This window comes from Oceanobacillus sp. CAU 1775, from assembly GCF_054482815.1.
This window is the reverse complement of record NZ_JBTLRO010000002.1, coordinates 57,672-115,342: the sequence shown is the minus strand read 5'-3', so window position 1 is coordinate 115,342 and position 57,671 is coordinate 57,672. Positions and strand designations below refer to the sequence as shown.

Below are 57,671 nucleotides of genomic sequence, written 5' to 3'. Positions count from 1 at the left end.
ATAGGTGTAACGGGATAATTCTTCTATTCCATTTGCCATGGAAGTGTCCGAACTTAACCCTAATTCAACTGCATCTATTAAATCTGCATCAAGTACTTCTGTGAGAGAAGTTACAACTCCCTTACCATATAAACTTTTAAATGGAGTAAAGATATGTGCTGGGATAAACAGGCCAGATAATTCCTTTACTTTATACTGTAAATCTTTAGCTGTACCATAATACCGTTGCGAGCTAAGGTTGATATTTTTCATTCTTCCTTTTAGCCATTCCGTAAATAATTCCATTTTCTCTAAATATGGAAAATAACATAGTACATGAATTGGCCCCTGACAACTTTCTTCATAGACTTCTATTTCTGTACCAAGAATTAAAGTAAGTTTTTCAAATTTAATCCCGCCATCTTCAAGTTCATAACAAATACCTTTTGCAATTAAATCGTTAATCTCTGCTTGAACATTTGGTGCATGGCAATCAATTACTCCAATTAAATCTAACCCTTTATTTCTACTTGCTTCTATTAATATATTTGTAAGGGTAAGCGTTTTGGCCCCAGTAATTTTTACTGGCTTATTTAGATAATCCCTTCCAATATGAATATGCATATCAGCAAAATAGTTATTCAAAAATTAGAATCCTCCTAATGCATGCAAGTAAAGTATCGCATAGTTTGTTTTTGCATCATGAATTTTTTCTTGTTCAACAAGTTCTTTTGCTTCGTCTAATGTTAATTCAAGTATCTCAATAAATTCATCATCATCGCCTGGAATTGGTTCCTCCAGCTTTTCAAGTGTATTTGTAATGTATATATACATTAATTCATTGGCGAATCCCGGTGATGTATAGAATGATGTAACAAAAGAAAGTTCTTTCGTTGTATAACCAGTCTCTTCTTCGAGTTCACGTATAGCCGCTGCCAAAGGTTGTTCATTATTATCTAATTTACCAGCAGGTATTTCTATTAATGTTTTTTCTAATGGTTTACGATATTGTTTCACAAATACTATTTTATTATCCTCTGTAATCGGGATAACTGCTACCGCGCCAGGATGCTTAACAATTTCTCTTTGAGATTTTTCACCGTTAGGCAATTCTACTTCATCCACTTGCAAACTTATAATTTTTCCATCAAATATCTGTTCTGTATGTGTCGTGCGTTCTTCGAAGTTCTTCATAATTATCTCCCTTTAGTGTTTAATGCATCTAGTTTACCATTATTTCATATGCATGAGTACTATCCAAGCTAATTTGCCAAGAGGTTATATATCAATATGAAAATTATTAGAAATTTAGGGTATATACGAATATAGGGCGAAAAATAATCTATTACAACAATACTGTATACCATTAAATACACAGTAAATCTGAAGGTAAGTTATAATAGAGACAAAATATAATGAGGTGTTCATATGGAGAAAAATCAATTAGGATCATCTGATATTTATATAACTGAATTAACTTTAGGCTGTATGTCGTTAGGCAAAGACAAACAGACTGCAAAAGAAATTATTGAAACGGCTTTGGATAAAGGAATAAATCATTTAGATACTGCAGATCTTTATGATTTTGGCCTTAACGAAGAATTAATTGGAGAAATTATTAAAGAATACCGTCAAGATATTATTCTAACAACTAAAGTAGGTAACCACTTTAACAAGCAAGAAGAAAATTGGTTTTGGGATCCATCCAAAAAATATATTGTAAATACAGTTAAGGATAGTCTAAAACGACTAAAAACCGATTATATTGATTTATACATGCTTCACGGAGGTACAATAGAAGATCCAATCGACGAAACAATAGAGGCTTTTGAACAATTGAAAACAGAAGGTCTTATTAGAACCTATGGCATCTCTTCTATCCGTCCAAATGTTATTCGTGAATATGTAGAAAAATCTTCAATTGATGCTGTTATGCTGCAATATAGCTTATTTGACCGTAGACCAGAAGAAGCAGTACTTGATTTATTAAAAGAGAATCAGATAAGTGTACTTGCTCGCGGTCCTTTTGCTAAAGGCATGTTGAGTAATCGAGGAGAAAAACAAATAAATAAAAAAGCTCGTGATGGATACCTTGATTATACCCAAGATGAATTACTGGATAGTTATAATCAAATAACAACAATGGCAGATGATTCATATACTATCAATGAATTGGCCTTAAAGTATGTACTTAATCACCCAGCTGTAACTTCGACTGTATTTGGAGCTAGTTCCGTACAACAAGTAAATGAGAATACGACCATATTCAATCAAAAGAAATTACCTGAAGATCTTTATCATCAGCTGCAGAACATAACAAAGTCGAATAAATATACAGCTCACCGTTAAGCCTTGATACTTGTTGACTTTTTTAAAGTCATCCAACAGAATGTATAGAAAGGAATGGTACATATTAGTAATCTGATTTTCGCTCATCGCGGAGCAAGCAAATATGCACCTGAAAATACGTTTGCCTCTTTTAGTCTTGCAGAAAAAATGCATGCAGACGGAATAGAAACCGATATTCAGCTAACAAAAGATGGCATCCCCATTCTTATTCATGATGAATCTTTAAAACGTACAACAGGAGTCAAAAGTTTAGTAAAGAATTACAAACTAGTTGATATCCAGAAACTAGATGCTGGTAGGTATTTTTCAAATGAATTTTATGGTAGTGAAATTATGACCTTGGATGCGTTTCTAAAGTGGGCGAGTTCGACTAATTTAATTTTAAACTTAGAGCTAAAGAATAACAAAATAGATTATGAAGATATTGAACATAAAACGCTACAACTCGTAGATAAATACAAGTTAAATAAACGTATAATTGTTTCTAGCTTTAATCCTAAAAGTATTGAGCGTGTAAGAGCCTTAGACAAGCATATAGATATTGCTCTTTTAAGGTCAAAAAGAATGAATAACCTTGCACAATATGCGGTAGAAAAAGGAGCTAGCTCCTTACATATAAATTATCGTTTGCTAAATAGACAACTAGTCAAAGATTGTGAGGAATTGAATCTACCTCTAAGGGTATACACAGTAAATAGACGGCGCTCTATCTTAAGATGTCTCCAATATGAGTGTGATAGCATTATAACTGATGTTCCTGATAAAGCAATCATATTTCGAGACACTTACAATGTTTAAACTAGATAATTTTCGGAGGGAAAAAAATGCATTTAACCTTTCTAGGTACGGGTGCTGGTGTTCCATCTAAGGAAAGAAATGTAGCATCATTCGCACTAAGTCTTCTTCAAGAAGAGAATCAAGTATGGTTATTCGATTGTGGAGAAGCAACACAGCATCAAATCTTATATACATCCATTAAACCAAGAAAAATAAATAAGATTTTCATTACCCATCTCCATGGTGATCATATTTACGGGCTTCCAGGTTTCTTAAGTAGTCGGTCTTTCCAAGGTGGCAATGATCTTTTAACTGTTTATGGTCCAAAAGGAATTAAAAAGTTTATTGAAACAACACTTTCTATTAGTAAAACACATTTAAATTATTCGATAGAAATTGTAGAGATTGAAGATGGATTTAAGATTATTGAAGATAACTTTACTATTTATGTTAAGTTATTGGATCACGGTATCCCTAGTTTTGGCTACCGTATTGAAGAGAAAAATACACCAGGTGAGCTTTTAGTTCATAAATTAAAAGCACTCGGAATAGAGCCTGGACCAATTTATGGTCAACTGAAAAATAATGCATTTATAGAAACAGATGAGCATGGCAGGTTATATCGTAAAGACTTTATCGGACCAGATAAAGTCGGAAAGATAATTACCGTTTTTGGGGATACTCGTTATAAAATTGAACATATAGATTTTGCATTAAACGCTGATGTATTAGTACATGAAGCAACATTCAACGCGTCACAAAGTGATCTAGCAAAAAAGTATTATCATAGCACAACAAAAGAAGCGGCATCAATTGCTAGAGACGCTAAAGTAAAACGTTTAGTTATGACTCATATATCTTCTAGATTCCAAAGTGTTGATTCTAAAGCACTCTTAAAAGAAGCGATGGAGATCTTCCCTCATACGAGTCTTGCAAATGATTTTTATACTATTGAAATTTAACATAATAAATAGATAGATATAAAGTAGGTTGAAGGAGAGAAAGCAATGAATAACATACACGAACTAGTAAAGGATCAGCAAACTTTCTTCCTCCATGGGAACACAATGGAGTATGAATACAGGAAAGAAAATTTACAAAAGTTAAAGCAAATGATTAAAGCAAATGAATCAGAGATTTACTATGCATTAAAGCAAGACCTTAATAAATCAAAGCATGAAGCATATGTAACCGAAATTGGTATTTTATATGGAGAAATAGAGTTCGCTTTAAAAAACCTCCGTGCGTGGATGGAACCAGAAAAGGTACCAACTCCCCTGACTCACAAAGGTTCTAAAAGCTACATAATGAAAGAACCATATGGAGTGGCATTAGTAATTTCACCATGGAATTATCCATTGCAATTAGCTCTTGCACCTGCAATTGCTGCTTTAGCTGCGGGGAATTGTGTATTTCTTAAGCCATCAGAACATGCACCTGCAACAGCCCGCTTGCTTACAGATATGATTCAAAGTACTTTTGATAACTCTCTTTTCTATTGTTTAGAAGGAGATTTAGAAATAACACAGCAACTATTAAAAGAAAGATTCGATTATATCTTTTTCACTGGAAGCACAGAAGTTGGTAAAATAATAATGAGAGCTGCAAGTGAACACCTTACTCCTGTTACATTGGAGCTTGGTGGTAAAAGTCCCGCTATTATTGACGAGGATGCCAATCTCAATCTAGCCGCTAAAAGAATTGTTTGGGCTAAGTTTACAAATGCTGGACAAACATGTGTAGCACCCGATTATCTTTATGTCCATGAGAAAGTTAAATTTAAACTTATGAAGAATATGGTTAAGTATATTAAAGAATATTATGGTAAAAATCCTTTATATAATGATGATTACACACGTATTATTTCTAAAAAACATTTTGATAGATTAACTAAGTTTTTAGCTGATGGAAATACAATACACGGTGGAAATTTCGACGAAGAGACGCTTTCCATTGAACCGACGATTATAGATAAAATAACTTGGGAAGACAATGTTATGCAAGAAGAAATATTTGGTCCTATTCTTCCAATTTTGACCTATAAAAATATGGAAGAAGCCTTATATGAAATCAAAACACGTGAAAAACCATTAGCTCTCTACTACTTTGGAGAAAATACGAAGATTCAGCAGCAAGTAATTGAATTCCTTTCTTTTGGAGGAGGAGCAATTAACGATGCAATCTACCATTTAGGTACACCTTATCTTCCCTTTGGTGGAATCGGTAATAGTGGAATGGGTAATTATCATGGAAAATATGGTTTTGATACCTTTTCACATCATAAAAGTATTCTTAAACAAACGACAAAATTCGATCTACCATTTCGCTACCCTGGCGGTAAGTTAAATACTGCAGTGATAAAACGAATAATGAAATAACGATTAAAGTAACTAAATACAAATAAGACCTTCAAACGTTTGGCTACATACTCAAGCGTTTGAAGGTCTTTTTATTAGATTTTACTTTTTATAATCGTCAAGAAAGTCTTTTTGAAAACTTGTTCTTAGTTGATCGTCGCTCTTCTTTTCAATATCTTTTAACTTCATAAAAGGATTTTCTCCTAAGCTTTTCGTTAGCTGGCTAATTGTTTGATTTAAAACTTCTTTCTTGGCAACATCTTCAAAGGTAAATATATTTAACTGCTCACCAATATGCTTCTTGTCTTCAAGATGTTGCACCGTTACTCCTAATAAACGAATTGGTTCGTTGTTCCAATTTTGATCAAATAGGTCAACTGCAATTAAAAACAAATCATCTACACTATCGATATACTTATCAAGCTTTTTACTTCTTGTTATCGTTTTTCTATCGTGGTAACGGATGGTTATTTGTACACTTTGCCCAACAACTTCTTTGCGATGCATTCTCTGAATCACTTTTTCGGATAAACTTTTTATAAAGTGATAAATTTCATTTGTATTTGTCGTATCTTTTCGCAATGTTTGTGAGTTACCAATGCTTTTAAAATCATAAATTGCATCTGGATCTACTTCACGATCGTCAATACCATTAGCTCTATTCTTTAACCGTTCCCCATTAATACCTAGTAGTTGACGGAGCTGATAAACATCAGCACTAGCTAAATCACCAATCGTTTTAATATTTATACTGTCCAGCTTTTCAGCAGTTTTCACACCGACTCCATACATATCACTAACTTCTAGGGGCCACAAAGTTAAATGAAGTTCACGTTTTCTTAATATAGTAATTCCTAATGGTTTTTTCATATCAGAAGCCATTTTTGCAAGGAATTTATTGGGAGCAATACCTATGCTACATGGTAGGTCTAGTTCTTGTAAGATTCGCTTTTGTAAATTCTTTGCAATCTCAATTGGTGTTCCTAAATGTTCTACATCTGTCACGTCAAGATAGCCTTCATCAATAGATACAGGTTGAACGAGTGGTGTTATCTCAGCCATCATTCTAAAAATTTCACTTGAAGCCGCTCTATACCGATCAAAATTGGGTTTTAATAGGATTAATTCAGGACAAAGCTTTTTTGCTTCCCAGACATTCATTGTTGTCCGGACACCTTTTGCACGAGCCTCGTAGCTACTTGTAACAATAATTCCTTTTCGCTCTTCTGGGTTTCCTGCAATTGCGACAGGCTTTCCTTTTAATTTAGGATTAAATGCCATTTCTACAGATGCATAAAAACTATTCATGTCAATATGAAAAATAATTCGACGTTTTATTGGCTTTTTTGTCGTAGTCATCCGATAACACCCTTTGCATTGTTACTATTATTGTATCATAAAGCAACTCTTCAAGCAGTGTAGGTCTTACAGATAATTTACATATGAAAAACCCCTCACATCGCTTTTTATCGCATAATGAGGGGTAATGTTTATTTAGCTGCTTCTTCTACTATTGCGGTAATTAACTCTGTAACTTTTACCAAGTCTTTAACTGCAATTGATTCATTTGTTGTGTGTATCTCTTCATAACCAACAGCAAGATTGACTGTAGGGATTCCAAAACCTGCGATGATATTTGCATCGCTTCCCCCACCACTTTTCAGGAGCTTACTTTCTCTACCAATTGACTTGGCAGCTCTTCTTGCTACTTCAACGACATGGTCTCCAGCCTGTTGTTTAAATCCTGGATACATTAATTTTATTTCCACTTCTGCAGCTCCACCTAAGGATTCCGCAGTAGAAACGAACGCTTCCTTCATCGTCTCCACTTGTTTATCTAATTTATGCTTTACTAACGAGCGAGCCTCAGCAAGAATTTCAACATGGTCTACAACGATATTTGTTTGCTTACCACCTTCGAAACGACCAATATTTGCGGTTGTTTCTTCGTCAATTCGTCCTAATGGCATTTTAGAAATAGCTTTCGCTGCTAATGAAATTGCAGATATGCCTTTTTCAGGTGCTACTCCTGCATGTGCAGTTTTCCCTTTAATCGTCGCAAATAATTTTGCTTGAAAAGGAGCGGCAACAATAATATCTCCAACATCACCATTACTATCTAGTGCATAACCATATTTAGCGTGAATCAACTTGGGATCCAACTCTTTGGCACCGACTAGTCCTGACTCTTCTCCAGCTGTTATAACAAATTGAATATCTCCATGTTCAATATTGTTTTCTTTTAAAAGACGAGCTAGTTCTAGTAATGCTGCGACACCAGCTTTATCATCTGCCCCTAAAATAGTTGTTCCATCAGAGCGAATAATCCCGTCCTCTATTATAGGTTTGATGTTCTTTCCTGGTACCACTGTATCCATATGTACTGTAAAGTAAATAGGATCTACATCCGCTTTCGTTCCTTTGATATTACATATTAAATTCCCTGCTCCGTGTCCTGTAACTTCATGACTATTATCTTCATAAACTTCCACTCCAAGAGCTGTTAATTTATCTGTTAAAACTTTTGCGATTTCTGTTTCAAACTTTGTTTCAGAATCAACTTGAACCAATTCTATAAATTCTTGTACAAGTCTTTCTTCATTAACTTTTACCATATTAGTTGCCTCCAAATTACATCATATGACTTTAAAGCGGGATGTTTCCGTGTTTTTTATGTGGACGTTCTTCTTCTTTATTTCTGAGCATTTCTAGAGATTGAATAAGCTTAATTCTTGTTTCTCTAGGATCAATTACATCGTCGACCATACCTAATCCTGCCGCAACATAAGGATTGGCGAACTTTTCACGGTATGTGTCGATTTTCTCCTGTCTAACTTCTTCGGGATTATCACTTTCAGCAATTTCTTTAGCATATATAATATTGACAGCACCCTCTGGTCCCATAACAGCTATTTCCGCATTTGGCCATGCATATACTAAGTCTGCACCAATAGATTTACTATTTAAGGCCACATATGCGCCACCAAAAGCTTTTCTTGTAATTACTGTAATTTTTGGAACTGTTGCTTCAGAATAAGCATAAAGAATCTTCGCACCATGTCGGATAATACCGCCATGCTCTTGTTTTACTCCTGGGAAGAATCCAGTAACATCTTCGAAAGTAATAATCGGGATATTGAAACTATCACAAAAGCGAATAAATCTCGCAGCTTTGTCACTAGAGTCTATATCTAATCCGCCAGCTAAATGTTTTGGTTGATTACAAACAAGTCCAACAGACTCACCCTTAATTCTGGCAAAACCTACAACAATATTTTTTGCAAAATCTTTTTGTATTTCTAAAAAGCTTTCTTCATCGACGATATTTGCAATTACTTTTTTCACGTCATAAGGTCGAATAGAGTCATATGGAATAACCTCCGTTAAATCAGGACGGAGCTCTTGTTGAATATCTTCCGTTTTATAAGGTGTTATTTTAGCTTTTTCCTTATAGTTTGCAGGTATGTATGAAAGAATGCTTTTTACAAGGTCTAATGCTTCTTCTTCGCTGCTCGATTTAAAGTGCGCATTTCCACTTATGGTGTTATGAACATTTGCCCCACCTAAGTCTTCGGATGAAATATTCTCACCAGTAACAGCTTGGATTACTTTAGGACCTGTAATAAACATTTGTGATGTTTTATCCACCATAATAACAAAGTCGGTAATAGCAGGTGAATAAACAGCTCCTCCAGCACTCGGGCCCATAATTACAGAAATTTGAGGAATAACACCGGAATAAATTGAGTTGCGATAAAATACATGACCATATCCATCTAAAGAGGAAACACCCTCTTGTATTCTAGCTCCACCTGAGTCATTTAATCCAATGAATGGAACTTTGTTTTTGGCAGCGAGGTCCATAACAGCGGCAATTTTTCTACCATGCATTTCCCCCAATGCACCACCAAAAACAGTGAAGTCTTGGGCAAATAAGTAGATAGGCTGATCGTTTATTTTTGCATACCCAGTAACTACTCCTTCACCGTTGTTACCTCCACCATTCATTGTAAAGTCTGTCGTTCTCGTTTGCATGAATGGGTTTAACTCGACAAATGAACCTTTATCAACTAAATAGTCAATGCGTTCTCTCGCGGTCATTTTGCCTTTATCATGTTGTTTAGCTATTCGCTCATCTCCGCCACCAAGCTCTACTTGGCGTCGTTTATCGTATAATTCATTAATTTTATCAAAGATATCCATTAATTTTCCTCTCCTTTAGCAGGCTGACATAATTCAAACAATACGCCGTTAGCTGCCTTAGGATGAATGAAAGCAATTTGACTATCATGTGCCCCAATTTTAGCAGTTTCATTAATTAATTGAATTCCATTACTTTTCATTTGCTCTAAACGATGGCTAATATCATCAACTTCTAAGGCAATATGATGGATACCTTCCCCGCGTTTATCAATAAAAGTTTTTATCGGAGAATTCTCATTTAATGGTTCTAATAATTCAATTCTTGTTTCACCGATTTTTAAAAACGCAATTTTAACCCCTTCAGACTCAACCTCTTCCATACTGTCAACGAAAATCCCTAAGCCTTTCGTATAAAAAGGTAGAGCTTCCTCAATATTATTTACCGCAATTCCAATATGAGCAATTTGCTTCGGTGGTTGCACTGCTTCCTCAGGTCTTAATAATTGTTTGATATAAATTGCCATATCTTCCGTAGAACTACCACTTGTAAAGATCCTCTTCACTCCTTGTTCTAATAAGGAAGGGATATCTTCATTAGGTATAACTCCACCACCTATAACAGGTATGTCACCGGCATTACGGTGCTTAAGTTCCTCAATAACTTTAGGAAACAATGTATTATGAGCTCCAGATAGAGATGATAAACCTATAATATCAACATCTTCTTGAATAGCTGCATTTACTATCTGAAGTGGTGACTGTCTGAGACCGGTGTAAATTACTTCCATTCCATGGTCTCGCATCGCTTGAGCGATTACTAATGCCCCTCGGTCGTGTCCGTCAAGTCCTGGTTTTGCAATTAATACTCGAATTTTCCCCATCGTTTTATCCCCCCTAGAATCCAGAGTACTCTCCAAATTCTTCTCGTAATACGTTACAAATCTCACCAACTGATGCATACGTCTTTACAGCATCTAATATATAAGGAATTAAGTTTTCCTCAGGATTTTTAGCCTTTTCTCTTAAAAGATTTAGCTTTAGATCTACTTCTTCTTGATTGCGATTTTTACGGATGTCTTGCAAACCGTCGATTTGCGCTCTTTCTAAAGCTTCGTCAACTTTTAATAAATCCGGATTAACCTCTTCATCTAATTTGAATTTATTTAAACCAACGATAATTTCTTTATTCTTCTCAATATTCTTCTGGGTTTCGTAGGCATTTTGTTGAATTTCTCTTTGCATAAACCCTTCTTCTATTGCTTGTACTGCCCCACCATATTCTTTTATTCTATCTAAATACTTAAAGATTTCCGTTTCCATTTCATCTGTAAGGGCTTCTACATAATGAGAACCACCTAATGGATCAACTGTGTCAGCCACACCACTTTCATGGGCGATGATCTGTTGTGTTCGTAAGGCAATTCTTGCTGACTCTTCTGTAGGTAGTGACAATGCTTCATCGCGCGAATTCGTGTGCAAACTTTGTGTACCACCCATTACTGCTGCAAGCGCTTGAAGTGTAACACGGACAATGTTATTGTCTGGTTGTTGAGCGGTTAGTGTAGATCCCCCTGTTTGTGTATGGAATCTTAACTTCCAGCTTTTCGGATCTTTTGCTTTGTAATGCTCTTTCATAATTTTCGCCCAAATTCTTCTTGCAGCTCGGAATTTTGCGATTTCTTCAAAGAAATTATTATGTGCGTTAAAGAAAAATGCCAGACGAGGTGCAAAAGAATCTACATCTAAGCCTGATTCAATTGCCGCATCAACATAAGCCATTCCATTTGCAATAGTAAACGCTGCCTCTTGGACTGCATTTGAACCAGCCTCACGGATATGGTAGCCTGAAATACTTATCGTATTAAATTTAGGTATATGTGTTTGACTAAATTCAAATATATTTGTAATTAGTCGCATGGAAGGTTTCGGTGGGAAAATATACGTTCCCCTTGCAATATACTCTTTTAAAATATCATTTTGAATCGTACCAGTTAGTTTGTCTAATGGTACTCCTTGTTTTTCACCAACAGCGATATACATGCATAAAAGAACAGCTGCTGGAGCGTTAATCGTCATGGATGTACTAACTTTATCCAATGGAATTTCATTTAATAAAGTCTCCATGTCATGAAGTGTGTCGATAGCAACACCTACTTTACCAACTTCCCCTTCCGCCATCGCATCATCCGAGTCATAACCTATTTGAGTAGGTAAATCAAACGCTACAGATAAACCTGTCTGCCCTTGGTCAAGTAAGTATCTAAAACGTTTATTCGTTTCAACTGCAGAACCAAACCCTGCATATTGGCGCATCGTCCAAAATCGGCTTCGATACATTGTAGGTTGAATTCCTCTTAAGTATGGATACTGCCCTGGAAAACCGAGTTCATATGTATCATCTTCAAATCCATACAAACGATCAACTGGAATCTTTGATGATGTTTCAAACGTATCAAGTCTCTCCGGAAATCGTTCAACGGTTTGCTCGACTTCTTTTTCCCAATTTTCTCGTTGATTTAATTTATTCTCTTCCATAAAAAATCCCCCATTCGTGTCTGTTTTCAAAGTTATTTTATATATTTATAAATTGCCCCTTGTCCAATAAGTGATTTCACGATAAAATACATACAGTAGTATGTTCGACAAGGAGGTTATATGTATGTCTAAACAAAATTATGTAAAAAAGAAATCTAAAAGAGAACGCAGAACGAGGCTCATGATTTATATTATGATTATTCTAATGGTATTGTCAACGCTAACATATGGACTAGCATTCCTAATCTAATTTTAAATCTATTACTTAATTTAAAGAGACTGACGATTAATGTCAGTCTCTATTAATTTATTTAATTAAACTTCTTCACAGTGTTCGTCGTAAATATTTTGAAGTTTATTTGTTACTTCCATTGCACTATAACCTTCAATATCATGTCTTTCTAGCATTGTTACAATTTTACCGTCCTTGAGTAGGGCAAATGAAGGTGAAGATGGTGGATATCCTTCAAAGTACTCTCTCGCTTTATCTGTTGCTTCACGATCTTGTCCTGCAAAAACTGTTACTAAATGATCTGGACGTTTATCAAAGTGAATGGAAGTTGCTGCAGCTGGACGTGCAATTCCTCCTGCACAACCACAAGTAGAGTTAATCATTACTAGAGTTGTTCCTTCACGTTCAAATGCTTCCTCAACAGCCTCAGGTGTTTGCAGTTCGTTAAAACCTGCTTCAGATATATCTTTTCTCGCAGCATCTACGATATCGTTCATAAATAGGTTGAAATCCATTGGAACCTCTCCTTAAAATTATTTAAAATAACACAAGTATAGCTTATCAAGTATTATTTAATAATTCAATTTAAAAAGCTTAATAAACGACGATATTTAAACAATTATTAATAAACAGGAGTGTTCTCTTCACTTGTATTTTCAAGAATTTCTTTAACTCTTGCAAGGAATTTCCCGCAAATTAGTCCATCAAGCACACGGTGATCAAGTGATAGAGATAGATTAACAATATCTCTAGCTGCAAACATATCATTAATAATAACTGGTCGTTTTACAATTGATTCAACTTGTAAAATTGCTGCTTGAGGATGGTTTATAACACCCATTGAATTAATAGATCCGAATGATCCAGTGTTATTTACTGTAAATGTTCCTCCAGCCATATCGTCTGCACCAAGTTTTCCATTTCGTGCTTTTTGTGCTAAATCAACGATATCTCTCGCAATGCCTTTAATAGACTTTTCATCTGCATGCTTAATTACTGGGACAAATAACTGATCTTCATTTGCAACAGCGATTGAGATATTAATATCTTTTCGCTGAATAATCTTATCTTCTGCCCACGTGCTATTTAATTGTGGATACTCTTTAAGTGCTTGCGCAACAGCTTTTACAAAGAATGCAAAGAATGTAAGGCTGTATCCTTCTTGCTTTTTAAAGTTATCCTTCAATGAATTTCTTAAGTTAACAAGATTTGTAACATCAACTTCAACCGTCATCCATGCATGTGGAATTTCTTGCTTCGAAGTAACCATCTTCTGAGCAATAGCCCTGCGAACGCCAGTAACTGGAATTTCGATATCTCCTACGCGTGTTTCAGCCCTTGGAGCAGAACTTGCAGGTTTCTTAGGAGCATCCTTCTTCGCTGGCTCAGCTTTTGCAGCTGGTGTTGCTGATGGTGCAGAAGTTCCACCAGATGCGATAACTTTTTCAATATCTTTTCTTGTAATTCTTCCACCACGACCACTGCCATTAACTTGCTCAAGATCAATATCGTTCTCTTGAGCCATTCTTAAAACAGCTGGTGAGTAGCGCTTTTTCATCGATTGATCTGAATCTGTTTGCTGTGTATCCTCAGTATCTTCCTGCTTTGTATCGTTTTTAGGAGTTTCAGAAGTTTCAGAAGTTTCACCTGCTGAACTACCTTCTGTTTCTATTTCACAAATTACTTCACCAACTGCAAGTGTATCACCCTCACCTGCAACTAATTCTTTTACAACGCCTGTAAAAGATGAAGGAACTTCTGCATTTACTTTATCTGTCATTACTTCAGCAATAGGATCATACTTATTCACATGATCGCCAACCTCAACGAGCCAAGTAGTGATTGTACCTTCAGTCACACTCTCGCCAAGCTGTGGCATTGTTATTTTTTCTAGAGCCATTTAAATCCTCCTCTACTTAGAATTCAGCTAATTCACGCATCGCTTTTTCAACTTTATCTGGATTAATCATGAAATACTTCTCCATTGTCGGTGCATAAGGCATTGCTGGTACATCTGGTCCAGCTAGTCTTTGGACAGGAGCATCTAAATCAAACAAGCAATTTTCAGCAATAATAGCTGCAACTTCTCCGATAATGCTACCTTCTTTATTATCTTCTGTAACTAATAAAACCTTACCAGTCTTTTTCGCTGCTTCAATAATTGCTTCTTGATCTAATGGATAAACTGTTCTCAAATCTAGAATATGTGCCTCGATACCTTCTTCTTGTAACTTTTCAGCAGCTTGTAATGCAAAGTGTACAGCTAAACCATAAGTAATAACTGTAATGTCGTCACCTTCACGCTTTACATCAGCTTTCCCAATTGGAAGTACATAATCATCATCTGGAACCTCACCTTTAATAAGACGATAAGCACGTTTATGTTCGAAAAATAGAACTGGATCATTATCACGAATTGCTGCTTTCAACAATCCTTTTACATCATAAGGAGTTGAAGGCATGACAATTTTAAGTCCTGGATGACTTGCAAATAGTGCTTCTACTGATTGCGAGTGATACAACGCCCCATGTACGCCACCACCATAAGGAGCTCTTATCGTAATTGGTGCACTCCAATCATTATTTGAACGATAACGAATCTTTGCTGCTTCAGAAATAATTTGGTTAACTGCTGGCATAATAAAATCTGCAAATTGCATTTCTGCAACTGGACGTAAGCCATACATTGCCGCACCAATTCCTACACCAGCGATTGCTGATTCTGCTAACGGTGTATCTAAAACGCGATCTGCGCCAAATTCATCATATAATCCATCTGTTGCACGGAAGACACCGCCTTTTTTACCAACATCTTCCCCTAATATAAATACTTTTTCATCGCGTTGCATTTCTTCACGTAATGCTGTTGTTACAGCTTGTATATAAGACATAATTGCCATTTAACTAGTCCCTCCTATTCCTCGTACACATATCTCAAAGCATCCTCTGGTTCTGCATATGGAGCTTCTTCTGCATATTCAGTCGCTTCGTTTACAATAGCGATTAACTCATCATGTATTGCTTTATCTTTATCTTCATCTAACACGTTTACTTCTTTTAGGTACTTTGCGAAAAGATGTACAGGGTCGTTCTTTTTTATTTCTTCAAGTTCATCTTTTTCACGATACAAGCGATCATCGTCATCACTTGAATGTGCAGTTAAACGAACAGTTATCGCTTCGATAAGAGATGGACCTTCACCCTTAACCGCACGCTCACGAGCTTCTTTTACCGCTTCATAAACTGCGATTGGATCACTACCATCAACTGTAACACCCGGCATTCCATAACTGCTTCCTCGAATAGATACTGTTTCACTAGCAACCTGTCTGTCGTATGGAACAGAGATTGCGTATTTATTATTTTCAACCATTGTAATGACAGGAAGCTTATGTACTCCTGCAAAGTTTAAACCTTCATGGAAGTCTCCTTGGTTACTAGAACCTTCACCTAAGGTAACAAAAGAAACAAAATCTTTCTTTTCCATTTTTGCAGCTAATGCTACACCAACAGCATGAGGTAATTGCGTTGTAACAGGTGATGAACCTGTTAGGATACGGTTCTTACGCTGTCCAAAATGTCCTGGCATTTGTCTTCCACCAGAGTTAGGATCTTCAGCTTTAGCAAAAGCTGAAAGCATTAGATCTTTTGCTGTCATACCAAACCCTAGTACGACACCTAAATCTCGGTAATATGGCGCAGACCAGTCTTCATCTCTATCAAGCGCAAATACTGCACCAACCTGTGCTGCTTCTTGACCTTGACAAGAGATAACGAATGGAATTTTTCCAGAACGGTTCAACAACCACATTCTTTCGTCTATTTTCCTAGCAAGTAACATTGTTCGGTACATATCAATTACTTGCTCATCTGTTAAACCAACTTTTTCATGACGATTTTTTGTCATTCGATTTTCACTCCTTATTCATCTAAAACTTACCCGTGTATTTGTTTACCATCTACAGCTAATGCTGCTTCAGCAATTCCTTCTGATAATGTTGGATGTGGATGGATTGAGGATGCAATTTCCCAAGGAGTTGCATCTAATACTTTTGCAAGTCCAGCTTCAGATATCATATCCGTCACATGTGGACCAATCATATGCACACCTAATAAATCATCCGTATTTTTATCCGCGATTATTTTTACAAATCCATCTGATTCTCCAAATACAAGTGCTTTACCATTTGCTGCAAAAGGAAACTTGCCAACCTTAATCTCATATCCTTGTTCTTTTGCCTGTGCCTCTGTTAAACCAACACTAGCAGCTTCAGGGCCAGAGTAGATACAGCTCGGAACAGAATTATAATCGATTGGAGCAGGCGTTTGATTTGCGATATGTTCAACAGCAATAACACCTTCATGTTCAGCCACATGAGCAAGTTGAAGGCCACCAATTACATCGCCAATGGCGTAGATATGTGACTCTTTCGTCTGGTAAAATCCATTTGTCTTAATTACTCCATTTTCAAGAACAATATCTGTATTTTCTAAACCGATATTCGTAACATTTGCTTCTCTTCCAACAGATACTAAGATTTTATCAGCAGTAAATGTCTGCATCTCACCTTTTACTTCTGCTTGGATTGATACTTGATCGCTTTTCTCAACACTTTCACCATTTACTTTCGCATTCTTAATAAACGTGATGCCTTTTTTCTTTAATAATCTTTCCATTTCTTTTGAAATTGCAACATCTTCAGTAGGTAATATTTGTTTTCCGTATTCTATCACCGTAACTTTTACTCCAAAGTCATTTAAGAGAGATGCCCACTCAATACCAATTACACCACCACCGATAATGACAATTGATTCCGGTAAGCTTTCCATTTCGAGCGCTTCATCAGATGTCATTACAAATTGACCATCAATTTCAAGTCCAGGTAACGTTCTTGGTTTTGATCCTGTTGCAATAATGACGTTTTTTGGTATTAACATTGTATTTTCTTCGCCATTTGCGTACTCTACAGAAATCGTACCTGCTGTAGGTGAGAAAATACTTGGGCCGAGAATTCTACCGTATCCTTCAAAAACATCAATTTTCCCTTTTTTCATCAATCCTTGAACACCTTGATGTAATTTATCTACAATACCAGTTTTTCTTTCATTGACCATAGCAAAGTTCAGCTTCGTGTCGCTTGTTTCAACACCAAAGCTATTTGCCTCTTTTGTTTGACGATATACTTCCGCGCTTCTTAGTAACGCTTTAGTAGGAATACACCCTCTATGAAGACATGTACCTCCGAGCTTTTTACTTTCAACAATTGCAGTTTTTAATCCGAGCTGAGAAGCACGGATAGCTGCGACATAGCCACCCGGTCCTCCACCCAAAACAACTAAATCATAATCATCTGCCATTTTGTCACCCCTGATTTTTTATCTATTTCATACAGTATTTTTATCAATTAAATTATCGATTTAAGATATGTTGGCCATTCGTAAGGAACTGACTACGTGAAAGTCGAGCATTCTTAATTCTTTCTTCAGCCATACGATCTGCAGCAATTGCAGTTGAGATATTATCTCTTCTAGAAATTTCAAACACACGCTCAAGGTTTTGGTAAATAATCCCCACTTTATTTAATGCTCTTTCTTTATTATAACCTGCAAGTTCATCTGCTACGTTAATAACACCACCAGCATTGATTACATAGTCTGGAGCATAAATAATTCCGAGTTCGTGGATAACATCCCCGTGTCTTTCTTCTGCAAGTTGGTTATTCGCAGAACCTGCAATAACTTTTGCTTTAAACTGTGGAATTGTCTGATCATTTATTGTAGCACCTAAAGCACATGGTGAATAAATGTCACATTCAACACCGTATATTTCATCAGGATCTACTGCTTTTGCACCAAAGTTATCCACAGCACGTTGTACAGCTTCTTTGTTTATATCAGTTACAATTAAATTTGCACCTTCTTTATGAAGATACTCACACAGCGCATATGCTACGTTACCTACACCTTGAACAGCAATTGTTTTACCTTCTAAAGAATCACTTCCAAAAGCTTCTTTTGCTGCAGCTTTCATTCCACTATATATACCATAAGCAGTTACTGGTGAAGGATTTCCTGCTGCACCTGGTGTTGTTGGAGATGTTCCTGTAACAAAGCTTGTTTCAAGGTTGATTAAGTCCATATCCTCTGTAGTCGTTCCAACATCTTCTGCAGTAATATATCTACCGTTTAATCCTTGAATATATCTTCCGAATGCACGGAACATTTCAGGGTTTTTATCTTTTCTAGGATCTCCGATAATAACGGTTTTTCCACCACCAAGATCTAGGCCTGCAGCTGCGTTTTTATATGTCATTCCTCGAGCTAGACGAAGTGCATCTTCAATAGCCGCATCTTCTGATTCATATGTCCACATTCTTGTTCCGCCTAAAGCAGGCCCTAAAGTAGTATCATGTATCGCAATAATGGCTTTTAAACCTGAAGCCCTATCTTGGCAAATCACCAATTGTTCATAATCATATTTTTCCATGTAATTAAATATTTGCATTGTAAATCCTCCCTGTTTTTTATTTATATATAAATTTTACTTCTAACTTAGTTTATCACGTTACATTCTAAATGTAAGCGCTTTATTCTTGAATGTCTACTAATCGAGTTGATACTTATCGATTTTATAATATAAATTTCTTAAAGAGATATTTAAAACCTGGGCCGTTTTTGTTTTATTATAATTATTTTTCTTATATACCTCTGCTATATATTCTTTTTCGAATTTGTCTACAGCATCAGTGAGTGGTTCCCAAGTTGCGAAAATAAAATTAGGATCTTTTTCTTGTAATAAAGAATGGTCTAATTTAGGTAGATGTTCTTTAAGTATCGTCTCATCATATACATCCATATTTATCATCGCCCTACCTAGGACGTTTTCTAATTCGCGAACATTTCCTGGCCAGTTGTATTTTTCCAACAGCTTTATAGCTTCAGGATCTACCGAGATGACGTTTCTTCCGTAATCATTATTTAATTTTTGTATTAAGTGATTGACCAGCTCTGGTATATCATGTTTTCTTTCTTTTAGCGATGGAATAAAAATAGGCAATCTATTTAACCGATAATATAAATCTTCACGGAATTTACGATTCATAATTGCTCTTTCAAGATTGATATTCGTCGAGGTGATAATTCTCACATCAACCTGAACCGCTTCTGTCCCTCCAACACGCATAATTTCCTTTTCTTGGATGACGCGTAGGATTTTTAATTGCATGTTTAAGGAAAGTTCACCAATCTCATCTAAAAAGATACTACCATCATTAGCCTTTTCAAAAGCTCCAACCTTCGCAAGTTCTTTAGAAGTAGATGACTTCACTGCTTCTGAGCCAAATAATTCTATTTCTAATAATGGCTCCTCAATTGCTGCACAATTCACTCGAATAAAAGGCTTATGTCTTCTTTCACTTTCATTATGAATGGCATGGGCAAATAACTCTTTCCCTGTACCAGACTCTCCACGTAAAAGAACTAAAGCAGGAGTTTTAGCCCCTACTTTGGCTTGTTCTAGTGCCAAAGTTAATTCTGGAGAAGAACCAATAATATCTTTAAAACTATATTTCGCTTCAAGATTACGGATGATTTGTTGTGCTCGGTTTAACTCATCGGTTAGAGATTGTATTTCAGAGACGTCATGCAGTACCCCGACACTTCCTCTAATTTTATTATTCACAATGATTGGCGCAACATTTACAATTACATCCTTCTTGTTTTGACCTACTTTCATTCTTACACCATTGACTGGCTTTCCCGTTTGCAAAACTTTCATATGCATACTTTCACCTTCGTATATATCAACGGTTGCTGGTTTACCAAGGACGTCTTGCTCAGCTAATCCTGTAATTCTTGTATAAGCAGGATTAATTATTATTCCATTTCCATCCTCATCTACTACACTAATGGCTTCGTAGGATGATTTAATAATTGCTTCTAAAAGATTTTTGATTTCATTAAGATCAGTGTTTTCTTCTGCAAGCTTTACTACCTCAGTAATATCCTTAAAAACGGTAAAAGCCCCAATCAAATTACCTTGCTCACTTATTAATGGAATCCGACTTGAAACAATCCGTCTTCCATTATCGAGTGTGAATTTCTGATTAACTTCTTTTTCCCTTGTTTTTAACACTCTTGGTAATTCTGAATGTGTAATAACTTCGGTAATAGGCTTTCCAATATACTCTTCTTTTTTACGTCCAACAATTTCAATAGCTTTTTCATTAACAAATTGAATCTTCTCTGAATTATCAATAACAATCATACCGTCTCCAATATGGTTAAGGATTAGTTCTTGATTGTCCATTTGCTGCTTTATTTGATCAAGTAGTGATGTTTTCTCATCAACTAATTGAGAAATCACGTAAGCTACAGCTCCAGGAATCACCAATGTGTTTTTGTTTTTACGATTAATAATTTCTTCTAGTATATCTCCATCACCTGTAACTTCCATGATAATGTCAATATCTTTATCAAGCCATTCCACCCAATCTGTACCAGTTGGAATATGTAACTCTTTCGCTAACTTGATTCCGTTAGCGCTTTCATTTCGATCAACAATACTTACGATTTCCATCGTTGATGTCGAGCGAATAATATGAATTAAAGCTGTTCCACCTTTTCCGGCTCCAATAATGAGCACACGCTTCATTCATTCACCACCCTGCATTAATTTGCATATGTTTATGATACTTTAACATGAATAGTTTTGCAAACAATATTTGTATCTTATTTTTTCTTGCAAGTATTTTCATTTTTACGATAAATATCTGATAATTACTTGTTCATTTCGTTTTTTAGTTAAATTTGTTATAATAAAGCTAGATATTAAAGAGTTAAGTAGTTACTTGAGGAGAATTAAAATGGTTAGAAATTTTGCGATACTTGTATTGTTGATTCCAGGAATTATTGCTGCAATCGGAATTAAACTAATGCGCGACACAATGTTTGATACATTTTATGCAATATTTTTCTATTCTTGGATTCAGTTTGTCGTTGGTCTATTATTATTCGTTGGTGGAATAGTATTCCTTGGCGGTTTTATTGTATTCCGTGACAGAAAAAATAAAAGAAAAGAAGGTAAAATTTCATAGGAAATGGAATTTTACCTTCTTTTTTTTCATTAATATTATTTTTAGTTTGAATATGTGGTATTATAGTTAGAAAATTGTCGTGCAAGCGAGCTTGAGGGGGATAATAAATGAAAGTTGCAAAATTTGGCGGAAGTTCGATGGCCAATGCAAATCAAATTAAAAAAGTTGGCGAAATAATAAAGAATGATCCAGATTGTAAATTTATCGTGGTTTCAGCTCCAGGCAAAAGACATGATAAAGACATCAAGATAACTGATTTACTAATTGACCTAGGTACAGCGTACATAAATGAAGAACCATATGAATTACAATTCTCCAATATTATGGATCGTTTTAAAGAAATTATAACAACTTTAAATCTCCCGAATGAATTATTAAACGAATTTAGCGCAGCACTTCATCAAGTTAGACTTATTACAGACTCTGATGAAAGTTTAATGGATGCTGTAAAATCGATTGGGGAAAATAGTTCCGCACGAATTCTTAGTGCCTACCTACAGTCAATTGGAATCGACGCAGCTTATCTAAATCCTAAGCAAGCAGGAATGATTTTAAGTGACGAGCCAGGGAATGCCCAAATCTTGCCACAAAGTTTTGAGAAGATATATAAACTAAGAAACAAAGAAGGTATTTTCGTTATACCTGGGTTCTTTGGCTATACAGATGAAGGTAAACTCGTTACATTTTCACGGGGAGGATCAGATATTACTGGATCCATTATTGCAGCAGGTGTGAAGGCTAGTTTATATGAAAATTATACAGATGTTGATTCTGTCTACTCTGTAAATCCTAATATCGTTAAAAACCCTAAAAAAATAACAAAATTAACATATAAAGAAATGCGTGAACTTTCTTATGCTGGATTTTCTGTCTTTCACGATGAAGCGCTGATTCCAGCAGTAAATGCAAAAATTCCTGTCTGTATTAAAAACACCAACAATCCTAGTGCAGAAGGAACGTTAATAGTTGCTGAGAAAAAGCTAAACGATCGAATAGTAACAGGAATTGCGAGTGATACAGGTTTTTGTAGTTTATATGTCAGTAAGTATCTTTTAAACCGCGAAATTGGATTCGGTCGTAAACTATTAAGTATCTTTGAGGATGAAGGTGTATCATTCGAACATGCTCCTTCAGGGATTGATAATATGTCTGTTGTATTTAGAGAAAGTAATTTCCCGAAAGAAAAAGAAGAACGAATTCTAAAACGAATTAAAGAGGAATTAAACCCAGATACAGTTAGTATATCTAGAGGGATTGCTATTATTATGATTGTTGGAGAAGGTCTAGTTAATTCTGTTGGTGTTGCAAATCGCGCAACAACTGCGTTTGCAAAAGCCAATGTGAATATTGAGATGATTAACCAAGGATCTTCAGAAGTTTCTATGATGTTTGGTATCCAAGCTGATGATATGGAAAAAGCAATACGATCGTTATATCATCATTATTTTATAGAAGAAACCAATCAATCAGAACCTCAAGCATAATATAGATACTCACTGCAGCATTTTTATTGCTACAGTGAGTTTTTTTATAATGGCTTCTTCATTAACTGACTTTATTTTCTAATCGCAGTCTATCTGCTACCATTGCAATGAATTCTGAATTAGTTGGTTTTGCTTTTGAGATATTAATCGTATATCCAAATAAAGCTGAAATCGAATCGATATTCCCTCTGCTCCATGCAACTTCAATAGCGTGTCGGATGGCTCTTTCCACTCTAGATGCAGTTGTATTAAACTTCTTAGCAATTTCAGGATAAAGTATTTTAGTTATCGACCCAAGCAAATCTATATTATTATAGACCATTGTAATCGCTTCTCGTAAATACATATAACCCTTAATATGTGCTGGCACTCCAATTTCATGAATAATATTTGTGATACTTGACTCTAAATCCAATTTCTTTTCAACCTTTTTTGACTTTAATGGCTTGATCATCGATTCTTGATTGCTCATCGTTCGGATTTGATTTGCTAAGTGATCTAAATCAAAAGGTTTTAATATGAAATAAGATGCTCCAAATTCCACCGCTTTTTTCATTACTTCTTCTTGACCAAAAGCAGTTAACATGATTACTTGTGGGCGTTTTACCATGTCCATCTGTCTCATTTCGTTTAAAACAGCGATTCCATCAATATGAGGCATTATAATATCCAAAATTAAGATATCAGGTTCCAGTTCATCCAACATTTCTAAACAATCTCTTCCATTTGATGCAGTCCCTATTACCTCGATATCGCTTTCTTTGCCGAAATATTCCTCCATCATCATAACTAACTCTCTGTTGTCATCCACTAAACATACTGATATTCTATCCACTTTTGTGCCCTCCCCTTATTTACAAGTCCACTTTATATATTCAACAAAAGATTTGATTATCCTGCTAATTTTTATAAATTTGTATATATAATTATTATTCTAAATTATCTACATATGACGACAATATTCGACATAAAGTTGTTATGAGAAAATACCCGCTTCGGAAATATACTACGCTTTCCGCGGGCGGCTGGTGAGCTTCCTCGCGTGCTTTGCACACTGCGGGATCTCACCTTTGCCTTGAACCCCGCAGGAGTCTTCGTATATTTCCGAAGCTAAATTTAATTCTTCTTTTTTCTTAATTGATAAAAAATAAAAAGAAAAAACTTGTAATAGAGTTATCCATTACAAGTTTATTTTTTATTGAGCTATACTCATTGCCTGTTTTAAGTGGATTCCAGCGTCTTGTAGCATCCATTCGATATGAATTCCATAGCCAGAGGTTGGGTCATTTACAAATACGTGAGTGACGGCTCCGACTAATTTACCGTCTTGTATAATTGGGCTACCACTCATTCCTTGTACAATCCCTCCAGTTTCTTCTAATAATTTCTTATCCGTTATTTTTATGATCATCCCTTTTATATCTTGTTTTTTCTGAGGAGTTGAACTGATTATCTCTACGTCAAACTGTTCGACATTTTCTTTGTCGATTACTGTCAAAATTTTGGCAGGTCCTTCTTTAACTTCAGTTGCTCTTGTAATTTCTAATGGTTCTTTGTAAATTTTATTTTCGATTTCTTTATCAAGGACACCAAAAATACCATGAGGTGTATTTTTAATTATCGTCCCAAGCTTATTTCTTTCCATTGAAAAACTCGCTTGCTTTTCTCCTGGAGCACCGTTATTTGCCTTTTCAATTGCAGTAACTGAAGACCTAACAATTTCGCCATTCATCATCTCAATTGGCTTTTTAGTACTTACATCTGAAATAACGTGTCCAAGCGCACCATATCGCTTCGTTAGGGGCTCATAGAACGTCATTGTACCAATTCCAGCTGCTGAGTCTCTAATATATAACCCAATTTTATATTCATTATCCTTTTTATCAAGCGCGGGGTTTAAGGATGTTTCGATTGTTTCATTACCACGCTTTATTTTCATGTTTAACGGGTGCTTCTTCTCACCTGCTTCGTGAACATACGGCTTTATATCATTCATTGTCTTAATTTTGTTTCCGTTAATTTCGATAATGATGTCGCCTACGTTCACTTTTGCCTCTTCCCCAGGAGATAATTTACCATTGTTTGCATCTACTGCATGGTGACCAACGACTAGCACACCTAAAGTCTGCAGTTGCACTCCAATGGACTGTCCTCCAGGTATTAATTTAATACTATCCTTCTCCATTTGAGACAGTTCATTGTTTGTGACTGCCAGGTCTCTTGTTTTTTGAGGCGGATGTTGTAACTGACCATTTGCGGATAATGCGGATGCCTCAATAGACGTGTTCGCATGCTGTGGTTCCGTGTAAAAAAGGAAACTTAACAAGACACTCAAGCAAATAACAAGAAATGAAACAAGTTGTATTTTATTTTTTCTACTTCCCTTCATATAATAAACACTCCTCGTATCTCACCCATACCAAATTTTTATGTACTCTTAATTTGACCGGGGAGCGTTATTTTAAACTGGTGATTCATTAATGTTTTGCTTATGTTTACCTTGCATAAAAATAAGTCGATAGGTAAAAATTAAAAAAGAAGCCAGTTGTATTATTTTCTGACTTCTTCCTAATATTATTCCTTAATCTATATTATTTTTGAACTTAGTTGCTAATTCGAGCATCTGCTTTGCATGCTCTTCAGCTGTTTTCGTTAATTTCGTACCAGTGATCATTCGACTCAATTCTTCCGTCTGCTGTTTAGAAGTAAGTTCAAAAACTTTGGAGTATGTTCGGTTATCTTTTTCGGTTTTTTCGATTAATTTATGAGAATCCGCCATCGCAGCAACCTGTGGTAAGTGCGTAATACACATTACTTGTGAGTCGTTCGAGATTTCATATATTTTTTCGGCAATTGCTTGGGCAACTCTACCACTTACCCCAGTATCTACCTCATCAAATATGACACTTGTTACACCTTGATGTTTCGCAAATATCTTTTTAAGGACGAGCATAATTCTAGATAATTCCCCTCCAGAAGCAACCTTTGTAAGTTCTTTTAATGGTTCCCCTGGGTTTGTAGAAATCATAAAGCGAATGATGTCATAACCATTCTTATGAAGTTTTGGATGCATTGTATCTGCAAATGAAATTGCAAAAGTTGATTTCTCTAAATAAAGACTTTTCAATTCCTCATGAATTTCTTTCGTAAGAGCTTCTGCAGCTTGTTTTCGTAAATCATGTAATTGTTTTGCTTCTAATAGCGCATCTTTTTCTAATTCTTCAATTTCTTCAACGAGAACGGATAAATGAGAATCTTTATTCGTTATTTGTTCTAATTCTTCTTCAATCTTAGCCATATATTCTAACATTTCATTTACTGTTGAACCATATTTCTTTTTCAAGCGATTAATTTCATTAAGTCTTGCTTCAATATCATTTAATCTTCCGGGATTATATTCTAGAGAATCGATATGGTTTCTTAAATCGAAAGCCATAGACTCTAGAGCATAATAGTGATTACCTATTTCTTCGCCTTTTTCTTTAATATATGCATCTACATCCTCATTATTATGTAAGGAAGTCATTGCTTGATTCAGCCAGTCTAAACCTTTTCTTTCCCCATAAAGTGCATTATAGGTATCCTGTAGTGCACTATAGATTTTTTCATAATTCGCTAACTGATCTCTTTCCGTCTCGAGTAAGTCATCTTCACCAATTTCTAGACCAGCTTGTTCCAACTCTTTCAGTTGAAATTCAAGTAAGTCTGCTCGGTGTGCTGTCTCTTGTTCATTTTCATTGAGCTGTTTAAATCGTTTTTTCCGTTGAATTAATTTATCATAAATGGTCGTATATTCTTCTTTTGCTTGCTTTATCTTTTCGTTGTCATACAGATCAAGTAAATTTATATGATTATCTGCATCCATTAGTGACTGTGTTTCATGCTGACTATGTATATCAATTAATGTCTTTCCGAATTCCCTTAAGATGGCTAAGGTAACTAATTTACTGTTTACTCGACAAATACTTTTCCCGCTTCTTGTGATCGTACGTTGCAGAACGACTTGTTCATCTGTAATCTCGATACCAAATTGCTTACCAACTTCATATATTGGATGCTGAGCCGTTTCTATACTAAATAATCCTTCAATCTCAGCCTTGTTCGTATCATGTCTAACAAATTCTACAGAGCCTCTCCCTCCAGCTAATAACTGAATGGCATCAATAATAATTGATTTCCCTGCACCAGTTTCCCCTGATAGCACAGTTAACCCTTCATCAAAAGTAATCGAAATTTGGTCAATGATTGCAAAGTTTTGTATAGATAATTCTGTAAGCATGAGTATTCACCTCTCTAAATTACCTTTAATAATTTTCTAAAGCATGCTGATTAAACGATTCTTCATATCAATCGCGTGAGCTTCTTCTCTGCAAATTAATAAACATGTATCATCCCCGCAAATGGTGCCCATTATTTCTTCCCATTCTAAGTTGTCAATTAAAACCCCTATTGCGTTTGCGTTTCCAGGTAATGTTTTTAATACAATGAAATGGCCGGCATGATCAATGCTTACAAATGCATCCACAATTAAGCGCTTCAATTTTTCATAAGGATTAAATTTTAAATCTGCTGGCAAACTATATTTATATCTTCCTGAGAGTGTTGGAACCTTTACAAGATGTAATTCTTTAATATCTCTAGAGACAGTGGCTTGTGTAACGTTATAACCAAGAGCTTTCAGTTCGTCTACTAGTTCATCTTGTGTCTCAATTTCACTTTCGTTTATTAACTCACGTATTTTAATATGTCGTTGAATTTTGCTCATAACATTTTACCTCCATTTCATTTGGTTGCATGCAATAATTTAAGATGTGCTTCTGCGACAACCTCTTGTAAATAATTAGTATCATGGTTCTGTAGGGTACTTGAGTTATATTTAAAATGAGCTAAAAATTCGATATTTCCATGCCCACCTGTAATTGGTGAAAAAGTGACATTCATTAATTGATAACCTTCGTTTTGTGCAAAAGTGGTAATTTCATTTAACACTTGTAAATGAACTTCTTTATCACGAATAATACCACCATCGCCTACTTGTTCTTTTCTTGCTTCGAATTGTGGCTTAATGAGTGCGACAATATCATTTTCTTTAGCTAACAGCTTCTTTAGGACAGGTAAAATTTTTTTAAGGGATATAAAAGATACATCTATAGTTGCGATGTGAGGCTTTCCCATCTGTAGCATGTCTTCTGTAACATGCCGAAAGTTCGTTCTTTCCATCACAACAACACGACTATCGTTACGTAATTTCCAGTCCAATTGGTTATAACCAACATCAATTGCATAACTTAGCTTTGCACCGTTTTGTAAAGCACAATCGGTAAATCCACCAGTAGAAGAGCCTACGTCAATTAGTATTTTATTTTCCATATTTAATGAAAAGTCTTGGATTGCCTTTTCTAATTTTTGTCCGCCTCGGCTTACATAATTTTTTGTTTTATTTTTAACATAAACAGGCGTCGCCTCGTCTATTTGCATACCAGGCTTATCTAATCTAGTCTGGTCAGTAAAAACAAGTCCTGCCATGATTAATCTTTTTGCTTTTTCTTCGTCTTCAACTAAATTATTTTTAACCAATAGCTCATATAGTTTTATTTTAGCCATTCTTGTAGTCCTTTCAGAGAATACATCGTTTTTATATTATACATCATTTTCCAAAGTTCTTAAAAGGAAGAGATAGTCATGGATCTTTTTTTGAGGGTTTTATAAGGGGTATTCAATGGATGATTGCAAAATCTAACCCATAGAGTATATTGATACAATCTATGGGTTCTTTGTTCATTAATGATCTCTATTACTAACATAATCAAGCAATAATTGAAGGTTAGAATCAGTAGCGTCTGCTTTTTCTAAAGCTTCTTTTGCTTTTAACACATAAACTTCTTTCTTCTCAATAGCTCCTTCGACGCCTAGAAGCTTTGGATAAGTACTTTTTTCTTTGTCTTCATCGCTTCCGATAGGTTTACCCATTTTCTGTTCGGTTCCAGTGACATCAAGAATATCATCTTGGACTTGGAAAATTAATCCTAGGTAGTATGCAAAATTAACAAGTTCATCAATTTTTTCTTTCGATGCACCTGCTAGGAATGCTCCGGCATATACGGCAAATTTTAATAGTTCACCAGTTTTATGATCATGAATAATTTCAAGTTGTTCTAATGGCGCTGCATTCTTTTCTGCTTCAATATCAAGAATTTGTCCACCTACCATCCCTTTAGGACCACTAGCTGAAGCAAGCTTTGATATAATTTGTACTTTTTCTGTCTCTGATAATAACGTTTCATTCGCAATAAGTTCAAAACTATATGTCAATAAAGCATCTCCAGCTAATATTGCAGTAGCCTCATCGAATTGTTTATGATTGGTTAATTTACCTCTTCGGTAATCGTCATTGTCCATTGCAGGTAGGTCGTCATGTATTAATGAATATGTATGAATCATTTCAAGTGCTGCTGCAGTAGATAATGCTTTCGTGTAATCTTTATTATAAATTTCGAAACTCGCAAGCAGTAAAATTGGACGAATACGTTTGCCACCTGCTTGTAGAGAGTAATCCATTGCTGCTTTTAATTGCTTAGGTATTTCTAGCTTTTCTATCTGTTTAGATAATTCATTTTCAATTATTTCTTTATTCGTTTTCAAGTATGTTGCTAGTTGAGCTTGCAAAGTTATTCATCCTCCTCTATTTCAAATGAGACAATCTCTCCCTGTTCATTTAAAATTTTCGTCATTTTCTCTTGTACATTTGTTATTTTATCACTACATATCTTTGATAAAATCATACCTTCTTGATAATAATCTATTGCTTTTTCAAGTGGCACATCACCAGTTTCAAGCTTTTGTACAATTTCTTCAAGCTTTTCCATTGCTGCTTCAAAAGATAATTCTTCTTTTTGTTTAGCCATTTTCATTCTCCTCTACTGTTAATACACGACACTCAACGCTTCCATCGGTTAATTTCAAATGAATCAGATCATCTTCTTTTATAGAGCTTGTTGATTTAATCAATTCTTTATCTTTATTATATGGCAGAGCAAACCCACGCTTTAGGATGTCTAAAGGATTTACCAATGATAATTTATCAACAAGATTACCTAACTTATTTAGCTTATCGTCTGTAATATTGGACATCGCTTGCTCTTGTTTCAAAATAATATCTTTTAGCTTTTCTTCAGCTTGATTCAATTGCGATTCTGGATGTTGTAGTTTCATTCTGTGAAAAGTAGTTTGAAATCTAGATACTTTATCTCGTTTTTGTAACGCCATGTTGCGATTTAGATTCTCAATCTTTAAATCTAGTTCTTGTTCTTTTTGTTTCAAAAGTTCCCCTGGATAACGAAAAGCATAAGAAGCTTTCAAATGATTCAACTGACGCTCTTGCATATCAATTAATCGATTCATCTGTAGTGTAGATCTTTTATTTAATTGAGATAGTTGAGTCTTCAATTCATTTTGCGAAGGCACAGCCATTTCTGCTGCACTTGTCGGAGTCGGAGCTCTTAAATCTGCAACAAAATCGCTAATCGTTGTGTCTGTCTCATGGCCAACAGCTGAAATAATTGGAATTTCAGAGTCATAAATTGCTGTTGCAACAATCTCTTCGTTGAAACTCCATAATTCTTCAATTGAACCACCGCCACGTCCTACAATCAGCACATCAAAGTCACCAATTGCATTTGCTTGTTCAATTGCATTTTTTATAGACAAAGGAGCATTTGGACCTTGTACTAAAACAGGAATGACAACAACCTCAACGATTGGATACCTTCTTTTTATAGTCGTAATCACATCGCGAACAGCCGCGCCAGTTGGTGAAGTAATGACTCCAATCTTTTCCGGAAATTCAGGAATAACCTTCTTATGATCGAGGTCAAAATATCCTTTTTTAGCTAACTTCTCTTTTAGTTGTTCATACGCAAGATATAATGCGCCAATTCCATCAGGCTCCATTTCATTAATATAAAGCTGATATTGACCATTTGCCTCATAAACGCTAATATTTCCTCGGATAAAAACCTTCATCCCATTTTCAGGTAGAAATTTTAAATGACGATTATTACCTGCAAACATAACTGCTTGAATTCTTGATTGTTCATCTTTAATTGTTAAGTACATATGCCCGCGACTATGGTGGTTAAAATTCGATATTTCCCCTTTTAACCAAAGGTCTTGAAGATGGTTGTCCATATCAATTTTTCTTTTTATATATCTTGTTAATGCAGTAACAGTTAGGTATTTATCCTTCAATAGCATTCAGTCCTTTAGCAGCTTTCACAGTGTTTGCAAGCAGCATGGTAATTGTCATTGGCCCAACCCCACCAGGAACGGGTGTAATATAAGATGCTTTGTTTTTAACAGCAGCAAAGTCTACATCACCTGTTAACTTTCCTTCAGCGGTGCGATTAATTCCTACATCAATTACAATTGCGCCTTCTTTAACGTGATCTTTGCTAATAAAGTTTTCTCTACCAATAGCCGCAATAAGAATATCAGCATCTAATGTATATTTCATTAAGTCTTCCGTTTTTGAATGACAATAAGTAACAGTTGCATTTTCATTTAATAATAATTGGCCTACAGGCTTCCCTACGATGTTACTACGTCCAATTACTACGGCATGTTTTCCTTTTATATCAATACCAACAGATTTAATCAACTCGATAATTCCGTATGGTGTGCATGGTAAAAATGTATCTTGACCTGTCATCATTTTTCCAATATTAATTGGATGGAATCCATCGACATCCTTTTGGGAATCAATGGTTTCAATCACTTTTTGCTCATCAATTTGTTTTGGAAGCGGTAGTTGTACAAGTATTCCGTGTACAGTTTCATCATGATTAAGTTCATCTAATAACTGGAGTAAATCTTGCTCTGTGGTATTTTCTGGAAGTCTAATTAGTTTTGAGTCCATCCCTACCTCGGCCGCAGCCTTCTCTTTTCCTTTTACATAGGAAAGCGAAGCGGGGTCGTCTCCAACTAAAATAACTGTGAGATGTGGGTTAATTTCCTTTTGTTTTAATTGCTCTATTTCTTTTTTCAATTCACTTTTAATTTTACTACCTAGATCTTTTCCACTTATAATTTCAGCTACCACACTATTTACCTCCTTCATTAATTAACTTAGAGAGTACTCCATTAATGAATTTTCCTGATTTTTCATCGCCAAAAACATTCCCTAGTTCTACTGCTTCATTAATTGAAACATTGACAGGAATATCATCAAGAAATAAAATTTCAAATGTCGCTATTCTAAGTAATGTGCGTTCAACATTTGGCAGTCGGTTTAGAGACCAATTTTCTAGATACTCGCTTATTTTTGCGTCTAGATCTGTTTGCTTTTCAATAACTCCTTCAATTAGAGTCGTTAGAAATTTATCATTAACTTGTTCATCAAAATACTCATCCTGTGAGTGTTCTAATGTTTCTTCATTGAAATCTATTTGAAAAAGAAATTGAAATGCTTTTTCTCTTGCTTCTCGTCGCTTCATTCTAGATTACTCCTTCTAATCGTTTCTTCACAAATAATAACATGATTTAACCTCATAAAGCTAGGCACATCAAATATTAATAAAAAAATGGCCAAAGAAAAAAACTTTGGCCTAAAATTTAATCTTATGCTTGATTTTGTCCTTCTTTTTCATCCATGTTGATTCCAACGATATGAATATTAATTTCGGAAATCTCAAGCAAAGTCATGTTTTTTAAAGTTTGTCTAATTTTTGTTTGTATCTTCTCTGCAACCTTAGGGATAGAAACACCAAAGTTTAAAATACAATATACATCGATGTCTATACCTTCATCAACTAGTTCTACTTTTACACCTTTATTATGTGTTTGCTTACCTAGACGTTCAGCTACACCAGATGCAAAATTTCCACGCATTGCATAAAGTCCATCAACCTCGGTAGCAGCTAATCCTGCAATAACTTCAATTACTTCGGGAGCAATTTCTACCCTTCCCAGGGAAGTATCTTCACTAACATCTAATAATGGTTGTTCGTTCATAACAATCACACCTTCTATGGGAATTTTTTAGCTTTCTTCCTCTATAATAGGATTATCTTCTAAGAAGTTTGTATTAAAATCACCTTTTATAAAAACTTCATGATTCATAATTTGTTTATGGAAAGGAATCGTTGTATGGATTCCATCAATTACAAATTCATCTAATGCTCTTTCCATTTTCTTAATTGCTTCTTCCCTTGTTGGAGCATATGAAATAAGTTTAGCTATCATTGAATCATAATATGGTGGGATTCTATAACCTGAATATGCAGCTGAATCTACACGTATACCAAATCCACCTGGAGCCAAGTACATGTTTATATCTCCTGCTGATGGCATAAAGTTTTTGTATGGATTTTCCGCATTTATTCTACATTCAATTGCCCAACCGTTGAATTTAACATCTTCTTGTTTCAATTCTAACACTTCATTATTTGCAATTTTAATCTGTGCTTTAATTAGATCTACTCCAGTAACCATTTCTGTTACTGGGTGCTCCACTTGGATTCTAGTGTTCATTTCCATAAAATAAAAGTCTTCTGATGTTCTATCAAAAATAAATTCAATCGTTCCAGCGCCTACATAGTTAACAGCTTTAGCTGCAGCAACTGCTGAATCTCCCATCTTCTCTCTTATCTCAGGCGAGATTGCTGGTGATGGTGTTTCTTCAATTAATTTTTGTAAACGTCTTTGAACCGTACAATCACGCTCACCTAAATGAATCGTATTCCCATGTTTGTCACCAAGTACTTGGATTTCTACATGACGAAAGTCTTCTATGTATTTTTCCAAATAAACGCCTGGATTTCCAAAGGCAGTTTCAGCTTCTTTTTGAGTGATACGAATTCCTTTAATTAACTCTTCTTCGGATCTTGCTACTCGGATCCCTTTACCACCACCGCCAGCTGTGGCTTTGATAATAACTGGATAACCAATTTCCTCAGCAACCGTTCGTGCTTCTTCTTCACTTTCAATGATTCCGTCTGAACCAGGAACAATCGGAACGTTTGCTTTCTTCATTGTTTCTCTTGCAACATCTTTAATACCCATTTGTTGAATCGCTTCTGCTGAAGGCCCAACAAAAGTTATATTACAAGCTTCACACATCTCAGCGAAATCAGCATTTTCAGCTAAAAATCCATAACCTGGATGAATTGCGTCTACATCTGTTAATGTGGCAACACTCAAGATATTAGTGAAGTTAAGATAACTATCTTTACTAGGCGTAGGACCAATACAATAAGCTTCATCTGCTAATTGTACATGTAAAGAATCTCTATCTGCCTCAGAATATACCGCGACTGTTTGTATATCCATTTCATGACATGCACGAATAATTCTTACAGCAATTTCCCCTCTGTTAGCGATTAACAGTTTCTTTATCACTTGTTCCAACCCCTTATTTTTTCTTTACTCTGAATAACACTTGACCGTATTCTACTAATTCTCCATTTGATGCTACAACTTCTACGATTTCACCAGAAGCTTCTGCTTCAATTTCATTAAATAACTTCATTGCTTCTACTATACATACGACAGTGTCAGATTCAACTTTACTACCAACTGCTACGTAGTCTTCATCTTCTGGTGAAGGAGCAGCATAGAATGTTCCAACCATCGGTGAAGTAATTTCATAATCAAAATCAACCGTACCTTGCTCTTCTACAGTTTCATTAGACTTTGTATCATTTTCATTTGTCTCTTCTTGTGATTTTTCTGAAGTAGCTTGAACTTGTTGTGGAGCTGGCTTTGGAACTTCAGCTTGAACTGGGTTTATATTTTGGCCACTAACAACTTCATTGCTCCCTTTCTTCAATGAAATAGTTGTACCGTCAGTTTCATAATTAAATTCTGTAATAGATGAATCATCAATTAATTTAATAATTTCTCGTATTTCCTGCACTTTTAACATCTAATAAGCACCCCTTAATTGTTTGTTTTAAATACTATCATTTACATTGTACTTGTTTATAGCCACCCTAACAACTATATTTATATAACCATATTACACAATTACTACTATTTTAAGCTAAAAAGTCACTTTACTACAAGCAATAATAAAAAACCATTATCTAATCGATAGAAATCGGGAATTAGATAATGGCTTAAATTTTTTATATAAAGCTTAATAATTTACATCAACTGGAATATCTCTATCAAACTCATCTCGAACTAGCTGCATAATTTGTAAGGCCTCTTCTTTGGATAGTTCATCTGTACGGACTTGAACATGTACCTTTTCTCCATTTGAATTACGAACCAAAACATCCTCATAATCTGCTAACGAAAGTATTGTTTGTTCTAGAATACTTTCAGATGTCTCTATTGATTCAATTAAATCAATTCCTTGTAAAGCACTATCCTTTTCTTCAATACTTGCTGTACCTGATGCTACAATCGCTTCCAACCTTGATTTTTCCATACTCCTGTCATCTTGTAACTCTAGACGAATAGTTGTAAACAATTCATCACTTTGGACATTTGCTATATTATCTACTTCAACCTCTGAATTTTCATTTACATCATTAGGTTGATTAGCAGTTTGGCTCTCACTCGTTCTATCTTGATTAATCAATGCTAAATCATTCTCATTATCAGAGGTAATATAAAACACACTTAAAACCACCAATAAGCTCAACATCGTTAATAACCATACAGTTTGTTTTTTTAACATTCAATATCCTCCTTTAATCTTTAGGCATTACTGATATTCTATGAGAAGGTACATCAAGAACACTTGAAATTGCATCAATGATCCAACTTTTAATTGTTACCTGATCTGCACCTTTTGCAACAACAAAAACCCCTCGTACTTCTGGCCGCTTTGTTTGAACAAGTACAGGAGATTCTTTATCACCCTGTCTTACTAGAACTACTTGTGTATCCTCTGTTCTATCTTCCACACGTCTTGTGCCACCACCTTGATCTTCTTCACTTGTTGTTTGGACACCAGAAATTAGATTACGTTCATAAATGTTCACATCCGAGGAGTCCAGATTTACCATCACTTCTGCTTCAGTAACACCCTGCATTTTATTTAACATATTTGCTATGTCCTCTTCGTAAGCTCTAGCTAGTAGATTTATGTCATTGGTGGAAGGCTCAGGAGCGTTCTGAATCTGTTTTACTTGTTCATTTTGCATGTCATCGATTACGATATTTTCGTTGTTATTGCTATTGCTTGAGAAAATATTACTTATTAAAATCATTAATATTCCAGCTAGGCCTAGTACAATAAAATATCTTAGTTTCATTGTTCGCTTTCCTTTGGTATCCTTGTCCACTTTTTCTTCAGAAGTAGTTAATTTGCTTAGCATTCGCCTCAAGATGTTCCTCCTTCCCAATAGACTGAAATCTCTTTCTCTGTTAATTCCCAATTATCTCTTAGTAGCTGAATGATTTCTTCATTATCTTCTTCTTGCAAATCTGTACGTGTATCAATTTTTATTTCATCTACTTTCTGTATTTCACCCTCCTTATTTGTAGCTGCCTGGAGATAGACAATTACTTCTTGCAAACTCTCATATGACATTGTTTCTTCGTCATCAAAGGTGAAGTACAACTCTGAAATTATTGCATCATGTTCCTCCCTTAAATCTTCATTAACTAAAGACTTTAATTGGACAGCCATTTCTTCTAATATATATGCATCATGTAAGCTTTCTATTTCATTTTTTTGAGATTCCATTGAATCTTTTGTGTCATCCATCGCATCGAATTCATTAAAGATTGAATAGTAGCTATCTGCAAGCTGACCTTCCACATCTAATTGAAACAACATAAATATGGGAGTAAGTAAAATGATGATTAATATTAATCCTATAACGAGCTTTATATATTTATGCATGGTGAGCCTTGGTACTAACAGGTCTATCATAGTTGCGAGTAGGATAAAAATTATAATTTGTGTGATCCAGTCTGATATATATTCCATTGCTATCACCTTAATAAAAGAGTTAGATTACTTGCTGCAACGATGAGGACAATTGCCAGTAGAAACATAAAGGATACTGCAAGCAGACATGCAAAAATATATAATATAAATGTACTAATTGTTTGAAGTACACTTATGATTGGCCCATCACCAATCGGTTGTAAAACTGCTGCTGCTAATTTATAAATAAATGCTATAATTAATATTTTGATCGCTGGAAACAAACAAATGAACAATATAATTACCAGGCCAATAATACCGATTGAATTTTTAAGTAATAAGGAAGCACTTATAATCGTATCCACCGCTTCGGTAAAAGTTCTGCCAACTACCGGTATAAAATTCCCAGTAATAAATTTTGCCGTTTTCATCGTAACGCCATCTTGAACAGCACTTGCCGCTCCTTGAACACTCATTACACCAAGAAATACTGTCAACAATACTCCTAGACTACTTAAAGCTACAGTTCGCAAAAGATTTGCTAGGTTTGTTACTTTATAATTTTCAGAAATACTACTTATGATGTTTAACAATACGGCAAATGAGAGTAGCGGCAACACAAATATCGAAACAAATACACCAATAAAATGAATTAAAAATATAATAATCGGGTGAAAAAAAGAAACTGCTAATACATTTCCAAAGGTAGCCATCAAACCAAGAATTAACGGAATGAGGGCAATCATAAATCCACTCATCATATCGATTGCTTCTTTTGCATATGAAATCACGGTATAGAAACTATTCAAAGCTAAAAAAATTAAAACTAAAAATACTACGAAGTATGCTATTTTACTTACAGTTGATTTTTCAAATGCTGCATGCATTGTCTGTAGTAACATGGAGAATATGGTTAATAGTAATAAGCTTCCTAGCAATCTGCCGCTATGAATAATTTCATGGAAAAAATAATTCAAAAATCCTTGGAATATCTTTTGAAACGATAGAGGCTCATCACTTTTAATAACCTCATAAATAGATTTTTTTTCGATCTCGCTTAAATATTCACCATAGTCTCCCTCTAAGTAGTCCCAGTAATATCCTATCTCTTCCAGTGAAATGTCTTGTAGTAGTTCCCCACGTATATCTTGTTCACCTTCCGCTTCTCCTTCAGCATAAACAGGAATAACTTGTCCAACTAAAATCCAGCTAAATAAAAATATGAACATGAATCGTATTTTTCGCTTCATTATTTCTGCTCCTTATACTGTTGGCAGAAAGTTGATAATTGCTTCTATAACCGCAGTAATTATTGGGATTGCGAGTAAAAGGATAAATATCTTACCTGCAAGCTCAATATTTTTTGCAACAGAATGAAGTCCTGCATCTTGTGTCATACTTGCTCCTAATTCGGCGATATAAGCAATGCCAATAATTTTTAAGATTGTTTCTAAATATAAGCCTGGTACATTAGCTTGTTGGCCTAGCGACTGGATCACTTGAAAAATCGTTGAAATTTGTTGGATAATACTACCAAAAATAATTAACCCAACAAATAGTACAATTAAAAAGGCGAATGTAGGATTAATATCCTTTAAAACTATAAAAATGATACTTGCGATAATTGCTATCAGTACTATCTGTAATATATCCATCCTAATTCTCCTAAGGATTTGATACTTTTCATTCCATTCACATGTATGATTTTTCCGGTAGACTATATTAAAGTTTGTCATCAATATTTAATCGATTAAGAGAAAAGCATATTATTTTCGTAGCTGGTTTGTTCCCCTATCACCATGGAACTTTAACATAGCCATTCGCTAGAAGAGAAATACCGATCGCATCTGATTAAACAAATCCGCAAGCCCATTAATGACAATGTATAGTACGATGATAAACCCAATTAAAGTTGCAAATTGAGCTATTTCTTCTTTGCCCATTTGTTTTAATATTGTATGAATCAATGCAACTATAATGCCGATGCCTGCAATTTGGAATAAAACAGATATATCGGTAAACATGCGGACCCTCCTTCTAATTAAATCAATAATAAAACGATAAAAACTCCACTTAACACACCGAGCGTTTTAGATAGCTTGCTGTATTTATGCTGTTCTTCACGCGCTACCTCTAATTCACGGTCAAGGTGAGTAAGTGTGAGTCTAATTTGTTTTTGTTGTTGTGTATAATCATGTTGACCAAGCGAATTTCCAAATTGCTTAATAATTTCAACCTCGTTCTTTTTGTAACTTGCTTGATTTGCTAAGTTTTCAACTGCTCTATCCCACAAAGTAACAAAATCTGTCTTACCTGAAAGCATGTCCTGATGGAGGTGACTAAAAAATTGTTTTAATGGTTCTGGAAGTTGCGTTGCTAATGTATGAAAAGCATCTTGTAGAGAAGCTTGACTGTAAGTTATCTCTGCTTCGAGTATTTGGAGTGCATTCTCAAAATCCCGGATATGCTTTGGACGTTTTTCTAAACGATTGCTTAAATATAAACCTATACATGTCGTAGCGGTTATGAGAATTAGCGCACCAATCCATTTCATATTATCGGTCTCCTAAAGCTATTAATCGTCGCTGGTCACCAGTATAAATTTCATGTTTTCTCATTTGATTCTTTTGATTGCCAAGAACAATAAAGCGATCAAACATACCTAATTCAAATATTGACTGCATCATTGGTCTTTTTCTAATGTCTTCTATTGAATGACCATGTATAGAACAAATGATATTAACGCCAGAATAGATCGCTTCGATTAATGCACTTAAATCTTCACTGCTTCCTATTTCATCAACTACTAATACTTCTGGGGACATCGAACGAATCATCATCATCATGCCTTCTGCTTTTGGACAAGCATCCATTACATCTGTTCTGAGGCCAATATCATGTTGCGGGATACCTTCTTTTGCAGCGGCAATTTCCGAACGCTCATCAATGATCCCTACCTTCCTCGGTCGGTAGCCTTTAAAACCTGTTGCGACTCCCCTTGCCAAATCTCTAATTAAAGTTGTCTTACCTGATTGTGGAGGTCCAATAATCAAGGTATTTAAAAATTGCTTATGATAGAGATGAGGTAATAAGCTTTCAGCAACCCCAATTCTTTCTTTGGCAATACGAATGTTAAAGGAAGCAATATGTTGAATGGCCTTTACGGTTCCTTCTCGTGTGTTCACCCGCCCCGCTATTCCAACGCGATGTCCTCCAGCGATGGTAATATACCCTTCTCTTAGTTCATTTTCCATACGGTACAATGAATATTCACTTAACTGATTTAAAAGATGAGCACCTGTTTGTTTATTGGGTATAATTTCATCTATCCATTCGAATGAGTCTTGAAAGATTAACTCTATCGGTCGGTAAAGTCGATACCTAATTTCTTCAAGTTGAAACCATCTCTTACCTATTATCTTTGCTAGTATTGATTGATGATTCTCTGGGAATAATCGTAAAATCTCTTCCATTTGCCCTCACTCTCTAATCTTTAAAGTTAATAAATATAACCATGGTACTTATAGAAAATGTATGTTACAGAAGTCTAAATATGACTTTTGTGGCTACAAAATCGTGAAATCAAAATGTGTATGTAATGGATCCAAAGCAAAAAAAGACTTCAAACACTTTATCTGTGCTTGAAGTCTTTTTAATACTTATTGTCTAGCAAAAAGAATCTTTATTTAATTCGCTCGAGAAACATACTTGCCTTCGTCTGTACTTATTACTAGAACATCGCCTTTATTTACAAAGAATGGTACTTGAACAGTTATTCCCGTTTCTAATATAGCTGGTTTTGAACCACCACTAGCTGTATCACCTTTTATTCCTGGTTCTGTTTCAACAACTTCTAATTCTACGTTATTCGGTAAATCTACACCTAGAATTTCGCCTTCATACGTTATAATGTAGACTTCCATATTTTCTCTAATAAACTTTAATTCGTATTCTAATTTATTTGCAGGAATCTCAATTTGTTCATAGGAGGTTGTATCCATAAACGCATGAGAGTCACCTGAAGCATACAAATATTGCATTTTATTTGTTTCAATATGTGCTTTCTCTACTTTTTCTCCACCGCGGAAAGTTTTTTCTTGGATATGGCCATTTCGTAAATTACGTAATTTGCTTCGTACAAAAGCAGCGCCTTTTCCTGGTTTAACATGTTGAAAATCAATTACTTGTAAAATATCATTATCCACTTTGATTGTTAATCCTGTTTTAAACTCGTTCACCGAAATCAATATAATTACCTCCTCTTGATAATCTTTCTATAGTTGAATAAACTCTTTTGTAGAGTGTGTTAAACGCTCGTTACCAGACTCAGTAATTACAATATCATCTTCTATTCTACAGCCACCTACACCTGGAACATAAATTCCTGGCTCTACTGTTACAACCATACCTGTCTCAAGTTTTCTTTCAATTTTCGATGATAGGCCTGGTGCTTCATGAACTTCCATTCCTAGCCCGTGACCAGTTGAATGTCCAAAGTTAGATCCATATCCTTTTTCAGTAATATAATCGCGAGTAAGTGCATCTGCTTCTTTCCCAGTCATTCCAGGTTTAATTCCTTTTACTCCGCGCATATTAGCTTCTAAAACAATATCGAAAATATTTCGAAGTTCATCACTGATATCTCCTACAGCTACCGTACGAGTGATATCAGAGCAGTAACCATTATATAAAGCACCGAAATCTAATGTAACAAGTTCACCACTTTCGATTACTTTATCAGAAGCAACACCATGGGGCATTGCAGAACGATAACCAGATGCTACGATTGTATCAAAGCTTGAGGATACCGCACCCTGTTTACGCATAAAGAACTCTAATTCGTTTGAAACGTCGATTTCTTTAACTCCAGGTTTGATATAACCTTGGATATGCATAAATGCATCATCTGCTATTTTAGCAGCTTGCTTCATGATTTCTAATTCTTCGTTGGTTTTAATAATTCTTAGTTCTTCGATTATCCCACTAGTTGCAACTAGTTCTACATCAAAGCCGGTTTTATACTTTTCATACTGTGTATATGTAGTGTAGTCTTTTTCAAAACCTAATCTTTTAACCCCTTGCTCTTTTAAGACAGCATGTATTTCTTCATCAATTGAATTCTTATGCTCGATAATTTTAAATCCTTGTGCTTGTGCCTCGGCTTGTTCTGTGTAACGGAAATCCGTGATAAAAATTGCATCCGCTTCAGTAATGATCACTGCACCCGCGCTCCCAGTAAAACCACTAATATATCTGCGGTTTATTGGACTCGTAATCATTATTGCATCAATATTATTTGTTGAAAATGATTTTCTTAGGTTTTCTAATTTAGCCATTCCCTCATCCCTTTCATTTCTCTATTACATCTGTTAATAGCATTTTTTTTAGTGTATCATAATTGTATAGGAATGGTAACTATTAAACAGCTGACATGTATCACTTATCCCTTGCTTCCCATAATTTTCTCTTGGAAAGATAATAGTCGTAAGATATTGTATAGCCAATGAAAGTTCCATATAAAATAAAAACTGAAATAGTTGTTATTATAGTTTCTATTGGTAAATCATTAATCGAATTACCTATTATCAAATGGTTGATTACGATGAAAAATATTACCCAAAGAAGTGCACCATAAAAAACGCCTGCCCACATCGAATTTATTCTTTTAAACGTAAAATAATAGATGATACTTGGTATGATTGAAATAATCCCAGCTAGTCCAATTGAAAGTAGATGCCCTTGCCACTTATCTGCCCATTCGACTTTCAACCAAGGCTCTAATATATAATTATAAGGTGCCACCTCTGAAAAGCTAAAAAGATACATGAAAACAAAAAATATCGACCAAGTCACACCACCAAAAATCCCAGTAATTATCATCTTTCCAAACAACTTTGAAGGTTGCTCAATTTCCTGCATTTTACTACTCATGTGAATCACCTCAAGATTTATTATGACCAGTTTTCATCTAAACTTTCATCTCATGACTATTTTGTTTCGTAAATCTAGATGTTTCCGTGTTATTTTATTGATATTTAAACTCTTTTGTAGTATTTTCGGGTGATATTTAGTAAGATATATATAGTATAGATTTATTATTCTTTATATTTTACAAATCATAATGTATCTTAAAAGCAAAATGAGGCAATACTATTAATCAAGCAGATTTTTAGCTATTCTTTGTTTGCTTTTTGCTGAATGTGGTATAGATTATTAATGTTTATGATTGAATAAAGGGGGAGTTTGTAATGAAACGTAGTAAAACAGCTATCCTCATTTATATTTTAATTGGCTTTGCTTTTATCGGCCTAATTTCTCAGCTATTTGGCAATACAGTTAACTTTTTAGTAGGTATACTTGTAATGCTATTCTTTGCTGCTTTATTATTCGGATTGCTTTATTTCGTTATGAATAGAAGGAATGGTACAGGTAATTCAGATGAAATGAAGAAATACAAAAAAGCGGTTAAACAATCAAATATGAAATATCAACAGAGTGCCCCAATTAAGAAGACCGTAACTAACCAAAAGAAAAAAACGAAACCTGCATTTCGTAAAGAGCGTAGAAGACCAACGCACTTACGAGTTATTGAAGGAAATAAAGATAAAGCAAAAGACCAAGCCACTAATTAAAGTAGACCTGGTCTTTTTTTATGCGCGGAAAATATTTAATGGGGCCATTTCTTTAAAAACATATTAGCTTGCTGTCTTCCTTCTGATACAAGCTGTTCTTTTTCCGTTTCGGAAATATTGAACTGCATTGCTTTGAGGTCGCCTGTGGGGATAAATATAATATTATTTCTTTCATTTTTAGAAATAAAACGGGTGTCATGCGCTGTTTTCATTGTAAGAAACAATGCTTGGAACATTTGAATCGCATTATTCGTTTTATTTTGATGCTCACTATTGTTCTCAGTAAGTTTTACACCGAGGACAGGACGCACTAAGGTTTCATTCGATGGAAATACCCACAATGGAAAGTTACTTAAAAGCCCTCCATCCACGATTATACTCTGCTTTCCTTGGCTACTCGTTATTCTTTTCGGCATAAAGAAGTATGGAAAACCTGCACTCATTCTTACAGCTGTAGCGATTGAAAATTCCGTTGGATCTATCCCATAAACTCTGTCTAGATCATCTGGAATGACAACTAATTTTCCCAGTGTCAAATCACTTACGATTATTTTTAACTCATCCTGTTTCAAGTCTTTAAATGTATAGATATTTTTCTCACCTAGCTTATTAAACACCCATTCTTCTAATTTATCTCCTTTATATAGACCCATCTGATAATAAAGAAAAAGCCATCTTGTAAAAGGCATATATTTAGTTAGAGCTGGTGGATCCATAAATAATGGTGTATCTAATTCATGCATTAAATCACCGATTTCCCTTGTAGTAAACCCGGCAGCTAGAAATGCTGAAATAATTGCACCGGCAGAAGTACCAGCTACTCTAACAATTTGATAATCATGTTCTGCTAAACTTTCCAATACTCCCAGATACGCATAAGCTTTTACTCCTCCACCAGAAAACACTGCATCGATTCGCATTTCAGCCCCCTATTTTTAGCCTTCAGTCATATATATTAGTTATAGGTTGGCTCTTATGCCATGTGGACAAGATAAAAAAATACAAACCATCATCATGTGGCTTGTATTTTTATTTGCTATTTTGTGCTCGAACCTTTTTTAGATTATCGAGTCGCTGTTTATCTTCTTTAAAATACTTCACAATATCGCCGATTCTATCGATGGAATTCCAGCTTAGATGATGTTCAATTCCTTCAACATCTCCGTAAATATTCTCTTCATCTACACCAATAATTTCTAGAAATTCTTCTAATAAATCATGACGATATAGTAATCGTTTTCCCGTTTCTTCCCCTTTTTCAGTAAGGACAAAGCCACGGTATTTTTCATAGTTAACAAATCTATCTTTATCAAGTTTTTGAATCATTTTTGTTACTGAAGATGGGTGGACTTCTAATTCCTCCGCAAGGTCAGATACACGGGCATACCCTTTTTTCTCAATTAATATATAAATCTGCTCAATATAGTCTTCCATACTCGGTGTTGGCATATGGTCTCCTCATTTCAAAGCATAATTTTTTATATCAGGAAACATTTTTTCCTTACTATGAGAATAACGCACTTTTCCTTGATAAACAAGTAATTACATATAACCAATAAAAAAAGACCTGTTTAACTTGTAGTTGATTCGTTTGTATCTACAAGTTAAACGATGGTCTTCTTTTAGCTTAGCTTAAAGTCCACATTTTAATTGGGCACCACAGCTTGTACATGTATTACATCCACCAATTTCTTCGATACTACCTTTTCGACAAACCGGACATGTATCTCCAATTTCATTTCCAATATTTACATTAGTTGAATCTAGTTCTTGGATTGTCTCCATTAATACAACTTTTCGTTGCTCTTTTTCTTCTTCAAATAACTCTGTTTGTTCTCCAAAGATGTTCTCTTCAGCTTTAAGCGTAAGTACTTGTGAATCACGACTTCCATCCACATAAACAGTACCACCTTTTGCACCACCATTGTATAGACGGCGGTAGACACTTTCTACTTGATCAACAGAGTAACCTTTTGGAGCGTTTACTGTTTTAGAGATTGAACTATCTACCCATCGTTGAATCACACATTGTGTGTCTGCATGTTCTTCTGGTAATAGCTCCATAGACGATACAAACCATTCTGGTAAATTATTTGCATCTGCTTCTGGATTATTATCAAGATATTCTTGTACGATTTCTGCTTTCACTTCGATAAATTTACCTAGACGGCCACTTCTATAATATGAGAATGAGAAGTAAGGTTCTAGACCTGTTGATACTCCAACCATTGTTCCAGTACTTCCAGTTGGTGCAACAGTTAATAGGTGTGAGTTACGAATACCATGCTCTAAGACGCCCTGACGAATGTCTTCTGGCATTTTTTTCATATAACCTGTGTTAATAAATGCTTCACGTAGTGCTAATGTCTCTTCTTCTGTTTCACCAACCAAGAATGGGAAGCTCCCTTTTTCTTTAGCGATTTCAATCGACGTACGGTAAGCAGTTGTTGCGATTGTTTCAAATACTTTATCTACAAGTTGGTTTCCTTCTTCAGAACCGTATCTTGTTTCACAGTAGATTAGTAAATCATGCATTCCCATAACGCCTAAACCTACACGGCGCTCACCAAGTGCTTGTTTTTTATTTTCTTCTAAGAAGTATGGTGTTGCATCAATAACGTTATCTTGCATTCTTACACCTGTTTGAACCGTTTGAATTAACTTTTCATAATCTACTTCTTTTGTTTCTTTATTCGCCATTTCTGCAAGGTTAACTGCAGCTAAGTTACATACACTGTAAGGAGCTAATGGTTGCTCTCCACATGGGTTTGTTGCTACTACTTGCTGTCCATATGCTTTAGCATTCGTTTCATCATTTGCGTTATCAATGAAGAAAATACCTGGTTCAGCAGAGTATGTTGCACAAATGTTGATTAGGTTCCAAAGTTCTTTCGCTTTAATTTCACGGTATACACGAACACCGTAACCCATCTCTTCCCATCTACGTACATCACCTACATCATGCCACTTTTCGTTATAATCTTTCATTTCTTCCGGTGTGTAATTTTCAACATCAGGGAATTTCAATTCATACATATCATCATTTTCAACAGCTTCCATAAAATCTTTTGTGATACATACAGAGATATTCGCCCCTGTTAAAAACTCCGAGTTATGAACAGTATATGTTCCACCTGTAGCAAGTTTCTCTTCTGCTTGTCTCATCGCAGCATCTGTAAAGCCACCTTGCCCAGGAATTCTTTTATAGTTTACGATACTTTGGTACAGATCAAATTCTGTTTCTGTAAGCGGAGTAAAGTTTAACTTCTCTTTTGCTAATCTCTGAATTTGTTCATCTTCTGTGTTTTCGATTAGGTATCTTAGAATTCTAGGATTCTGCATTTTTGAAATAATAAACTCAATAATGTCTGGGTGTGAATCAACTAGCATAATCATTTGTGCTCCGCGACGAGATCCGCCCTGCTCCACAAGATGTGTAAGCTTCGCAATATCATCAAGCCAAGAAACGGAACCAGATGATTTACCGTTAACGCCTCTTGCTAGAGTATTTCTAGGACGTAATGTAGATCCGTTCGTTCCTACACCACCGCCTCGTGACATGATTTCCATCACTTGTTTACGGTGATCAGAAATTCCTTCACGAGAATCCTTTATATAAGGCATTACATAACAGTTGAAATAAGTAACATCTGTATTTGCACCAGCTCCGTAAAGAACTCTTCCAGCTGGAACAAAGTTACGTGCTGCTAATTCCTCTTGAAACGCTTGATTCCAAGTGTCACGTTGCTCTTCTGTTTTTTCCACAGACGATAAACCAGTAGCATTTCTTTTCGCAATTTGTTCGTAATAGATTTCTAGGGGTTTGTCAATAACATCAAGCGAACGAACGATAACACCCGTACTAATTTCTTCTTCATTATCTAATGCTGATAAATAATCTTCATGAACTTTGATTTCAGCCTCATTTGATTTCCAATTGATTTCTTTTACAAATCCTAATCCTCTAGCAGGAAACTTCGGATCAGATTTTACAGTTAGAACAACAAAATCCCCAACTTTTAATGTTTTCTTTTCTGTATCCTTATAAGAATATCTATCTAACATAACAAGTCTTGAAACTCCACCATGTGTTAACTTCATATCCTCCGTAATCGGATGCACAACTTCGAATTGAGCGATATCTTTATTAAGCTCTTCGATATTGATTTCGTTCTTTACTTTTATAATTGTCGACATATTATCTCCCCTATTTCAGTAATTATTATGGTACAATTACATTATCATATACATCTCAATAAAACAACATATAGTACCTTAATTTAAAATATACCCTATATATTGTGATTGAATCCCATAAATAACAAATTGTCAACATTTTTAAATAGAAGATTTCTAAAGAAAATTAAAGAAAAACATACATAACTCGACAATTCCTGCAAAATATGAAGAAATCATTTTCTTCATATTTTTTTGTTTCATTTCTTTGTACTATGCTGTGAATTTACTCCATGAAAAATAAGAAGAATAAAATGAGCTTCGGAAATATAAGAAGACTCCGGGATGGAAGGCTACGGTGAGACCCCGCAAGTCGCTTGGGACTGAGGAGGCTCACCAGCCGCCTATGGATGCGCGAAGTATATTTCCGAAGCGGGTTTTTTCTCTATCTAACATAAAACTTTAACAGATTCTTATACAAAATATATCTTAAATACTTTAAAAACTAGTGAAAGTAATCTATAATAGGAAATGATATTCGTTATAAACGGGGGATAAATGAAATGGCTGTATTAATTATTGTATTTGTTGTACTACTTGCTTTAACGATATTCCGTTACTATAGACAAAAATTGTATTTAAATGTGTTAAATCAAGATCAGTGGATCGAAGGATATCGAAAAGCACAACTAATTGATGTCCGTGAGCCACAAGAATTTGAAAACGGACATATTCTAGGAGCTAGAAATATTCCTGTTACACAATTAAAACAACGTTTAATTGAAGTTCGTAAAGATAAACCAGTTTATTTATATTGTCAGAACAGTAGTCGTTCAGCACGTGCTGCACAAATACTTCATAAAAATGGCAATGAAGAAATCTACCAACTAAAGGGTGGATTTAAAAAGTGGACAGGCAAAGTTAAAAGCAAATAAATCAAAAAAGGTACTAGTCAAATTGACTAGTACCTTTTTTGTATTCTGCAGTAGCTTTTCTAAATCTTTATCTCTATTGAAAACGCTCGAAGGAAATCGACATCGAGATAATTTCTAAATAAAAATATTTACTCTGGATAGTATCTAAGAATAGGCTTACGTGATGCAGTTGCTTCGTCTAAACGACTAACAACAGTATTTTTAGGCGCTTCTAGAACAACTTCTGGATTGTTTTTCGCTTCGTCTGCGATTTGTAACATAACATCAATGAAATGATCCAATGTTTCCTTCGCTTCCGTTTCAGTCGGTTCAATCATCAATGCTTCTTCAACAATTAATGGGAAGTAAACAGTTGGTGGATGAATATCCAAGTCCATTAATCGCTTAGCAATATTTAATGTTCGCACACCAAGTTTCTTCTGTTTATTTCCAGAAAGAACAAATTCATGTTTACAATGTTGTGTGAATGGTAGCTCATACTCTTCTTCTAAACTACGCATGAGGTAATTCGCATTAAGAACAGCATACTCACTAACCTTTTTCAGCCCTTCTGCACCCATTGTACGGATATAAGTATAAGCACGTACGTTGATTCCAAAGTTTCCGTAGTATCCCTTAACCATACCAATAGATTTTGGTAGGTTATAATCAAACTCATACATATCATTATTTTTACGAATTACAGGCTTTGGTAGGTAAGGTGCTAGTTCTTCTGATACACCAATTGGACCAGAACCAGGACCTCCACCACCATGTGGACCAGTAAAAGTTTTATGAAGGTTCAAGTGTACAGCATCAAAGCCCATATCTCCTGGACGGCTATAACCCATGATTGCATTCAAATTAGCTCCGTCATAGAATAACTTACCGCCCACACCGTGAACAATTTCAGCCATTTCTACAATTTCCGTTTCAAATAATCCTAAAGTATTCGGATTTGTTAACATCAATGCTGCTGTATTTTCATTAACCACACGCTTTAAGTCTTCAACATCAACTAAACCTTTTTCGTTTGATTTAACTTCTACTACTTTAAATCCTGCAACAGCTGCTGAGGCTGGATTCGTACCATGTGCTGAGTCAGGTACAATAACTTCTTTTCGGTGGTGATCACCATTTGCTTCATGGAAAGCTTTAATCATCATTAATGCTGTCCATTCCCCTTGTGAACCAGCGGCAGGTTGCAACGTAATTTCGTGCATTCCTGTAATTTCTTGTAGATGCATCTGTAAATCATACATCAGTTCCATTGCACCTTGAACCGTTGTTGGGTCTTGGTATGGGTGAATATGTGAGAATCCTGGAAGTCTAGCAACATCTTCGTTAATTACAGGGTTATATTTCATCGTACATGAGCCAAGTGGATAAAAACCGGAAAGGATTCCAAAATTACGGTTAGATAATCCAGTGTAATGACGCATTAATTCTAATTCACTAACTTCTGGAAGTTCTGCATCCACTTTTCGAATATATGCATCTTCAATTTCCTCTTCTAAATTAACTTCTGGAACATCAAGTGCCGGAAGATTATATGCAGATCTATTCTCTCTACTACGTTCAAAAATTAACGGAAAGTTCTCGTTAGCCATTGATATCCCCCATTTCTTTTACAAAAGCATCAATTTCATCTTTCGAACGAATTTCAGTTGTTGCGATTAACATGTGATTTTCTAATTCTGGATAAACCACACCAAGATTATAACCACCGATAAATCCTTTTTTAAATAACTCTTTATTTACTTCATCAATTGGTTTCTTTAACTGTACAACAATTTCGTTAAAGAAAGTTCCACTAAATACTGTAGAAATATTAGCTTCTGCTAATTTTTGTTTTGTATATCTTGCTTTTTGCATATTTAATTTAGCCATATCTTTTACACCATTTTTTCCAAGTGCACTCATCGCTGCAGCGCTTGCTAAGGCATTTAATGCTTGGTTGGATGTAATATTCGATGTAGCTTTTTCACGTCTAATATGTTGTTCTCTCGTTTGTAATGCTAATACAAATCCACGTTTACCTTGTTCGTCTACCGTTTGACCAACGAAACGACCTGGTACTTTACGCATATACTTCTCTGTCGTAGCAAAATAACCACAATGTGGTCCGCCAAATTGAGCTGGTATACCAAATACCTGTGTATCTCCGACTACTATGTCAGCCCCAAATTCACCTGGTGGTGTAAGATATCCTAAAGAAAGTGGATTACTTGAAACAACAAACATTGTTTTCTTTTGCGTTTTAATTATTTCATTTATTTTATCTAATGGTTCCACTTGTCCAAAAAAGTTTGGATATTGAACAATTACAGCTGCTGTGTCTTCATCTAGTTCTTTTTCAAGCTGCTCTAAGTTCGTTCGGCCATCTTGATAACTAATTTCTACGATATCTAACTTTTGTCCATTCGCAGCAGTTTCAATCAGCTGACGATATTCTGGATGTAATGCAGATGAGACGATAACTTTCTTCCTTTTCGTTTGCGAGACACTAAGATGCATTGCCTCTACAACTGCTGTTCCTCCGTCATATAAAGAAGAGTTCACAATTGGCATTGCTGTAAGTTCAGAAATCATTGTTTGAAACTCAAACATCGCCTGTAACTCACCTTGCGTAATTTCAGGTTGGTATGGTGTATATGCAGTATAAAATTCTTGTCTTGAAATGACATGATCCACAACCGATGGAATGAAATGATCATAAACTCCTGCACCTAAAAACGAACGATATTCTGTTAGATTTGCGTTCTTATTTGCTAGTTCTGTTAATTCTTTTTTAATTTCATACTCACTAGCAGGTTTTTTAAGGTCTAACTCTCTGTCTAATCGAACTGCTTTAGGTATATCTGAAAAAAGCTCTTCAGTAGAATCAACACCTATGGTTTTTAACATTTCTTTTTTATCTTCTTCTGTTAAAGGTAAATAGCGAAAATCCATTTGACTGCCTCCTTAGTTTTCTCGTTTATAAAATGGTGTAGGTACAATTTTAGCTTTTAATTGTTTTTTTCTTACTTGAATGAGTAATTCATTTCCAATTTCTGCATGCTCTGTTTGAATAATTGCACGACCTACATTCTTTTCCAGTGTAGGAGACTGCGTACCTGAAGTAATAGAACCAATAACTTTGTCCTCGTAAATTACATCGTAACCTGTACGTGGGATGCCTTTATCAATCATTTCAATACCGACAATTTTTCTTTCGGGACCGTTATTAATTTGTTCTTCTATAACAGACTTGCCAATAAAGTCAGAATCTTTATCTACTTTAACAGCGAATTTCAATCCTGCTTCAATTGGAGTAATACTTTCTGAAAGCTCTTGTCCGTAAAGTGGTAAGTTAGCCTCAAATCTTAAAGTATCACGTGCTCCCAAACCAGCTGGAACCAAACCTTTGTCTTTCCCTTTTTCTAATAATAAATTCCAAAGCTTTCCAACACTCTTTGGAGAAATATAGATTTCAAATCCGTCTTCTCCTGTATAACCAGAGCGTGAAATTAAAGCTTTATCTTCTATTGAATGGATTGTAATTTCGTCTGCAAATTGAAAGAACTTGATCGAACTTAAATCTGTATCTGTAACTTCTTGTAAAATTGCTTCTGCTAAAGGTCCTTGAATTGCTAAAAGTCCATAATTATCCGACTCATTTACAATCTCGATTTCTTCGTCATTATACGTATTATGCTTCACTAGCCACTCATAATCTTTTTCTGTGTTTGCTGCGTTAACTACTAGTAAATATTCATTATCTCCTAACATATAAACGATTAGATCATCGACAACCCCACCATTTTCATAGCAAAGAAATGTATAATGCGCTTTGTTAGGAACAAGTTTACTAATATCATTTGTCGTCATTTTTTGAAGGAACTCAGCCGCTTTATTTCCTTTGACTAAAATTTCCCCCATGTGAGACACATCAAATAATCCTGCTTTTGTTCTTGTTGCTAGATGTTCTTCCTTAATACTTGAGAACTGTACGGGTAAATCCCAACCTCCAAAATCAATTGTTTTTCCTCCATAAGCTTTATACTCAGGAAAAACGGGTGTTCTTTTTAACTCTGTCAAATTACTCCACTCCCCTCAATGATTGTTAAATCAAAAGACAGAGATTCCTATGAAATAGAAATCTCTGTCCTTGTACCAGAAAGTTGCATGCTCCTAGAGAGCACTTGCTTCTTGGGTGGTTTACAAATTGTAAACTCTCTCCAGAGTTGTGTCAGATATGAGTCTGTTTGCCTGAGAGATTCGTTTCTAACTTGCTCCTTCGGCGTTACAACAAAAACTGTAAACTCTCCCCATACCTTCATCCACAGCATAATTTATGTACTTTTGGTAAAACTAAAAGTAAAGAATCAGAAATTCTCAACCTTTTCTTGAATAATACCATATTTGTTGGGAAAGGTATAGTGAAATCCAAAGTTTATTGGAAGGTAAAGGATGTATCATATGGATTTGATAAGAATACAAAATAATCATACTTTTATAGAAGAACTAGAAAGAAAGCTAAATACAGATAGTACGTACTCAACTTTTGAATTGTTTAAATTAGCATATCAAGCTGAACAAGCAAGAATAACACCATCGTTCTCTGGACTGCGTAGTTTAGATTTTTTACCGCATATGAACTTTCTTCCCCATCAGATTAGCACGGCGAAAATAGCCATCGAAAAAATGAACGGGCGTGCTATTCTAGCTGATGAAGTAGGACTTGGAAAAACAATTGAAGCAGGCCTTATTTTAAAAGAGTATATGTTACGTGGCCTTGTTAAGAACGCTTTAATTTTAGTTCCAGCTTCTTTAGTGAGCCAATGGGTTCAAGAACTAAATACGAAGTTTTATATACCAACTGTTGCGAATAAAAAAAATCATAATTGGAAGCAAGAAGCTATTATTGTTTCCTCATTGGATACAGTAAAGCGTTCCCCGCACCGAGAGGAAATTTTGAAAAATGAATATGATTTCGTACTCATTGACGAAGCACATAAATTAAAAAACCATCAAACGAAAAATTATGAGTTTGTTAGAAATTTAAGTAAAAAGTATTGTCTATTACTTACAGCGACACCAATTCAAAATAATCTTATAGAAATTTTTAACCTAATTAGCATTTTAAAACCTGGATTATTAGGTGATATTAACATGTTTAAAAAGAAATTCGGCAATCAATCAAAACATGTAGAAAACAATAGTTACCTGAAGCAACTCATTGATCACGTGATGATACGAAATATCAGAGAGAATATTGATTTTCATCCTTCCAAAAGAGTAATAGAAACGATTTGGGTGACGTTTTCTGAAAAAGAAGCAGAAGCATATGAAAAAATTCAATCGATTAACGAAGCATCTCATGCTTTTACTAAAGTAATGCTTCTCCGAGAATTATGCTCTTCTCGAGAGGCGTGTTATTTATCTTTAGATAAGATTAGAAAAAGTACAGATAATCAACATATGGCAAATGATATGGATCAAATGATTAAAGACATTCAAGAATTACCCCAACACGCTAAAGCCAAAAGTACTGTCGAATTAATACAATCTCTAGGAGATAAGAAAGTTATTATCTTTACAGAATATCGGGCAACTCAATTATATCTTCAATGGTATTTACAACAAAACGGAATCCAGTCCGTGCCTTTTCGCGGCGGATTTTCAAGAAGTAAAAAAGATTGGATGATTCAATTGTTTAAAGGGCAAGCTCAAGTCTTGATAGCTACAGAGGCTGGAGCGGAAGGAATCAACTTGCAGTTTTGTAACCATCTCATCAACTATGATTTGCCATGGAACCCAATGAAGCTAGAGCAAAGGATTGGGCGGATTCATAGATTTGGCCAACAGCAAGATGTGAATATTTATAACATAGCGGTTAAAAATACAATCGAGGAACATGTGCTCACAACTTTATACGATAAAATTCAGCTATTCGAAAATGTTATAGGAAAACTCGATGCTATTTTATCAACGTTAAATCTAAAAGACATGGAAGAAGAAATACAAACGATATATTCAGAATCAGAAACAGCTGCAGAAGCAAAAATTAAGCTGAATAATTTAGCTAGTATTATTCAACAGGCTGGCGAAATAAATAAGAATGTAGGTGAAACACATGAGCAATATTAATTTAGATTACTTTTTAACAAGTTTTTTTACTGCAAATCAATGTAAAATAGAAAAACCTCAAGAAGGGATGTATTCCATTCAGTTAACGGAGGAAATGGATAAGGCATTAATGAATCGTCCATTTTATTGGCATTATATTAAAAGCATTGGTGAAGAAGGTAATCCGATGATGCTCCATCTAATAACGGACCCAAATATAGATAAATCAAAAGGAGAATGGGTTCACTTTGGTAGTCCAAGACTGCTACAAATTTGGAACCACCTTGTAACTAACGAAAAGTATGTGCACCTCTTTGAAGAAGTTCACACACAAGAAAACACACCTCTATACCCTTGGCTATTATTGAATATCAAAATAAGTTATGAGGCAAACCAAAAGAAAGAAGAATTGATTTCAATAGGGGTCCAACTAATAAACGGCAAAATGATTGTCAATATGATGGATGAATTAGAAAGGAGAAATTTAAAACAAAACATTTCAAATTATTGTTTCACGCTTTCTCCTTTAATCACAGTCAAAAATGGCTATTTAAGAATTGAAAAGGTAATCCTTGATTACATAAAAAATCAAGAAAAGGATTGGGCCCTAAACGCGCAGAAGAAGTTGGAGGAAGAATTAGATATTTTACAACACTTTTATTCAGATAATACTAATCAAAATTTATTTGAAAAAGAAGTAGCTGAGTTACATGAGCGCTATTCACCTGTTATTAATATTGAAGTAGTTAATGGAGGTATCCTTTATTTGCTTGGATCCTTTGCAGAATAGATTATTTTTTAATTAATATACGAAAAGAAAATGGAATAATACCAAACCATGTATTATAAAAGCTTTTTGACTCACTTCCCTTTTCTTTTCTCTTCATTTTCCTCTCTTCTTTAGGCTGATTATAATACTTTGTCAATTCTTCTGTAAGGTATCTTAAGTAATTATTAGTACTCATAATTTCATTGCCTCCTCTATTTTTTTAATATCATTTACCAGATCAAAAATAATATACAATATTTTTAAAAATAAAGAAGGATTTTAGAAATAAATGTCGAATGTATATATTTAAATAAAGGAGGTGTAATCTGAAATTGAACCCCGCTTTACCACTTGTTGATCGATTACTTCAAAAAGCAATTACTAATCACGCAACAGACATCCATTTTTATCCCCTTTCCAAAGAAACAAACATCTACTTTCGAATTCAAGGTGAACGAAAATTCAACCAAACAATTTCCACCCATCACTATGAATTGCTCTTAACTTACTTTAAATTTTCTGCAGGGATGGATATTGGTACATCTCGTAAACCTCAAGACGGTAGCATATCAAAAAAGATTGGAAACCTTGGATATTATTCTTTACGGTTATCTACCCTTCCACTGTCTCATACAGAAAGCTTAGCTATTCGTATCTTACCTCAAGCAAAACATCTTTCGCTGGAAGAGTTATTTCTTTTTCCTAAGCAATTGCAGACAATTAAAAACTGGGCTAAGAACCAATCAGGTCTCATACTGTTCACTGGGCCGACTGGAAGTGGAAAGTCCACAGCAATGTATGCCTTACTCGAAAATATTATCCAAGAAAAATCTTTCCAAACAATAACGCTCGAAGATCCGGTAGAAAGAAATCTAAATAATATTCTACAAGTCCAAATAAATGAAAAAGCTGGTGTCACTTATCAACATGCTTTAAAAGCCGTTTTAAGACATGATCCGGACATGATTATGATTGGAGAGATCCGTGATAAAGATACAGCAGCATTTACATTTGACGCTTCTTTAACAGGACATCTTGTACTAAGTACGTTTCATGCAAAAAATGCGGAAGGAACAATCTACAGACTTCTTGAAATGGGGATAAAAAAACAAGATCTTTTGCAATCGCTTATTGGAGTGGCCTCCATTCAACTGATTCCCATCAAAGGGACAGGAAATAAACAGCGACGAGCTGCAATTTTAGAATTATTAGATGGTGAATTACTAGAAAATGTCATCTTACAACGTCCTAAAATCACCAGTATTCACTATCCATCATTTGAACAATTAAGGAGGAAAGCCTATGCATATGGCTTCTTCAATGAAGCGGCCTTTGATAAAGTATCGCAAAAATCTCTCAGAGCAGATACAACTTCGATTTCTTAAACGTCTCCACCGGCTTATAAATAGTGGTTATCCTTTACTGGAATGCCTAGAAATCATGAAATGGGATAAAGATTTGACTCAGTTAGCGAATCAATTTATCCATGCATTGCGAGATGGAAAACCAATACACATGGTTTTTGAAGAAAATAAATTTCATGAATCTATTTGTACCTTCGTCTATTTTACAAAAGTAAGTTCGAATCTTAACGAAAGTATTCAGAAGTGCATTGAAATGTTTGAACATAAAATGACGAACAATAAAAAATTTAACCAGGCAATAAGATATCCACTAATTTTATTGTTTGTCTTTTCCCTTACCCTATTCTTTATTAATCAACAAGTATTACCATCCTTTCAGACACTTTTACAATCATCACCACAAGCAAAACAAACAATTACGATATTAATATTAATGATGGATCTATTACAATTTACCTTTATCACGTTTGCAATTACTATTGTGGTAGGTGTCATGGTTTGGCGTATCTTTAGAGGAAGAATTCCAATTAATAAACAACTAAAGATACTAAATCGAATACCCATCTATCGTAACTACCTAAGACTACAAACATCCTTTCAATTTGCAACTCATTTCAGTTCGTTATTAAAGGCAGGACTATCCCTGAAGCAAACCCTCAATGAACTCTCAAAACATGAGAAATTACCCATCATTAAATATTACGCTGACTTGATAACACTTGATTTAAATCGAGGGTTTCATTTGAGTATTCTACTTTCTGAACTGCCATTTCTAGAAAAACAACTAGTAGCAATCTTTCAGAAAAATAATGATATCCAATCACTTGAGAATGATTTAAGTATTTATAGTGAGGTGTTGATGGAAGAAATTC

58 protein-coding genes and 1 riboswitch (2 of these 59 cut by a window edge) are annotated in these 57,671 nt (G+C 35.0%); of the genes, 13 read left to right on the top strand and 45 right to left on the bottom strand.

What is annotated here, in order from left to right; all coding sequences use genetic code 11:
• On the bottom strand, positions 1-624 hold the 5' portion of the coding sequence (locus ACXYMZ_RS03780; protein ID WP_458947024.1) for an endonuclease Q family protein. It extends 531 nt beyond the left edge of the window; the window shows 624 of its 1,155 coding nt (coding positions 1-624); it begins with the start codon at positions 622-624; its stop codon lies beyond the left edge, outside the window.
• Positions 625-627: 3 nt separating this feature from the next.
• A complete protein-coding gene (locus ACXYMZ_RS03775) occupies positions 628-1,173 on the bottom strand; it encodes an NUDIX hydrolase (protein ID WP_458947023.1) in 546 nt (181 codons plus the stop codon).
• Positions 1,174-1,407: 234 nt separating this feature from the next.
• On the opposite strand from ACXYMZ_RS03775, the gene ACXYMZ_RS03770 reads away from it, so the two are divergent.
• The 4 genes from ACXYMZ_RS03770 to ACXYMZ_RS03755 are packed head-to-tail and all read left to right on the top strand — an operon-like array spanning position 1,408 to position 5,483.
• Complete coding sequence (locus tag ACXYMZ_RS03770; RefSeq protein WP_458947022.1) at positions 1,408-2,328, top strand: aldo/keto reductase; 921 nt, start codon at positions 1,408-1,410, stop codon at positions 2,326-2,328.
• A 54-nt stretch (positions 2,329-2,382) separates the two neighbouring features.
• The gene (locus tag ACXYMZ_RS03765) at positions 2,383-3,126 is read left to right on the top strand and encodes a glycerophosphodiester phosphodiesterase family protein (protein WP_458947021.1); all 744 of its coding nucleotides are present in this window, start codon (positions 2,383-2,385) and stop codon (positions 3,124-3,126) included.
• Positions 3,127-3,152: 26 nt separating this feature from the next.
• Positions 3,153-4,067, top strand: coding sequence for a ribonuclease Z (rnz, locus tag ACXYMZ_RS03760; RefSeq protein WP_458947020.1), 915 nt, complete (start codon positions 3,153-3,155; stop codon positions 4,065-4,067).
• Positions 4,068-4,112: 45 nt separating this feature from the next.
• Positions 4,113-5,483 carry an aldehyde dehydrogenase gene (locus tag ACXYMZ_RS03755; RefSeq protein ID WP_458947019.1) on the top strand — a complete coding sequence of 457 codons (1,371 nt, stop codon included), beginning with the start codon at positions 4,113-4,115 and terminating at the stop codon, positions 5,481-5,483.
• Positions 5,484-5,564: 81 nt separating this feature from the next.
• Here the strand turns inward: ACXYMZ_RS03755 and ACXYMZ_RS03750 are convergent, their stop codons facing one another.
• The 5 genes from ACXYMZ_RS03750 to ACXYMZ_RS03730 form a co-directional block, all read right to left on the bottom strand.
• Complete coding sequence (locus ACXYMZ_RS03750) at positions 5,565-6,821, bottom strand: DNA polymerase IV (protein WP_458947018.1); 1,257 nt, start codon at positions 6,819-6,821, stop codon at positions 5,565-5,567.
• A gap of 131 nt (positions 6,822-6,952) precedes the next feature.
• Positions 6,953-8,077, bottom strand: coding sequence for a M20/M25/M40 family metallo-hydrolase (locus ACXYMZ_RS03745; RefSeq protein WP_458947017.1), 1,125 nt, complete (start codon positions 8,075-8,077; stop codon positions 6,953-6,955).
• A 31-nt stretch (positions 8,078-8,108) separates the two neighbouring features.
• Positions 8,109-9,665 (bottom strand): acyl-CoA carboxylase subunit beta, encoded by a 1,557-nt coding sequence (locus tag ACXYMZ_RS03740; RefSeq protein ID WP_458947016.1) that lies wholly within the window; start codon positions 9,663-9,665, stop codon positions 8,109-8,111.
• A complete protein-coding gene (mce, locus tag ACXYMZ_RS03735; RefSeq protein ID WP_458947015.1) occupies positions 9,665-10,486 on the bottom strand; it encodes a methylmalonyl-CoA epimerase in 822 nt (273 codons plus the stop codon). The genes ACXYMZ_RS03740 and mce overlap by 1 nt, the downstream gene beginning before the upstream one ends.
• 13 nt (positions 10,487-10,499) lie before the next feature.
• A complete protein-coding gene (locus ACXYMZ_RS03730) occupies positions 10,500-12,140 on the bottom strand; it encodes an acyl-CoA mutase large subunit family protein (RefSeq protein ID WP_458947014.1) in 1,641 nt (546 codons plus the stop codon).
• Positions 12,141-12,264: 124 nt separating this feature from the next.
• On the opposite strand from ACXYMZ_RS03730, the gene prli42 reads away from it, so the two are divergent.
• On the top strand, positions 12,265-12,390 hold the full coding sequence (gene prli42 / locus ACXYMZ_RS03725; RefSeq protein WP_458947013.1) for a stressosome-associated protein Prli42: 126 nt from the start codon (positions 12,265-12,267) through the stop codon (positions 12,388-12,390).
• A gap of 65 nt (positions 12,391-12,455) precedes the next feature.
• Here prli42 and ACXYMZ_RS03720 read toward each other — a convergent pair whose 3' ends face one another.
• The 7 genes from ACXYMZ_RS03720 to ACXYMZ_RS03690 all read right to left on the bottom strand — a co-directional run bounded on the left by ACXYMZ_RS03720 (position 12,456) and on the right by ACXYMZ_RS03690 (position 21,025).
• A complete protein-coding gene (locus ACXYMZ_RS03720; RefSeq protein ID WP_458947012.1) occupies positions 12,456-12,887 on the bottom strand; it encodes a BrxA/BrxB family bacilliredoxin in 432 nt (143 codons plus the stop codon).
• 107 nt (positions 12,888-12,994) lie between these two features.
• Positions 12,995-14,272 carry a dihydrolipoamide acetyltransferase family protein gene (locus ACXYMZ_RS03715; RefSeq protein WP_458947011.1) on the bottom strand — a complete coding sequence of 426 codons (1,278 nt, stop codon included), beginning with the start codon at positions 14,270-14,272 and terminating at the stop codon, positions 12,995-12,997.
• A gap of 16 nt (positions 14,273-14,288) precedes the next feature.
• Positions 14,289-15,272 carry an alpha-ketoacid dehydrogenase subunit beta gene (locus tag ACXYMZ_RS03710; protein ID WP_458947010.1) on the bottom strand — a complete coding sequence of 328 codons (984 nt, stop codon included), beginning with the start codon at positions 15,270-15,272 and terminating at the stop codon, positions 14,289-14,291.
• Positions 15,273-15,286: 14 nt separating this feature from the next.
• Positions 15,287-16,279: a thiamine pyrophosphate-dependent dehydrogenase E1 component subunit alpha gene (locus tag ACXYMZ_RS03705; RefSeq protein WP_458947009.1), complete on the bottom strand. Its 993-nt coding sequence runs from the start codon at positions 16,277-16,279 to the stop codon at positions 15,287-15,289.
• A gap of 29 nt (positions 16,280-16,308) precedes the next feature.
• The gene (gene lpdA, locus ACXYMZ_RS03700; protein WP_458947008.1) at positions 16,309-17,730 is read right to left on the bottom strand and encodes a dihydrolipoyl dehydrogenase; all 1,422 of its coding nucleotides are present in this window, start codon (positions 17,728-17,730) and stop codon (positions 16,309-16,311) included.
• A 52-nt stretch (positions 17,731-17,782) separates the two neighbouring features.
• A complete protein-coding gene (locus ACXYMZ_RS03695) occupies positions 17,783-18,877 on the bottom strand; it encodes a Leu/Phe/Val dehydrogenase (RefSeq protein WP_458947007.1) in 1,095 nt (364 codons plus the stop codon).
• A 99-nt stretch (positions 18,878-18,976) separates the two neighbouring features.
• Positions 18,977-21,025, bottom strand: coding sequence for a sigma-54 interaction domain-containing protein (locus ACXYMZ_RS03690; RefSeq protein WP_458947006.1), 2,049 nt, complete (start codon positions 21,023-21,025; stop codon positions 18,977-18,979).
• 211 nt (positions 21,026-21,236) lie between these two features.
• Between ACXYMZ_RS03690 and ACXYMZ_RS03685 the strand changes: the two genes are divergently transcribed.
• Positions 21,237-21,467: a DUF2627 family protein gene (locus tag ACXYMZ_RS03685; protein WP_458947005.1), complete on the top strand. Its 231-nt coding sequence runs from the start codon at positions 21,237-21,239 to the stop codon at positions 21,465-21,467.
• A 107-nt stretch (positions 21,468-21,574) separates the two neighbouring features.
• Positions 21,575-22,951 carry an aspartate kinase gene (locus ACXYMZ_RS03680; protein ID WP_458947004.1) on the top strand — a complete coding sequence of 459 codons (1,377 nt, stop codon included), beginning with the start codon at positions 21,575-21,577 and terminating at the stop codon, positions 22,949-22,951.
• A gap of 61 nt (positions 22,952-23,012) precedes the next feature.
• Here the strand turns inward: ACXYMZ_RS03680 and spo0A are convergent, their stop codons facing one another.
• The 24 genes from spo0A to ACXYMZ_RS03560 form a co-directional block, all read right to left on the bottom strand.
• Positions 23,013-23,738, bottom strand: coding sequence for a sporulation transcription factor Spo0A (gene spo0A, locus ACXYMZ_RS03675; protein WP_458947486.1), 726 nt, complete (start codon positions 23,736-23,738; stop codon positions 23,013-23,015).
• 408 nt (positions 23,739-24,146) lie between these two features.
• The gene (spoIVB, locus tag ACXYMZ_RS03670; protein WP_458947003.1) at positions 24,147-25,340 is read right to left on the bottom strand and encodes a SpoIVB peptidase; all 1,194 of its coding nucleotides are present in this window, start codon (positions 25,338-25,340) and stop codon (positions 24,147-24,149) included.
• A gap of 192 nt (positions 25,341-25,532) precedes the next feature.
• A complete protein-coding gene (recN, locus tag ACXYMZ_RS03665; RefSeq protein ID WP_458947002.1) occupies positions 25,533-27,230 on the bottom strand; it encodes a DNA repair protein RecN in 1,698 nt (565 codons plus the stop codon).
• Positions 27,231-27,266: 36 nt separating this feature from the next.
• Positions 27,267-27,716 (bottom strand): transcriptional regulator AhrC/ArgR, encoded by a 450-nt coding sequence (gene ahrC, locus ACXYMZ_RS03660; protein ID WP_458947001.1) that lies wholly within the window; start codon positions 27,714-27,716, stop codon positions 27,267-27,269.
• 17 nt (positions 27,717-27,733) lie between these two features.
• On the bottom strand, positions 27,734-28,555 hold the full coding sequence (locus ACXYMZ_RS03655; RefSeq protein ID WP_458947000.1) for a TlyA family RNA methyltransferase: 822 nt from the start codon (positions 28,553-28,555) through the stop codon (positions 27,734-27,736).
• A 177-nt stretch (positions 28,556-28,732) separates the two neighbouring features.
• A complete protein-coding gene (locus tag ACXYMZ_RS03650; RefSeq protein WP_458946999.1) occupies positions 28,733-29,617 on the bottom strand; it encodes a polyprenyl synthetase family protein in 885 nt (294 codons plus the stop codon).
• A gap of 2 nt (positions 29,618-29,619) precedes the next feature.
• Positions 29,620-29,856, bottom strand: a complete 237-nt coding sequence (gene xseB, locus ACXYMZ_RS03645) for an exodeoxyribonuclease VII small subunit (RefSeq protein ID WP_458946998.1) — start codon at positions 29,854-29,856, stop codon at positions 29,620-29,622.
• Positions 29,849-31,198, bottom strand: a complete 1,350-nt coding sequence (gene xseA / locus ACXYMZ_RS03640) for an exodeoxyribonuclease VII large subunit (protein WP_458947485.1) — start codon at positions 31,196-31,198, stop codon at positions 29,849-29,851. The genes xseB and xseA overlap by 8 nt, the downstream gene beginning before the upstream one ends.
• Positions 31,188-32,048 (bottom strand): bifunctional methylenetetrahydrofolate dehydrogenase/methenyltetrahydrofolate cyclohydrolase FolD, encoded by an 861-nt coding sequence (folD, locus tag ACXYMZ_RS03635; protein ID WP_458946997.1) that lies wholly within the window; start codon positions 32,046-32,048, stop codon positions 31,188-31,190. Before folD ends, xseA begins: the two co-directional genes overlap by 11 nt.
• A 1-nt stretch (position 32,049) precedes the next feature.
• Complete coding sequence (gene nusB, locus ACXYMZ_RS03630) at positions 32,050-32,442, bottom strand: transcription antitermination factor NusB (RefSeq protein WP_458946996.1); 393 nt, start codon at positions 32,440-32,442, stop codon at positions 32,050-32,052.
• Positions 32,443-32,566: 124 nt separating this feature from the next.
• Positions 32,567-32,959 (bottom strand): Asp23/Gls24 family envelope stress response protein, encoded by a 393-nt coding sequence (locus ACXYMZ_RS03625; protein ID WP_458946995.1) that lies wholly within the window; start codon positions 32,957-32,959, stop codon positions 32,567-32,569.
• A gap of 27 nt (positions 32,960-32,986) precedes the next feature.
• A complete protein-coding gene (accC, locus tag ACXYMZ_RS03620; RefSeq protein WP_458946994.1) occupies positions 32,987-34,345 on the bottom strand; it encodes an acetyl-CoA carboxylase biotin carboxylase subunit in 1,359 nt (452 codons plus the stop codon).
• Positions 34,346-34,358: 13 nt separating this feature from the next.
• On the bottom strand, positions 34,359-34,871 hold the full coding sequence (gene accB / locus ACXYMZ_RS03615; RefSeq protein WP_458946993.1) for an acetyl-CoA carboxylase biotin carboxyl carrier protein: 513 nt from the start codon (positions 34,869-34,871) through the stop codon (positions 34,359-34,361).
• Positions 34,872-35,084: 213 nt separating this feature from the next.
• Positions 35,085-35,633, bottom strand: a complete 549-nt coding sequence (locus ACXYMZ_RS03610) for a SpoIIIAH-like family protein (protein ID WP_458946992.1) — start codon at positions 35,631-35,633, stop codon at positions 35,085-35,087.
• A gap of 13 nt (positions 35,634-35,646) precedes the next feature.
• A complete protein-coding gene (gene spoIIIAG, locus ACXYMZ_RS03605; protein WP_458947484.1) occupies positions 35,647-36,276 on the bottom strand; it encodes a stage III sporulation protein AG in 630 nt (209 codons plus the stop codon).
• 5 nt (positions 36,277-36,281) lie between these two features.
• Entirely contained in the window at positions 36,282-36,893 is a 612-nt protein-coding gene (gene spoIIIAF / locus ACXYMZ_RS03600; RefSeq protein WP_458946991.1) for a stage III sporulation protein AF, read from the bottom strand.
• 5 nt (positions 36,894-36,898) lie between these two features.
• Positions 36,899-38,083, bottom strand: coding sequence for a stage III sporulation protein AE (spoIIIAE, locus tag ACXYMZ_RS03595; RefSeq protein ID WP_458946990.1), 1,185 nt, complete (start codon positions 38,081-38,083; stop codon positions 36,899-36,901).
• A gap of 12 nt (positions 38,084-38,095) precedes the next feature.
• Entirely contained in the window at positions 38,096-38,488 is a 393-nt protein-coding gene (spoIIIAD, locus tag ACXYMZ_RS03590; RefSeq protein ID WP_458946989.1) for a stage III sporulation protein AD, read from the bottom strand.
• A 168-nt stretch (positions 38,489-38,656) separates the two neighbouring features.
• Positions 38,657-38,857, bottom strand: a complete 201-nt coding sequence (spoIIIAC, locus tag ACXYMZ_RS03585; protein WP_458946988.1) for a stage III sporulation protein AC — start codon at positions 38,855-38,857, stop codon at positions 38,657-38,659.
• A gap of 17 nt (positions 38,858-38,874) precedes the next feature.
• Positions 38,875-39,387, bottom strand: a complete 513-nt coding sequence (gene spoIIIAB, locus ACXYMZ_RS03580) for a stage III sporulation protein SpoIIIAB (RefSeq protein ID WP_458946987.1) — start codon at positions 39,385-39,387, stop codon at positions 38,875-38,877.
• A 1-nt stretch (position 39,388) separates the two neighbouring features.
• A complete protein-coding gene (gene spoIIIAA, locus ACXYMZ_RS03575; RefSeq protein ID WP_458946986.1) occupies positions 39,389-40,306 on the bottom strand; it encodes a stage III sporulation protein AA in 918 nt (305 codons plus the stop codon).
• A gap of 213 nt (positions 40,307-40,519) precedes the next feature.
• The gene (gene efp / locus ACXYMZ_RS03570) at positions 40,520-41,080 is read right to left on the bottom strand and encodes an elongation factor P (RefSeq protein ID WP_458946985.1); all 561 of its coding nucleotides are present in this window, start codon (positions 41,078-41,080) and stop codon (positions 40,520-40,522) included.
• 27 nt (positions 41,081-41,107) lie between these two features.
• Positions 41,108-42,169, bottom strand: a complete 1,062-nt coding sequence (locus ACXYMZ_RS03565) for a M24 family metallopeptidase (RefSeq protein WP_458946984.1) — start codon at positions 42,167-42,169, stop codon at positions 41,108-41,110.
• Positions 42,170-42,269: 100 nt separating this feature from the next.
• Positions 42,270-42,764, bottom strand: a complete 495-nt coding sequence (locus ACXYMZ_RS03560) for a YqhR family membrane protein (protein WP_458946983.1) — start codon at positions 42,762-42,764, stop codon at positions 42,270-42,272.
• Between the two features lie 317 nt (positions 42,765-43,081).
• Here ACXYMZ_RS03560 and ACXYMZ_RS03555 point away from each other — a divergent pair, with 317 nt between their 5' ends.
• Complete coding sequence (locus ACXYMZ_RS03555) at positions 43,082-43,465, top strand: SA1362 family protein (RefSeq protein WP_458946982.1); 384 nt, start codon at positions 43,082-43,084, stop codon at positions 43,463-43,465.
• Positions 43,466-43,500: 35 nt separating this feature from the next.
• Here the strand turns inward: ACXYMZ_RS03555 and ACXYMZ_RS03550 are convergent, their stop codons facing one another.
• The 3 genes from ACXYMZ_RS03550 to ACXYMZ_RS03540 all read right to left on the bottom strand — a co-directional run bounded on the left by ACXYMZ_RS03550 (position 43,501) and on the right by ACXYMZ_RS03540 (position 47,662).
• Positions 43,501-44,385 carry a patatin-like phospholipase family protein gene (locus tag ACXYMZ_RS03550; protein ID WP_458946981.1) on the bottom strand — a complete coding sequence of 295 codons (885 nt, stop codon included), beginning with the start codon at positions 44,383-44,385 and terminating at the stop codon, positions 43,501-43,503.
• A 109-nt stretch (positions 44,386-44,494) separates the two neighbouring features.
• A complete protein-coding gene (gene mntR / locus ACXYMZ_RS03545) occupies positions 44,495-44,914 on the bottom strand; it encodes a transcriptional regulator MntR (protein ID WP_458946980.1) in 420 nt (139 codons plus the stop codon).
• A 183-nt stretch (positions 44,915-45,097) separates the two neighbouring features.
• Positions 45,098-47,662, bottom strand: coding sequence for a vitamin B12-dependent ribonucleotide reductase (locus tag ACXYMZ_RS03540; RefSeq protein WP_458946979.1), 2,565 nt, complete (start codon positions 47,660-47,662; stop codon positions 45,098-45,100).
• A gap of 542 nt (positions 47,663-48,204) precedes the next feature.
• Between ACXYMZ_RS03540 and ACXYMZ_RS03535 the strand changes: the two genes are divergently transcribed.
• Entirely contained in the window at positions 48,205-48,576 is a 372-nt protein-coding gene (locus ACXYMZ_RS03535) for a rhodanese-like domain-containing protein (protein ID WP_458946978.1), read from the top strand.
• 128 nt (positions 48,577-48,704) lie between these two features.
• On the opposite strand, the gene gcvPB is transcribed toward ACXYMZ_RS03535, so the two are convergent.
• Genes gcvPB through gcvT form a run of 3 tightly spaced genes read right to left on the bottom strand, consistent with a single transcriptional unit; the run spans position 48,705 to position 52,635 of the window.
• On the bottom strand, positions 48,705-50,165 hold the full coding sequence (gene gcvPB, locus ACXYMZ_RS03530) for an aminomethyl-transferring glycine dehydrogenase subunit GcvPB (protein ID WP_458946977.1): 1,461 nt from the start codon (positions 50,163-50,165) through the stop codon (positions 48,705-48,707).
• Positions 50,158-51,507 (bottom strand): aminomethyl-transferring glycine dehydrogenase subunit GcvPA, encoded by a 1,350-nt coding sequence (gene gcvPA / locus ACXYMZ_RS03525; protein ID WP_458946976.1) that lies wholly within the window; start codon positions 51,505-51,507, stop codon positions 50,158-50,160. The genes gcvPB and gcvPA overlap by 8 nt, the downstream gene beginning before the upstream one ends.
• Positions 51,508-51,519: 12 nt before the next feature.
• The gene (gene gcvT, locus ACXYMZ_RS03520) at positions 51,520-52,635 is read right to left on the bottom strand and encodes a glycine cleavage system aminomethyltransferase GcvT (RefSeq protein ID WP_458946975.1); all 1,116 of its coding nucleotides are present in this window, start codon (positions 52,633-52,635) and stop codon (positions 51,520-51,522) included.
• 149 nt (positions 52,636-52,784) lie between these two features.
• A riboswitch (glycine riboswitch) is annotated at positions 52,785-52,877 on the bottom strand.
• A gap of 139 nt (positions 52,878-53,016) precedes the next feature.
• Between gcvT and ACXYMZ_RS03515 the strand changes: the two genes are divergently transcribed.
• Together ACXYMZ_RS03515 and ACXYMZ_RS03510 are read left to right on the top strand one after the other, a co-directional pair.
• Positions 53,017-54,687 (top strand): DEAD/DEAH box helicase, encoded by a 1,671-nt coding sequence (locus tag ACXYMZ_RS03515; protein ID WP_458946974.1) that lies wholly within the window; start codon positions 53,017-53,019, stop codon positions 54,685-54,687.
• Positions 54,674-55,456 (top strand): YqhG family protein, encoded by a 783-nt coding sequence (locus ACXYMZ_RS03510; protein WP_458946973.1) that lies wholly within the window; start codon positions 54,674-54,676, stop codon positions 55,454-55,456. Before ACXYMZ_RS03515 ends, ACXYMZ_RS03510 begins: the two co-directional genes overlap by 14 nt.
• A 1-nt stretch (position 55,457) precedes the next feature.
• On the opposite strand, the gene ACXYMZ_RS03505 is transcribed toward ACXYMZ_RS03510, so the two are convergent.
• On the bottom strand, positions 55,458-55,631 hold the full coding sequence (locus tag ACXYMZ_RS03505; RefSeq protein WP_458946972.1) for a YqzE family protein: 174 nt from the start codon (positions 55,629-55,631) through the stop codon (positions 55,458-55,460).
• Positions 55,632-55,767: 136 nt separating this feature from the next.
• On the opposite strand from ACXYMZ_RS03505, the gene comGA reads away from it, so the two are divergent.
• The gene (comGA, locus tag ACXYMZ_RS03500) at positions 55,768-56,820 is read left to right on the top strand and encodes a competence type IV pilus ATPase ComGA (RefSeq protein ID WP_458946971.1); all 1,053 of its coding nucleotides are present in this window, start codon (positions 55,768-55,770) and stop codon (positions 56,818-56,820) included.
• Positions 56,738-57,671, top strand: partial view of a competence type IV pilus assembly protein ComGB gene (gene comGB / locus ACXYMZ_RS03495; RefSeq protein ID WP_458946970.1) — the 5' portion only. It continues 125 nt past the right edge of the window; only the first 934 of its 1,059 coding nucleotides appear in the window; the start codon lies at positions 56,738-56,740; the stop codon falls past the right edge of the window. The genes comGA and comGB overlap by 83 nt, the downstream gene beginning before the upstream one ends.

Bases quoted from the DNA above. Each gene is read 5' to 3' on its own strand.
- nusB (WP_458946996.1), bottom strand. From the start codon at position 32,442: ATGAAGCGACGAGAAGCAAGAGAAAAAGCATTTCAATTTCTTTTTCAA.
- ACXYMZ_RS03515 (WP_458946974.1), top strand. From the start codon at position 53,017: ATGGATTTGATAAGAATACAAAATAATCATACTTTTATAGAAGAACTA.
- spo0A (WP_458947486.1), bottom strand. From the start codon at position 23,738: ATGATGATGGAGGAATATTTCGGCAAAGAAAGCGATATCGAGGTAATA.
- ACXYMZ_RS03770 (WP_458947022.1), top strand. From the start codon at position 1,408: ATGGAGAAAAATCAATTAGGATCATCTGATATTTATATAACTGAATTA.
- ACXYMZ_RS03510 (WP_458946973.1), top strand. From the start codon at position 54,674: ATGAGCAATATTAATTTAGATTACTTTTTAACAAGTTTTTTTACTGCA.
- spoIIIAG (WP_458947484.1), bottom strand. From the start codon at position 36,276: ATGCTAAGCAAATTAACTACTTCTGAAGAAAAAGTGGACAAGGATACC.
- mntR (WP_458946980.1), bottom strand. From the start codon at position 44,914: ATGCCAACACCGAGTATGGAAGACTATATTGAGCAGATTTATATATTA.
- spoIIIAA (WP_458946986.1), bottom strand. From the start codon at position 40,306: ATGGAAGAGATTTTACGATTATTCCCAGAGAATCATCAATCAATACTA.
- recN (WP_458947002.1), bottom strand. From the start codon at position 27,230: ATGCTTACAGAATTATCTATACAAAACTTTGCAATCATTGACCAAATT.
- ACXYMZ_RS03625 (WP_458946995.1), bottom strand. From the start codon at position 32,959: ATGAACGAACAACCATTATTAGATGTTAGTGAAGATACTTCCCTGGGA.
- ACXYMZ_RS03765 (WP_458947021.1), top strand. From the start codon at position 2,383: ATGGTACATATTAGTAATCTGATTTTCGCTCATCGCGGAGCAAGCAAA.
- ACXYMZ_RS03685 (WP_458947005.1), top strand. From the start codon at position 21,237: ATGGTTAGAAATTTTGCGATACTTGTATTGTTGATTCCAGGAATTATT.
- spoIIIAF (WP_458946991.1), bottom strand. From the start codon at position 36,893: ATGGAATATATATCAGACTGGATCACACAAATTATAATTTTTATCCTA.
- xseB (WP_458946998.1), bottom strand. From the start codon at position 29,856: ATGGCTAAACAAAAAGAAGAATTATCTTTTGAAGCAGCAATGGAAAAG.
- ACXYMZ_RS03775 (WP_458947023.1), bottom strand. From the start codon at position 1,173: ATGAAGAACTTCGAAGAACGCACGACACATACAGAACAGATATTTGAT.
- ACXYMZ_RS03755 (WP_458947019.1), top strand. From the start codon at position 4,113: ATGAATAACATACACGAACTAGTAAAGGATCAGCAAACTTTCTTCCTC.
- ACXYMZ_RS03740 (WP_458947016.1), bottom strand. From the start codon at position 9,665: ATGGATATCTTTGATAAAATTAATGAATTATACGATAAACGACGCCAA.
- gcvPB (WP_458946977.1), bottom strand. From the start codon at position 50,165: ATGGCTAACGAGAACTTTCCGTTAATTTTTGAACGTAGTAGAGAGAAT.
- gcvPA (WP_458946976.1), bottom strand. From the start codon at position 51,507: ATGGATTTTCGCTATTTACCTTTAACAGAAGAAGATAAAAAAGAAATG.
- ACXYMZ_RS03555 (WP_458946982.1), top strand. From the start codon at position 43,082: ATGAAACGTAGTAAAACAGCTATCCTCATTTATATTTTAATTGGCTTT.
- ahrC (WP_458947001.1), bottom strand. From the start codon at position 27,716: ATGAGCAAAATTCAACGACATATTAAAATACGTGAGTTAATAAACGAA.
- spoIIIAB (WP_458946987.1), bottom strand. From the start codon at position 39,387: ATGAAATGGATTGGTGCGCTAATTCTCATAACCGCTACGACATGTATA.
- lpdA (WP_458947008.1), bottom strand. From the start codon at position 17,730: ATGGCAGATGATTATGATTTAGTTGTTTTGGGTGGAGGACCGGGTGGC.
- ACXYMZ_RS03535 (WP_458946978.1), top strand. From the start codon at position 48,205: ATGGCTGTATTAATTATTGTATTTGTTGTACTACTTGCTTTAACGATA.
- ACXYMZ_RS03550 (WP_458946981.1), bottom strand. From the start codon at position 44,385: ATGCGAATCGATGCAGTGTTTTCTGGTGGAGGAGTAAAAGCTTATGCG.
- ACXYMZ_RS03565 (WP_458946984.1), bottom strand. From the start codon at position 42,169: ATGGCTAAATTAGAAAACCTAAGAAAATCATTTTCAACAAATAATATT.
- ACXYMZ_RS03720 (WP_458947012.1), bottom strand. From the start codon at position 12,887: ATGGATTTCAACCTATTTATGAACGATATCGTAGATGCTGCGAGAAAA.
- accB (WP_458946993.1), bottom strand. From the start codon at position 34,871: ATGTTAAAAGTGCAGGAAATACGAGAAATTATTAAATTAATTGATGAT.
- spoIVB (WP_458947003.1), bottom strand. From the start codon at position 25,340: ATGAAGGGAAGTAGAAAAAATAAAATACAACTTGTTTCATTTCTTGTT.
- ACXYMZ_RS03540 (WP_458946979.1), bottom strand. From the start codon at position 47,662: ATGTCGACAATTATAAAAGTAAAGAACGAAATCAATATCGAAGAGCTT.
- ACXYMZ_RS03505 (WP_458946972.1), bottom strand. From the start codon at position 55,631: ATGAGTACTAATAATTACTTAAGATACCTTACAGAAGAATTGACAAAG.
- prli42 (WP_458947013.1), top strand. From the start codon at position 12,265: ATGTCTAAACAAAATTATGTAAAAAAGAAATCTAAAAGAGAACGCAGA.
- mce (WP_458947015.1), bottom strand. From the start codon at position 10,486: ATGGGGAAAATTCGAGTATTAATTGCAAAACCAGGACTTGACGGACAC.
- ACXYMZ_RS03690 (WP_458947006.1), bottom strand. From the start codon at position 21,025: ATGAAGCGTGTGCTCATTATTGGAGCCGGAAAAGGTGGAACAGCTTTA.
- spoIIIAC (WP_458946988.1), bottom strand. From the start codon at position 38,857: ATGTTTACCGATATATCTGTTTTATTCCAAATTGCAGGCATCGGCATT.
- ACXYMZ_RS03710 (WP_458947010.1), bottom strand. From the start codon at position 15,272: ATGGCAATTATGTCTTATATACAAGCTGTAACAACAGCATTACGTGAA.
- ACXYMZ_RS03715 (WP_458947011.1), bottom strand. From the start codon at position 14,272: ATGGCTCTAGAAAAAATAACAATGCCACAGCTTGGCGAGAGTGTGACT.
- ACXYMZ_RS03745 (WP_458947017.1), bottom strand. From the start codon at position 8,077: ATGGTAAAAGTTAATGAAGAAAGACTTGTACAAGAATTTATAGAATTG.
- ACXYMZ_RS03695 (WP_458947007.1), bottom strand. From the start codon at position 18,877: ATGCAAATATTTAATTACATGGAAAAATATGATTATGAACAATTGGTG.
- ACXYMZ_RS03610 (WP_458946992.1), bottom strand. From the start codon at position 35,633: ATGTTAAAAAAACAAACTGTATGGTTATTAACGATGTTGAGCTTATTG.
- spoIIIAD (WP_458946989.1), bottom strand. From the start codon at position 38,488: ATGGATATATTACAGATAGTACTGATAGCAATTATCGCAAGTATCATT.
- ACXYMZ_RS03560 (WP_458946983.1), bottom strand. From the start codon at position 42,764: ATGAGTAGTAAAATGCAGGAAATTGAGCAACCTTCAAAGTTGTTTGGA.
- spoIIIAE (WP_458946990.1), bottom strand. From the start codon at position 38,083: ATGAAGCGAAAAATACGATTCATGTTCATATTTTTATTTAGCTGGATT.
- ACXYMZ_RS03750 (WP_458947018.1), bottom strand. From the start codon at position 6,821: ATGACTACGACAAAAAAGCCAATAAAACGTCGAATTATTTTTCATATT.
- ACXYMZ_RS03655 (WP_458947000.1), bottom strand. From the start codon at position 28,555: ATGGCTAAAATAAAACTATATGAGCTATTGGTTAAAAATAATTTAGTT.
- ACXYMZ_RS03730 (WP_458947014.1), bottom strand. From the start codon at position 12,140: ATGGAAGAGAATAAATTAAATCAACGAGAAAATTGGGAAAAAGAAGTC.
- rnz (WP_458947020.1), top strand. From the start codon at position 3,153: ATGCATTTAACCTTTCTAGGTACGGGTGCTGGTGTTCCATCTAAGGAA.
- ACXYMZ_RS03705 (WP_458947009.1), bottom strand. From the start codon at position 16,279: ATGACAAAAAATCGTCATGAAAAAGTTGGTTTAACAGATGAGCAAGTA.
- ACXYMZ_RS03680 (WP_458947004.1), top strand. From the start codon at position 21,575: ATGAAAGTTGCAAAATTTGGCGGAAGTTCGATGGCCAATGCAAATCAA.